The organism is Haloarcula sp. Atlit-7R (assembly GCF_003666065.1).
In the GTDB taxonomy this organism is placed as follows: Archaea; Halobacteriota; Halobacteria; order Halobacteriales; family Haloarculaceae; genus Haloarcula; species Haloarcula taiwanensis.
Genome location: NZ_QXIK01000007.1, coordinates 57,672 through 113,710 on the forward strand (window position 1 = coordinate 57,672; position 56,039 = coordinate 113,710).

Here is a 56,039-nt window from a genome sequence, read left to right on the forward strand (position 1 = left end):
CGCGCACGAATCTGCCGGCAATCTTTCAGGGGGCCAACGGAAGCTGCTTGAGATGGCGCGTGTGCTCATGACCGATCCCGAGATGGTACTGCTGGACGAACCGCTTGCGGGAGTCAACCCAACACTCGAAGAGAAACTCATTGACCGGTTGCAGACGCTCAAAGAGCAGGGCTACACCTTCCTCTTCGTCGAACACGACATGGACGTTATCATGAATAACTGTGATACGGTCATCGTGATGCACCAGGGGAGTGTCCTCACAGAGGGGCAACCGGACGCAGTGAAAAACAACGACAAAGTCCTTGATGCATATCTCGGGGAAGAGGTGACAGTATGAGCTTACTGTCAGTACAGCAACTGGACGCCGGGTACGGTGATCTGCAGATTCTCACAGAAATTGACATGGAGGTCGGACAGGGTGAGTACATCACTATCGTCGGCCCGAACGGCGCGGGCAAGTCCACTGTCATGAAGTCTGTGTTCGGATTGACGACGTACATGGGGGGTGAAATCGTATTCAATAACAGGGACATTGCCGGTGAACAACCGGAAGACATCATCTCATACGGGTTGAGTTTCGTTCCACAGAGCAACAACGTGTTTGAACCGCTGACGGTCACAGAGAACCTCAAGATGGGTGCATACACGCTCGATCAGTTTCCCGAGGAGCGGCTACAGGCTGTTTACGACCGGTTCCCGATACTGGAAACCCGGTCGGAGCAGAAAGCAGGGACACTGTCAGGCGGGCAACAACAGATGCTGGCGATGGGCCGTGCGCTCATGCTTGATCCCGACCTGTTACTGCTTGACGAACCCAGCGCAGGCCTGGCACCGGATCTCGTCGATGAGATGTTTGACCGCATCGACGAGATCAACGACGCCGGTACCGCTGTGCTCCTCGTCGAACAAAACGCCAAAGAGGCATTGCGGCGGTGTGATCGCGGTTATGTCCTTGTACAGGGGCAGAATCGACACGAAGACAGCGGTGAGGCACTTCTCAACGACCAACAGGTCCGCGAGGACTTCCTCGGCGGGTAGCTCCTGTCGCCCAGCACTGGCTTAGAGAGGGCTTTTTGCCGAAGGAAACAGTCTACGTGAGACACTCTACGGGCCGTTGAGCCGTTTCGGGCTGGTGGGTCCATGGTGGCGCATAATCAGTGCACGGATTTCAACGCTGCAGCCCCGGATTCAGTGAACTTATGGGAGTTTGATATATTTGACCCTTCACAGCACACCGTTATATCAATACATCCGTATTACCGTCTGAATGTACGCTCTGTTACCAGTATCACAAGATGGAGGGTGTGAATATAATAGTTCAATATATTTTACTTAGCCCCTGACTCCACGCCGCTTCGGACCAGTAACTGTCACCGTTCACACCGGCCCAGTATCTGTTACGTGTGAACGATTGTCGCACAAACAATAAGTATCTTCCATGTCAGACTTCGCATATGCAACCGGGCTTGAACCCTACCGCCTGCCCTGCAGGTCAGCTGTCCCGGCAGTTAATGGACTGGGCACTGCCCTCCGCCACAGCCCCGTCTTTTACATTTTCGACATTTAAACTGGCGTAGACCGCTAGCGCACAGGTGGTCCCTGTGCCCTGGCGGAAAACGCCAGCCTTGAACACGCTCGGAGAGCTGTACCCAGCGGCTGTTCGGGTCATCAGGGTCTGTCGAGGGAACGTCTATCGAATATACAAACATCATCGAAAACAATGAACATAAAAAACGAAGCAGGAAACGCGGACTTGCCAGCGCCCGTCAGACAAGACTCGGAGCTAGTCCAGGTACTGGATGCTGAAGGCAACGTATTACCGCAGGCGTCTGTCCCTGATCTCTCAGATAGGCAGTTACTTGAACTGTATGAGACAATCAAGCTCGCCCGTCACTTCGATCAGCGGGCGATCAGCTTCCAGCGACAGGGGCGACTGGCGACGTACGCACCAATGACCGGGCAGGAGGGGTCACAGGTCGCCACGAGCTTTGCGCTTGCCGAGCAAGACTGGCTGTTCCCGACTTACAGGGAGCACGCGGCGAAGTACGCTCACGGAATGGAGCTGGCATCCCTCTTCGAACCACTAAGAGGCTATCGGGAAGGATATGCAATCCCTGAAGATGTCAACGTGATGCCGGAGTATATTCCGATAGCAACCCAGGTTCCGCAGGCTATGGGAATGGCCTGGGGACACAAGCTACAGGGCAAGACGGATACGGCCGTCCTGTGTCATCTCGGTGATGGTGCGACCTCCGAAGGAGACTTCCACGAAGGACTGAACTTTGCCGGGGTATTCGACGTCCCTGCTGTGTTCGTCTGTAACAACAACCAATGGGCGATTTCGGTCCCCCGAGAGCGACAGACTGCGAGCGAAACCATCGCTACAAAGGCACAGGCATACGGTATCGACAGCGTTCGTGTCGACGGACTGGACCCGCTCGCGGTCTACAAAGTCACCAGTGAGGCACTGGAGAAAGCTCGGAATCCAGCTCCCGGAGCGCTGCGGCCAACGCTTATCGAATCTGTCCAGTATCGCTTCGGCGCTCACACCACTGCGGATGACCCGTCCGTCTACAGAGACGAATCGGAAGAGGAGGCCTGGCGAGACCGCGACCCTGTGGACCGCATTGAAAAGTATCTCTACAACGAGGGTATCCTCGATCCGGACCTTGAAAGTGAGATCCAGGACCGAATCGAACAGGAGGTCAGCGACGCGATAGCGACGGCAGAGCAGACGGAAACGAGTCCGGATAACATCGTTGAGCACGTGTACGATGACGTTCCAGCGCGACTCGAAGAACAGCGGGACGAACTGAACCGACTGCGGGAGAAGTACGACGACGGCGCGTTCTCGGAGGTGCTGGAATGAGTTCGACAGCCAGCACGCAGACGGGGCAAACGGCTCAGCGTCTCACTCTCGTGGAAGCGATACAGGACGGGCTGTACACAGAAATGGCACAGGACGACAGCGTAGTCGTGCTTGGCGAAGATGTCGGAAAGAACGGCGGTGTCTTCAGAGCAACCGACCAGCTCTACGAAGAGTTCGGTGAAGACCGCGTCGTCGACACGCCACTGGCAGAAGCCGGCATTATCGGGGCCTCGATTGGACTTGCCCAGACCGGGATGAAGCCTGTTCCCGAGATGCAGTTCATGGGTTTCATGTATCCTGCCTTCGATCAGATTGTCAGTCACGCCGCTCGCCTCCGGAGCCGTAGCCAGGGACAGTATTCGGTGCCGATGGTGATACGGGCTCCGTACGGCGGTGGCATCCGGGCCCCAGAACACCACTCCGAGTCGAAGGAAGCGTTCTTCGTGCACGAACCCGGCCTCAAGGTCGTCTCTCCGAGCACGCCCTACGATGCAAAGGGACTGCTGGCGGCGTCCATCCACGACCCGGATCCAGTCATCTTCCTTGAGCCGAAGTTGATCTACCGCGCCTTCCGTGAAGATGTCCCGACAAAACCGTATGAAGTGTCGCTGAGTGAGGCTGCTGTCCGGCGTGACGGAAGCGATATTTCAGTCTACACGTGGGGAGCTATGACCCGGCCTGCCCTGATCGCAGCGGAGAATCTCAGCCAGTCACACGGCATCGAGGCCGAAGTCATCGACCTGCGAACTCTGTCTCCCCTCGATATAGAGACGATCACTGACTCGTTCAAGAAGACCGGGAGAGCCGCGATTGTCCACGAGGCACCGAAGACTGGCGGACTAGGGGCCGAAATCGCAACGACGATTCAAGAAGAAGCGCTCGTGCATCAGGAAGCGCCAATCAAACGAATCGCCGGCTTCGATGCCCCAATGCCACTTCATTCACTGGAGGATTACTACCTGCCGCAGGCGGTCCGTATCCAGGACGGAATTCGCGAAACAGTCGACTTCTAACATGGTACGCGAGTTCGAACTCCCCGATGTCGGTGAAGGCGTCGCTGAGGGCGAACTGCTTCGCTGGCGTGTTGCGCCGGGCGACGCAGTTTCCGAAGACCAGCCGGTAGCGGAGGTCGAGACCGACAAAGCCGTCGTCGACGTTCCGTCCCCCGTTGACGGTGTCGTCGAAGAACTCCGTGCTACGGAAGGTGAGGTTGTCCCAGTCGGTGATGTGATTATCGTCTTCCGAGTAGAGGGTGAAAACAAATCAGACGAAACCGCAGTAACGCCTCCAGATGACGCCACCTCGGAAAGTGGCTCCCAGACCGACGACGAAGCTACACCACAGCCAACCGGAGATGCGCCGTCGGACCCAGCGGTGACCCAGAGCGTCCAAGTCCCCGCACCGCCGTCCGTGCGGCGTCTCGCCCGCGAACTGGGCGTTGATATTTCCAACATTGTTGATTCGTCTTCTGGGCGCATAACAGGGTCAGATGTACGCGCGTACGCGAGCGCGTCCTCGACTCAGGAGCGTTCAAATCAGCAGACCGCTGCCGCGGGGCAACGAGATCAGCAGTCTGCCCCGGCGCAGTCTGTCAGTTCGGCACAGATGCACGAAACGGCAGACCGGGAAACGACCGTTGCCGTCCCGAAAACCAGACACATCGCAGCGAAGGAAGGAATTGACCTCAATACCGTTCCCACCGATGAACGAAAAGACGGAGAACCCTTTGTCACGCTCGAAACGGTCCGGGAGTACGCAGAGGCACACCAGCAAGCACAGAAAACGGATCGAGAAGCGGTAGCCAGGAGAGCAGCGACAGACGAGCCAGCGCGCCCGGAATCTCGAAAGCCATACAACGGAATCAGGCAGACGATTGGCTCGGCGATGACGGAGTCGAAATACACGGCCCCGCACGTCACCCATCAGGACGAGGTTGATGTTACCGCTCTGGTCGACGCTCGCTCGGCCCTCAAACAGGCGGCAGAGGAGCACGATATCCGACTGACGTATTTGCCGTTCGTGATGAAAGCGTGCGCCGCGGCTCTGCAAGAGAACCCACAGATAAACGTCTCTCTCGACGAAGCAAACGAGGAAATCGTCGAGAAACAGTACTACAATATCGGTATCGCAACGGCGACTGATGACGGCCTGCTGGTTCCTGTCGTCGAGGATGTCGATACGAAAGGCCTGCTCGAAGTCGCCGCTGAAACCTACGAAAAGACTCAGAAGGCCAGAGAACGGAGTCTTTCGCCGGAGGAAATGCGTGGCGGGACATTTACCATCTCGAACATAGGCGGTATCGGCGGGGAGTACGGAACCCCGATCATCAACCAACCGGAGAGCGCCATCCTGGCACTGGGAGAAATAAAAAAGAAGCCACGAGTCGTCGAAAGAGATGGTGAGGAGACGATAGAACCCCGCCATGTCATGACCCTCTCGCTGTCGTTCGACCACCGGGTGCTTGATGGCGCAGACGCCGCCCAGTTCACGAATGCCGTACAGAAATACCTGCGAAATCCAAATCTGCTCCTACTAGAATAATGGTTGTCGGAGATGTAACTACGTCGACTGACGTACTGGTTATTGGTGCTGGTCCCGGCGGATACGTCGCCGCAATCCGCGCCGCACAGCTTGACCTCGATGTCACGCTCGTAGAAAAGGGAGCGTACGGCGGAGCCTGTCTCAACCGTGGCTGTATCCCCTCAAAGGCCCTGCTCAACGCTTCAAAACTGGCAGCGGAGGCGGGCAACGCGGAGGAGCTGGGAATTTACGCAGACCCAACAGTTGCGCTCGACGAGATGATGGACTGGAAAGACGGCGTCGTCGATCAATTAACGAGCGGTATCGAGCAACTGTGTACGGCAGCTGGCGTGAACCTGCTGCAAGGGACTGCCGAATTTGCTGATGAAAACAAGATCAGAATCGTCCACCAGGGTGATGGACAGGGGTCTGAATCGCTAAAATTCGAATACTGCATCATCGCGACGGGGTCCCGGCCGATTGAAATTCCGGGGTTCGACTACGGTGACGAGTATATTGTGTCCTCTGCCGGCGCTTTGACCCTTGAAACAGTACCCGACGAACTCGCAATCGTCGGAGCCGGATACATCGGCATGGAACTAGCGACTGTCTACAGCCGACTTGGAAGCGATGTCACGGTCGTTGAGATGCTGGAGCAAGCGCTTCCCAGCTATGAGCAAGACATTGCTTCGGTAGTCCGGCAGCGAGCGGAGAATCTGGGTGTGGATTTCCATTTCGGGTACACCGCGGACAACTGGGCTGAGTCTGGTGACGAGGCCGTTCTGACTGCTGTCCCCGCCGACGGAGCGGCACACGATAGTGATATAGAGCTCACCGCTGACAGAATACTCGTTGCCGTCGGCCGACGCCCGGTGACTGACACGCTCAGTATCGATGCCGCCGGCGTCGAAACCAGTTCTCAGGGGTTCATTCCAACGGATAGCAGATGTCGGACAAACAAGGAGCACATTTTCGCAGTCGGTGACGTTGCTGGTGAACCGATGCTCGCGCACAAGGGATCAAAAGAAGGGGAGGTTGCAGCAGAAGTAGTCGCTGGCGAGCCAGCGGCAGTCGATTATCAGGCCCTCCCGGCTGCCGTGTTTACCGAGCCGGAAATCGGAACCGTCGGGCTCACGGCGACCGAAGCAGCGAACGAGGGAATTACGCCTGTCACAGGTACGTTCCAGTTTCAGGCGTCTGGTCGAGCACTGACAGCAAACCGGACGGACGGCTTTGTCCGAATCGTCGCCGCAAAAGAAACCGAACGTGTGATCGGTGCACAGATTGTCGGTCCGGAGGCCTCTGAGTTGATTGCAGAAATCGCGGCAATGATAGAAATGGGGGCAAAACTTCAAGATATCGGTTCAACGGTCCACACGCACCCAACACTAAGTGAATCGATAATGGAAGCCGCACAGAATGCAAGAGGGAAAGCGATACACAGACACACCTGACTGAACCGAATTGAGACCTCAGTCTCTCTATCTACGTCCAAACTGAGAGAGACGCCACTCAATTACGGCCCATACGATACTACCTGTTGGTTCGAAGCTGTAACTCCGGAACAGACCGCCGCAAGCGAACTCCACGTCTCCTTTGCTGGCCACGTAATTCCGAAGACTGGTCCAAGGCGGCTGTCGACTATGAACCAGTGTCAGTCGTTTGCGACTGTTTGGGTTGCGCCGCCGTCTCTGGTGCTTAGCTTGCTGTCTTCTTCGGGTTTCGCTGTGTCTGTTGGCAACTCTTTGTACAGAATTCCCTTGCTGCTGTTATACTGTGTCATGAATTCACATGGCTTGTGGACACACGTAAACCCATCCCTTATTTCATATCATTAAATATTAACACTCATGGGATATTTATATATCAAACAATCCTGTAGAGCAACAAAATAGCGCATCTGTATAGAGTATATAGAAATAAACGGACGCTCAAACTATTCTCTGGAAAAAGTATATAGGAAATAACCTTTATTTCGATAATTCTTACTATTTGGTTGCCGTCTGCGTGGCCCATAATATGAGTATATTGTACTATATGCTATATTTTTGTATATTTGTAGTCTATACCAGTCGAAAGCAAAACAGGAATCTCAGATATTGGGGTACTGCGATGTCATGCATTCCTCTTCACAGAAAAAATGCTCTGTTATCTCTCCGCCTGAGTCTCGTATCGTAAGACCTCTGTACCTCATCTGTTCGCTGATCACCTGCCCACAGTAGTCACAGCGGTAGGTCGGTGACCCACCAACTAGAACTCGGGTCGACTTATTTTGAATTATCAGCTCGGTAGTGGTTGTGTTGCCGCTGACTTCCATAGCGCAGCGACCGGTTGCTAACGACTGTTCTGCGTCACTTTGTCCATTCATCGTTCGTATCGATTCGTTGTTGACGGGGGATGGTCTCGTTCTATCGACTGGTCCACACTACTCCACAGTCGCGATAATCGACTCACCGGCGTTTTCCACCGATACCGGGGTACTGCCCGGACTGCGATGGTCTACGCGGATTACTAGGCAGGCAGTATAAAAATCGTATAACCGGTCGCTACGACGGTAGCTGCCATTGTTTTCCGGGACGCTTCTCCCGTCTGGACACCCGGTTCCATGTATATATATATAACAAACTGTTGTATTTAATCATTTGGTTAGTGTGCATCAACTCATCTACTGAGACGGGGCTGTCTGCAAACGCCGGTAGTTGGTGGGTGTGAACGAATCTCACATAATCGTTAAGTGTACATCCAGTGAAGTTATTTCCATGAATCCGGGCGTCGACTGTACGGCTTGGAAAGTAAGCCCGCTGTCCCGGCACGTGATCGGTACGGATCGTTCTACATCCGGTTTTACATTTTTCAAATTTTAAACTGACGTAGACCACCACAGTGCGGGCAAACGTCCGCACACAGGTGGAAAACGTCAGTCCCGGCTGGTCCCCAGAGCACCGGCCAACGGCTGTCGAGTCGTGATGACCCATCACACGACGCGCTGTGACACAAACTACAAATCCACACTCAGCACCATCATGAACGCACAAAACACGCAGGAGTATCGTAGCCAACAACCAGCGGACATCGCAAACGCAGACCAGGCCCGGAATGCAGCCCCCGAAAGTGTCGAGAGCCAATCTATCAGGGTCGTCATTAGCTCGATTGCAACGCGCCACTGCGACCACTGCGAAGCACCGATCGGGGAAAACGTCCAGTATCGAAATGTCACTACCAGAGATGGGGCCGGCAACGTCACGGAATACGCGTTCTGCAGCGTCGACTGTAAGTCCGCCCGGTTCCCGAGGCTCGACTGATTACCTTCTGTCGGGGAACTGCGTCTGCTTACAGACCCGCTGGCTGGGCTGCCAGCGTTCCTGTGCCTGCTTGGGAAGAAACCCTCATTCGGACTGGCAGTCGCAGCCACCCTGTTCCAGAAATGCGACAATATCGTAGCTACGGCCACAGTCCTCACACAGTACCTGCAGTTCGTTGATGATGTTGAAATCGCCCGCTGAGGTGGCGTCGTTTTTTTCTAAGCTCTCGATAGTTTGCCTCGTCACGGCGGTGGTTCGCCCCCGGAGCCGCTGTATTCTGTCAATGGCACTTTCTTTCCGTTCTTCGGGTGTCTGCTCGGGCCTAGCCGCGCCCCGATCGTTCTTGAGATAGCGATACACCGTCTGGTGGGAAATAAAATCAGCCATCACGGATTCGATATCGACTCCGCTCTGTTCGAGGCGGGAGCGTATGAGTGGGGCGTCGGCGTCGTCTTCACTGAGTGACTGATAGACCTGTTGGACATCACCACTCAATGTCGGGGCGTCAACCCCTTCAATAGCGGATTCGAGCACTGATTGATTGAAATACTCCGCAAGGTCGCGGGTGCTTTGTTCCTCTCCCTCGTCACCAACCCATCGGCTCTCAAGCTCTGCACCCATCCCGACAAGACCGTACTTCTGAATCACGGCATCGACCTTGCTCGTTCCTCCACCGGACTGTGAGTCGTCTGTGGTCATGATCCGATTTAGGTGGTGGCTATAGTTACTAAACACTCCCGCATATCCAGAGTCCGACCACGGTCCCGCACACGCAGCGCTTTCTCAGACCCGTGCTCTGGGATGTGCTGACAGATTCACGAACCGCCCTACTCATCTGATTCAGCGTCGGGCTCACGAACCCACGTCACTGGAACTGGGGACGTCCGGACGATTTTGGCGCTGACACCACCCATAACGTACCTGCTGAAATCAGTCTGTCCGTGAGTCCCCATAACCGCGAGACCGATCTGGTTCTCGTCGATGTAATCGCGAATCACCTTTGATGGGGTACCGTGTTCGATGGCGGTGGTGACCGAGTCAAGCGACGTTTCCTCAACTCTCTCGGTTGCCTCGGCCATAATTTCGTTCGCCCGATCAGTCAACTCCCCTTCCTTCAGGACAGAGCGTGCATCGAGCCCGAGACCGCCGGTCTCGACAACGTGGAGCAGATGGAGTGTTGCCCCCGTCGCGTTTGCAACAGCAATCCCCTGTGTCACTGCGACCCCCGCGCCACGGCTGCCATCTGTCGGGACAAGGACGTGTGTCGGCGGATACACGAGTGACCGCTCTCCTGCGGGGTTGACCGCAATGACGGGAACCGTCGCCGTGTTGATGACACGTTCGGTGACGCTTCCGAGGAGGATTCGCTTGATCCCCCGCTGTCCGTGCGTCGGCATGACAATGCAGTCAATGTCGGACTGTTCGCTGTAGTCGAGTATCGTCCTGTGCGGGTCTCCTTGGAGAACCGTCGAGACGACTGGGACGCCCTCATCCTTCGCATGTTGCGCGGCTTCCGCCACAATGCGCTCTCCTTCTGTTTCGAGAACGTCGATGACCTCTCCACGAATCGTTGTGACACTGTCTCGGCCAGTATCGGCGACGTTGAGGATATGCAATGTCGCCTCGTGCTCGGCTGCGATCTGTAGCGCGTATTCAAGAGCCGATTCTGCGGCGTCGCTCCCGTCAGTCGGGAACAGGATGGTGTCGTACATACTGGGAGTCGCTTGTTTGCACTCGGTCAGCTATCTGGGCAACGGAGGGCGTTCCGGGGTGACTGAAGACAGATTTCTGTTTGCACCCGTCCGTGACTGTGGCTTCTGAGCCTTTGCTGTGTCAGCGTCCGCGCAGCGAACTGGTCGGCTCGATGTCGTTGCAGATGCATCGTAATCCAGAGACGCTGTTCGATGAACTACACAGTGGGATCTAATAACATCTCGCCTGCGGAAGTTTCTTGCCCGCTTCGGATAGAGGATGTACAGCGTCGCCGTCAGGTACCTCGATAGGAGTGGTCCGATGACAGGGTGGTATTGGCACACATTTTTATCATAACTCCGCGCGTGTTGAGATATGGCAGCAGTCCGACGCATTGTAATCGATGTCCTGAAACCACACGATCCGCCGCTCCTGACCTTTACCGACCAACTGGCCGAAATTGCGGGGGTCGACGGAGTAACATCGTCTCTGATTGAACTGGATCAGGAAGTGCAGAATGTCAAGGTCACGTTCGAAGGCGACGATCTGGATTTCGAGGCAATCGAGAAAACGATCGAACACCTCGGCGGGTCAGTGCACTCTGTAGACCAGGTTGCCTGCGGTGACGCTGTTGTCACGGATCGACGGACGTTACAGGATGGCTGATGCGCTGTGGCGTCCATTCGACAATTCATCAGGCGACTGCTCGGAAAGGAAGATGTTCTTGCTATCTCCCGTCGGTACTTCATTTCGAACGGCTTTGACGGGACACTCACGAGCATCGGCATCATCGTCGGCGCTGTCCTGTCTGGGGTCCCTGATGGATACACTGTGATCAAAATCGGACTGGGCGCGGCAGTTGGCCTCGGGACCTCTGCAGTCTGGAGCGTGTGGGAAATCGAACGTGCCGAAACCCGGGCCGAAATCAGACGTATCGAGCAAGCGATGCTTACGGATCTCGATGATACCCGCGTGCAGCGAAACCAGCGCGGTGCCCGCTTCGTCCACGCCATTATGAGCGGCCTCGGCCCGCTGGTCGGGATTCTGATTCCGCTGACCCCGTTCCTTGTCGCAGGAACCGTCGTCACAATGACAGAGGCGGCACTCATCGCGGTTGGCCTCGGTGTCGGTGTGTTGGGTGCGTTCGGTGCCTACATGGGTTCGATTTCGGGCCAGCAGTGGTACGTTGCCGCCGCGCGAATGGGACTCGCCGGCGTAGTCGTGGCTGTCCTCAATCTCTTTCTTCCCGGCTGAGAGGCCGCGACTCTGTTTCCTCACTGAAGTACAAATCCCAACTTGCTTTTCACTGGCCGCCAAACAAGGTCGTAGATGCATGTTGGCTTGCGGCAGTTCAAACGGCCGTTGTGCTACGTGATGTCGACCCTGTATGTCGTTGCTGGGATACTGCATTTCGTCGTGCCGGAACTATACGTCCAGATCGTGCCGCCGGTTTTGCCAGCACCGCTTGCGCTGGTGTACCTGTCCGGTGTCGCCGAGATCGGTGTCGGGTTCGGCCTGCTGGTACCGCAGACGCGCTCATACGCTGCATGGGCGACGATCGCACTGCTCGTCGCAATTTTTCCCGCAAACGTCTACATGGCTGTTTCCATGGTCACCATCGAGGGCACGGGCGGTGGCCAGCCATCTGTACTGGTCCGCTGGGCACGCTTACCACTGCAGGGCGTGTTGATTCTCTGGGCGTACTGGTACACCGACTGAGCGTGGCGGCGGCCGACCACGACGAGTTCGCCGCAAGACCTGCGCTGAATGAGAAGCTGGACCACGTATCCTGATTGAATCACTTATTACGAAGAAGCGGGTGGTGTAGCACAATGGCCCTTGAATTCCTCCTCCCCGGCCTGATCGGATTCGTCTTCGTAATGGTTGCAGCCTATGCCGGCTCACTCCGGGCGCTGGAAGTCTACTTCGACTCGGAGCAGGACAGTATCTTCCTCTCGGATGACTACGACCCGCCAGGTAAGCAGTAGCTCCGTGTATCAGCCACCGAATCGAGGCCTGTGCTGAAAGCTGGAGACAGCTGTTCCGACGCGGTGCTTCGTGGTCTGTCTGTGTTCGGGCACTCTGTAGCGGAATCCGATTTAGAGGCAGAGGTCAATAGTGTCGGTACTCACACAACTTTCTGCCAGGCCGGGCTCGCTTCGAGTTCTTGCATCGCCGTGCGGACCTCTGACTGAATCGCCCCGTAATACCGCTTTCGACCAACTGGTGTCTGGATGCGGATAATGGCGGTCTCGCTTGTCACCTCAAACAACGACAGGGCCCACTGCCCGGCCTGATAGGACCAGTCGCCGAGTTCTATCGTTTGCTCGTCCTGAATAGAGCGTGTGCCCAGTTCCCAGCTCTGACGTGTCAAATGGTCGAGGTTGAACGGCACAACATCGGGAAGCGTGACAGCACAGCCGCTTTCACAGCGAGTGTTATCTACCGCCATGATACGAAATCCAGAATCGATCAGTAAAAACGTGTCTACTTTCCCGGCTCAAATCTGACGCGACGTGGAGTTCTCAGCGTAGCGCAAACCGCTGTCTGTTCTCGAATATATACTTACGCGACTCGCCACCGAATAAGCGGCTCACTTTGAGCGGGCTTCAACGTCGTTTCTAGGCCATATACACAGTCATTCCTCGCGTGAACTCATCAGCATTCTCGGAGCCGTCCGTCCACCTGGACAGCGAGGCCTTCTTCGCGAGCGTAGTCTGCAACAGTCTTGAACGGAGGTCCGACCGAATCGACGGCTGTCTCGCACGGAATCGGCCAGTCGTCGCTGTAGACGACGTACGAGTTAGTGGCAATCCTGTACTCGCGACCGGCGTCGATAGGCTTGTCGTTGACAGCCACGCTCACTAGCCGTCCAGTCTCGGTGTCGTACTCGACGGTCATCCCGCTGATGTCGCCGTGCCAGAGCCGTCCGTCATCGCGGTGGGGACGGAAGGCTGCCTTCAAGAGCGTTCGTAGCTGGTCACCCGAAAGGCGGAGGACCTCCACCTTACCGCCGAAGGGGTTTAGGCTGGCCACCTCGCCAGCCGTGACCTCACCAGACAGGGGTCGCCCCTCTCGAAGGCCGCCATTGTGGACGAAGGCGACATCGGTATCAGCCGCCCAGCGATAGGCGTCGGCCACGAGGTTGCCAATACGACTCTCGCCGCGGGTACGCCGGTCGATATCGCGATAGATCGGGTCGTCGACAGTGGCGACAGTCTCCAGCAAGCCGACATCGGCCAGCAGCTCGCGGGTCGTGTCGGCCATCGACTTGTCGATAGGTCCCTCAGCTGTCGAATGCCGAGTGGCCACCGGCGGACGATTCCCGTCGAACAGTTCGACTTCCCAGACCACTTGCCCGTTTGCTCCGGGGCGGATAACCAGTGTTCCGTCGACGATCTCGTGGCGTTCCCTGTGGACGTGGCCCCGAGGACCGCGTCGACACCGTCGACGGCCGCAACGGCGGTCTCATAATCACGCCGTAAGTGTGCGAGCACCACGAACTGATCGACAGTGTGACCGAGTTCACCCACCGCTGTTCGCACGCTCTCGACAGGACTGGTCACGGTCAGCTCCGACGCGCCGGTTGGAGCAATTCGGGGCGTCGCGGGATCGATTACCCCGACGAATCCGATCTGTTGGCTATCTCGGTGTAGAACTGTCATTCCGTCTAACCCAGCGATGCCAGAACCACAACCGGCTTCACTGTCGCCGGCAGCGACGTTCGCGACGATCCACTCCTGTGGACTCTCTGAGATGACGTCTAGAATGGGCGCAGTCCCGAAGTCGAAATCGTGGTTTCCTACCGTCTCGACATCGGTACTCACTGCCCGGAAAAACGGTAGCGCTTGACGGCCTTCGAAATAGTGAGCGAGAACACCCGGGGCAGTGTTGTCGCCGGTACCGGCGACGCCTGTGTCCTCTCCGCGGATGGACTGGATTGTTCCGGCGAGCTGCCCCATCCGAACGGGGTCGTCACAGCCGGTTTCAATGTCAGAGTACTGGAGTAACCGAACTGACATCGCTCAAAGCCGATTCCAGTGACGTATGGAAATGGATTTGGCTTGTGACTTCTCGGTAATGTGCTTCCGTTCCCGGCCGCCTCGGTGAGACCGTCCTCGTTGCTGGGTGAGATTCACTGCTCCAAAGCAACGTAGCTTCGACCGCGGCGTCCGCCAGCTGTTCCAATCAGAGGTCGTTATGTCGATTGTTCGGCTAACTTTTTCAGTTCCACCAGCCGCGGCAGTTCTGTGACGCCGCTAAGTACGACTAAAACCGACAACGTGTTTCGGTCGGGCGTGGGCATGTCGCCACTCCGGACCTCCGGCGACTGGAGTTCCTCGGTAAGCCATCGCCGCCCGTCGGTAACGGCTTCCCGGATCAGCCACGCGGGCGGCCCGGCAAACACAGCTAGGGCTTTATTGGCGGACGCCACCTCGCACTGGATCGTTAGTTTGCCACGTACCGCTCGGCGGAGTGTCGTCTCGACGGCGTTGTATGCCTCTATTTCGTCAACATCGTCCGAGTTGTCCCCGAGAAAGCGGTTTTTGAGCTGGCCTATAACTGTCCCGTCTCCGCTCCCGCTATCCGCCTGCAGGTCCTGACTGGCGTAGCCAAGCGTTGTGAAACCAGAGTCTGAGAGGGTATTGATAATCTCGCTAGCGTCAACGACACTCTGACCGACGGTGTCGGATGCCGTCGCCTCACCTGCGGCGAATAGCGCCCCGAGCCGCGCCACAACGGTTTCGTTCAGTGTCTCGGAGGTCTCATCGACCGTCTGGCCGCTTCCGAGCCACGCTTCGTTGTCGAACAGTATCTGTCCGTCGACAGGCGATTCCAGCGCCTGGAGTGCCTGCATCGTGTTCGCGGCTGCGTCGTCGTCCCTGCCGGCTGGTAACACCGCTAAACAGTAGAGTGGGAGCGAGTAAACCTCTCTGAGCGCGTGGGCGACGTGGGCTGTGGCACCGCTGCCAGTCCCGCCTGCAAGCCCGGCCACGAGGACGATAGCGTCGATATCACTCGTTATCAGTTCGTCTATCGCCCGGCGAATCTCGAGCCGTTCGTCTTCGATAGCGGCGATACCGCTCGCTCGGTCCCCGTTCGTTCCGGTCCCAGTTGTTTCGGAGAGCCCGAAGGCATGCCGCCGGTCGGACGGGAGTCCATCGAGTTCGCCGAGCGCTTCGGTGTCCGTGTCGAGGGCACAGGCTGCGCCGAGATATGGTCCTTCGCGGCGTTCGTTGTCCTGCCACAGTCGCTCAACGATCCGGCCTCCAGCGCCACCGATACCAACTGCCGCGACTCGCATACGTCGCATTTAGTGTCGTCTACTATTAATAATCCGACTCACTGCGATACCACCACTGGTATTGCTACAAGTCGAGGTACGGTCGGAGCTTCAGTAGCGTCTCACAGGACTGGTATTTGACCGCAATACTGTCAGAATAGAAGCCTCTCATGCGACAGGCGCTGAAAAGGACTGTGTCTCACGAGCTTGTCGATGAACCAGCCGATTCTCTGTCTATTATCGTTTCCGGCGAGTCGATGGGCAGCCTGTTCATCGCCACCGCTCTCGACAGTTATAGGCCCTGTGCTGTGCGCGGCCCCCTCGGCTCTCGGGGGGTGCTGGCTCATAGAGCCTGATGCTGGTTTCCCGCTGTGTAAGAATGGATGCGGTGTTACTTGTCTGCTTGTCTAATAGTCGGTATATGACCCTCGTTGTGCCGTTCGACGGCTCTGAATTAGCCGAGGCAGCACTCGTTCGGGCGACGGAGTTCGGCAACGTCTTGGAAGAGGAGGTGCTGGCCGTCAGTGTCGTCCGGAACGGGAATGCGGAGTACGCTCGGGAACACGACTGGATTGGGCCGAACGAAGAATTCGACTTGGAGACAGTTGTCTCCTCACTGCACGAGCAGGTGATAGACCTGTGTCCGGCTTCCGATTTCCGACATACAGTCGTGGATCGGTACGCGCCGGCCGGGTCGGTGGCGAAAGCCATCCGCAAGATGGCCAAGAGAGAAGACGCGTCAATGGCCTTTATAGGGAGCGAAAACGCCGGCCACCTCGTCACGAGCATCAGCAGTGTCGGCGGATCGATTGCCTCGGACGACGCCTACGACGTCGTCATCGTCCGAAACTGCAATCCGTCTAAAATCGCCAAACTCAGGGACACGTCCCCGCACAGACGGTCGAAATCCGATTTTTATTTCCCGGAATAGGGAACGATGCCGGCCGTACAGTCATCCCAGAACCGACAGACGGAACGCAGATATCACAACTGTTTTTGTTACCAACTGTATATCGTTAGGTGGGTTCTGGTCCTCGCTCCATTTCCCCTTGAGTCCAATCCAGTTCATCGATTGGCCCGAGTCCAGAACCTGTCGTCGTGAATGACGACTTTGGATGGTGCGTGCACGCCACTCCCCCCGGCTGCCCACCATTCGTTTGCTGACTACTACTGAGTCGTTGCTGGTCTTCGTGACGGGTTTTTGGAAGTTCTCCCGTGTTACACCGCTTCCTCCAGTAGCGAAGCGGCCACGAATCGGTGTGAGCATATTGGCAGGGTTCGAAAGCCCGTGTCTGACAGAGTCAACTAGCGGCTACACATCGCTTCAAGCATCATGAGTGCCAGGAACCACTTCGAAGAGCTGCCCTGTATCAACGAACCAGGGCTACTGTTGGATTCTAAATAACTGTTGTGGGCTCGTTATTCGTGCGTTTTAGCCGGCGTATTATATCGCTAAATCGGCCAGTCATCCACGAAGCTCTCGGAGTAAATTCACGCGGCGCTGTCTCCGTTGATGACGACTCGTAAAACGGAGAAGGGGAAAACCAGGTTGGCAGACACTGGCGTTGGCCCCACTGGCTATATATACTCTAGATATATAAGCATTCTTATATATTATTTATAGTATTATCTAATAGTGTGGCAAATAATGGGCGACGCGAGATGCGAACGCCTACATCACTTTCTTGCGCAGATAGGCTGAGATGGCTTCACTGATGAGCACAAGGCCCAGAATCGAGATGAGTATCGTCAGGACTGCTTCCCAATTGAAGTAATTGATCTCTGTTTGTAGCGGGACGCCGATCCCGCCTGCACCGACGAATCCGATAATCGTCGACGCTCTGACGTTGATATCCCATCGAAGCGTCGCCACGCTGATGAACGCCGGCTTGATCTGTGGAACGATACTGTAGATGAGCACATCAACGGACGATGCCCCAGCTGCTGTGATCGCCTCGACAGACCCGCGGTCGATCTCCTCGATGGCCTCTGCGATTAGCTTTGCAGTGAACCCGATCGACCTGATCGAAATCGCAAGCACGCCAGCGAGGGCTCCCGGGCCGAAGATAACCACGAAGATCAACGCCCAGATGATGACGTTGACCGAACGGGTAAACGAGATGATGAACTTACCCAGCAGATACGCCGGCTTGTTGGGTGTCGTGTTGCTGGCGCCGAGGAACGCGACCGGAATCGCCATCACGATGGCCAGTGCCGTGCCGAGGATCGAGATGTTGATGGTCTCGAGGAGCGGCCCGACAATTTTCCGGGAGTATCCCACATTGGGAGGATACATCCGGCCGAAGAGGTCAGCCAGTTCGCGCGGAGCAGTCACGGCGTAGCCGTAATTCACTTCCATGGCACGCTAGGCTGCGACGAGGATGACAAGCCCAGCCAGTGGTCCAAAGAACCGGAGCAATCGCTCACGGCGATCGAACCGGCTCCAAGAGTTAGTGCTGTTTGACATTATTGAATCCGCCTCCGGACGAGAGCGCTGACGCCTTCACCGACCATGACAATCGCGACGATGACGGCGATAATCGCCATATTGAATTGGTAATCGTACTTATCGAAGGAGTTCAGCAGTGTGATCCCGATACCACCCGCTCCGACAATCCCAACGACGGTGCTGTGACGGAGATTGATGTCGAGCCGGTAAATCGACAGCCCGACAATCCGGGGCATTACCTGTGGGAGCACGCCGTAGAGATACGTCTGGACGGGTGTCCCGCCGACCGCGGTGATCGCCTCCATCTGTCCGCGGTCGATGTCCTCTGAAAGCAGCGCATCAGGAAAACAGTCGTTCCCAGAGCACCGAACAGCAGTCCGACAGTCGGATACGGAAAGACTCCCTCAAAGAGAATGACCAGAAACAGTCCGGCGAGTGTCACCTGCACGCCGAGAAACTCCGCCTCTATCGTCTCTATATCCTCCTCTCTCCCAGTCGTTAAAAACGGTTGTGCCGTCCGACAGGAAAACAGTTCAGGCACCGTGAAAATGTGAACTGTTAACTAAGAACCTCGATATATGGAGGCACGGATGCCACAGCCAGTCATTGCATCGGTCGGTGCCTCACCGCTCGGCCGCACGGACCTCCCGGGCCGCGACCTGTTCTCGGTCGCTCTCGCGGAGGCGTTCGACGAACTGCCCGACCCTGCCGACATCGTTGAGGCGGTGTACGTCGGTAATCAGTCGGAGAGCTACGAACACCAGATCATGTACGGGACGCTGCTGGCGGAGTGGGCCGGCCTTCGGTATGTCCCCGCTGAACGGGTCGAAGGGTGTGCCGCCGCGGGCGCGCTCGCGCTGCGCCACGCAGTCAAGGACGTCCGCAACGGTGAGCATGAGGCCGTGCTCGCCTGCGGTGTCGAGAAGATGACGTCTGCGGGCACCAGCGGCGCGACGGACGCGCTGTCGGCGGCATTCGACCGCGCCATCGAGCAGCGCTCCGGCATCACCGCACCCAGCCAGTACGCACTGCTCGGCCAGCGCTACCTCCACGAGACCGACGCCACGGAGCGGGACCTTGCCGAGGTCGCGGTGAAGAATCACGCCAACGCTGCTCGCAACCCTCGGGCGCAGTTCCCGAAGGAAATCAACGTGGCGACCGTGCTGGAATCGGACCCAGTTGCCCCGCCGCTGAAACTCTACGACTGCGCGCCAGTCGGCGACGGTGCCGCCGCTGTCCTCGTGACGACCGCTGAACTAGCGGCAGATCTTGACCGGCCGCAGGTGCGCGTCGCGGGCAGCGGGGCCGCTGCGAACAACATCGCGGTCGCTGAGCGGAACATGACCGATATCGCTGGCGCTCGCATTGCTGCCGAGACGGCATACGAAGAGGCAGGCATCGACGCCACGGCTGTCGACATCGCGGAGGTTCACGACGCGTTCACAGTCTGTGAGGCGCTCCTCGCGGAAGCTGCCGGCTTCGCGCCTACAGGCACGGGCTATCAGAGCTACCTGCCGCCCGCGGAGCGGGCTGACGGCTGGACAGACGTGCAGTTGAGTCCGAGCGGCGGGCTGAAGGCTCGCGGCCACCCCATCGGCGCGACCGGACTCCTGCAGGCGCTCGAAGCCTACGAGCAGCTCACCGGAGCCGCAGGTGACCGAGCAGTCGAGGGGGCCGAGACGGCCCTGTTGCTCAACGAAGGTGGCGTCGCTGACGCTGTCACCGTCGGCCACGTGCTCACGACGGCGGAGGCACCATGAGTGACGACGACCTCGATGCGACCGACCCCCAGACACTGCCGGGGTTCTTTGACGCCCTTGCGGACGGCGAGTTACTGGGCGGGGTCTGTGCGGACTGTGGACAGGTCCTGTTGCCGCCGCGGCCGGCTTGCTACGCCTGCGGTAGCCGCGCCGTCGACGTCGAGCCACAGCCCCGTGAGGGACAGATCTTCTCGTACACGGCAGTTCACACGCCACCGCCGGCGTTCGCGGAAGACGCGCCATACACGGTCGCCGTCGTAGAACTCGCGGCCGGTGGCCGCCTCCTCGGACGCGTCGCCGCCGATTACGCCGATGTCTCCATCGGTGACCCAGTCGAACTCACGGTGCGCGAGCCGACGGCTACAGAGCGGGAGGTGGCGCTCGACTACGAAACCGACTGGCCGGTTCACGTCTTTCAGCCGCGGTGAGAGCAGGCCTCGCAGACGACAGCAAGACGGTCGCGGCCACCCCAGCCACCCCTACTTGACTCAGGAACGGTAACTGATACAATAGACCCGCTGGGACGAGGCACGGAGCCACGAGGTCTCAATTATCGTCCCGGGGGAATCGTCTCTATCTCAGAAATGCCAAACCGATCCCGGTCGATCACGAGGTCGAAATTTGAGACGGTAAGCGTACGCCGTTGTCGGAGTCCCTCGCCAAACCATCCGAAGTCGAGCACAGCTTCGAAAGACCGTTCAAGCAGCCCCTGCCGCTGTGCACTGATGAAGTCAGCATCTCCAGCAGCGATGAGTATACTGTTTGACTCAGCTACAATATAACAGATCGTTTGCGCACTAAAGTACAGATCGCCTGGTTCGAAGAACTTCCATATCACCGGAACGAAGTCGGTGAGAGAATCGACGAAGACCACTTCACTTGGTTTCGTCTCGATGAGGTCGTCAAACCGCCGGAATACGTGTTGATACTGCTCCGTTGACTGGTCCGTCTTTGATCTGTACTCGAAGCCGCCACCAGCCCCGGGTTTCATTGGCCCGAGAGTGACTATTTCCTCGGCAAGGCTGTGGACCTTGATGTGGTCGGGTGCGAACGTCTGTAGAATTGAATTTTCAGCGTAACAGTGCCTCGTTGACGGCGATCGTCATGACGACAATTTCGGCGGTAGACGCGCAGTTATCCGCTGCCATGATAGTTGGACGGTGAGTCCTCAGCAGCTGTATGAAAAAAAAAAGACAGTCAGTCTAAGGCACAAGTATTTTAATACTAATCATATAATAATCGGTTGGGTTCTGGTCCCCGCTCCACTTCCCTCTGGATCGCCCCAATTCAGCAACTGACCCGGGTCCAGAACCCGTTGTCGTGGATGACGACTTCCAATGGTGTGTTGCACGCTGCTGCCCCATGGCTGCACACCTATCCCCCCACTCCGTTGTTGCCTGATCGGTGGTGGTTGTGCAGGCGTGCCAGTCTCTACCTGAATGTATCAGTAAGCGGTCTGGCTGCGGTCCAGAACTCGGCAGGCATGAAGGATATAGCGCACGCTTCTCCGCATTCACCTCAGACCTGCGTGGATTCTGTGCCCCATTGATTCGTCTATTCTATCGACTGTGTCAGGGCTCAACTCTGTCGTCGACGCCGCGGTATCCGCTAGTTCGATGTGTCCCGACTCTCCCACTCTCAGCAACTGACTGCTCCGTTGATGCACATAGCGGGACCGAAGTTGTGCGACGTAGAACTGTGGACACCGCTAGAGACTGTGGCAGGATGGCCGGTTTCCGAGAGGGCTTATCTTATGCCATTCGATGACATGTCTCAACAAAGTCTATTTACTAGGCGATTATTACATCCGAGTGGGTTCTGGTCCCCGCTTCAACCACCCCTGATTGCTGGTCGTCTGGTAGGGTTTCTCGGGTCCGGAACCCAGCCGTGCCTCTGACATAGCAGCACGGTGGGTCACAAATTGCCCATTGTGGCCCACCATTTCCCTCCAAACGATCGGGCAGGGTCCAGTCCCTGGTTGTGTCGTACTGTTGTTCCGTTGGAATGCCGGTAAAATGGGATCACAGCGTCTTGCAAACGTCTCTACAGGCTGAGCAGGCCGAGTGCCTCGGGGCTACCCGAGGCGGTTCACACGGAACTGGTGCAGCCACGTGTCAGCGCCAGTCAGCGAATACACGTTGGTGCAAGCGTGTTCAGTACTCATCGCTTCTGTTTTTCCGTTTACGTATCATAGCCCGGCTGGCATACGTAGCGCGCGGCTTGACCTCAGCGGCACTCGCCTCAAACCGCACACCCGAGGTCGTCAAGCGTCTGAAGCGCCGTCTCGAGGTCCGACTGTTTGACGAGCACGTGGTCCGTCGAATACGCCGAGACGACGAACACAGAGACGTCGGCGTCGGCCAGGGCCGACGCGACAACTGCGAGGAACCCGACCAGTTCGAACGGGAGTTCAACATCGAAGGTCAGTCGCTTCCAGCCACGTTCCACGTCAGCGGCTTCGTCCACGGTTGGGCTGGTCTGGTCGACGACGACGGTGGTCTCTGTCTCGTCCTGCACCGTCACGAACGCGTCCGGGTCTGGGTGGGCCGTCCGGCAGACGGCGTACACATCGTCAGCAACAGTGACCGTGGCGTCTTCCAGAAAGTCAGCCGGTTCCATCCCGTCGTCTTTGGTTCCTCTCCCACTAGTAGTGGTCGGTGTAGAATGCCGACCAGCGGGCCTGAGTCAAGCATGAGTTGGAAGCCGCAGCTTCGAATTTCCGCTCTGCACTGAGAGACAGCCAATCAAGACGGGTGATCGCTACTCCTCGACCCACTTGCACCGGAGCTCGTAGCGTGCCACGGCGTCGACATCGACGCCAAGTGCGAACTCAAGTGTGGTCGACTCACCGACGCCAACGGCGTCCACTAGCGTGCGTCCAGCTTGATATACCTGCTCGCCGGTATCGGAGCGAAACGTACAGACGATCCGTGGGACTGGCGGGTCGGTTGTGATAGATTCGTCGCCGTCGTTTTCGGCCGTCACCTCGACAGCGATTTGAGTGCCAGAGTACGTCGCCTGAACTGCGTAGTCGTGTGAGAGGACGAGCGGCGTCTCGTTTGTGCTCACGGTTCCGTTGACGCTCGACCCAGTACAGCCGGCAAACAGTGTCCCCACCCCGGCGGCCAGCGATCCGAGGACGGCACGTCGGTGCATGCTATGACCCCGGACACCTCCAGAATAAATGTCCCGTCCGTACTGTCCGGACGCCGCCGAATCTCGGACCGGCGAGCGCGCCGCCGGTGGGGTCAGTGCAGTTCGGGCAGCGTCTCGACCAGCGCCCGGAGATCCGCCACCTCGGCGGTCGGTTCAACGTCGAGGGACACGTCCGAGACGTGGTCACGTCGGAGGAAGACCGAGTCGATGCCGGCGCGGTGAGCCGCGACAACGTCCTTCTCGGAGTCCCCGACGTACAGCGCCTCGCTCGCGTCCAGGTCAGAAAGCGCCTGCTCGATGTACGCCGGGTCCGGTTTGCGCCGGGCCGCGCCCGCGAGGGTCGGCTGGCGGCCGTAAGCGGTGTCGAAGCGGTCGATGTCGTGGTGAGCGAGCAGAAATTCGACGGTCGCGTGCTGGTTGTTGCTGACCAGTCCCAGCGGCACGTCGAGCGCGTCAAGCGCGCACACGTCGTCGTAGACGGGCTTGCCGCCCGCGCGGGTGTGGGCCTGCTGGGCGAGGCTCGCGGTCAGTTCGCGCTGGTGCCAGAACGCCTCGGCGTCGAGGCCGTGGTCGGCGATCAGGTCCCGCGGGACCGCGTCCTCGGCGACGGACTGTCGGACCGTCGACGCGTCGACCGGCACGTCGAAGGCCGCGAAGGCGTCCACGACGGCGTCGACGAGAACGCTCTGGTCGCTGGGTTCGACGATCACGCCGTCGTTGTCGAAGACGACGGCGTCGTACTCAGTCATCGCCCGGCACCCCCGTCTCCGGAAGCGGGGCGTCGCCGTCGGTGCAGGCGGCCACGTCGGCGACAGACTTCATCTCGAAGACGAAGCAGTCCGCCGGGATGGCGTCGATCAACGGTTCGGGCGCAGACAGCGGGTCGTGCTGGTCGGCGGTCCCGTCGTTGTCGTGGAGGTGACAGACGCGGATTCGATCACCGAAGCGGTCGACGAAGTCGCGCCAGTCCTTGCCGGTCACCTTCGCGTGGCCGACATCGAGCGTGACGCCGAGGTACTCCGGAATCACGTCGACGGATTCGAGCAGTGCCGCGAGGTCGTCTGGCGTGGTGGTGTAGCGCCGCGTCGTCTCGTCGAAGGGCTGGTTCTCCAGACAGAGCGGGACGCCGACCAGCTGGGCGTACTCGGCGCACTCCGCGAGCGACCGCTTCGCGCTCTCCCAGGCCTGTTCGTGGACCCACTCGGGGTAGCGCTCCGGGACCGACCCGCCGTGGACGACGACGGCCTCGGCCCCGGCGTCGGCGGCGTCGTCGAGCGTCCGCTTGACTCGCTCGACGGAGTCCTGCCGGACCACCTCGTCGTAGCTCCCGGTGTTCCAGTCCCGGAACGGCGCGTGGTACGTGACGCTGACATCGTAGCGCTCGCACAGTTCCCGGACCGCTCGCGGCCCCGGCGTGTCGGGGTGGCCCGCGAGGTACTCGCGCTTGAACTCCACGTGGTCGAGACCAAGGTCGGTGACGTATCGCACGAACGCCTCAACGGTCGTCCCGTAGCGGATATCCATCGCCGCGCCGACGCGGGCGGTCATCGCGTCCCTCCCGCCGCCGGGTCCGCGCAGTACACTGGCTGGCCGGCGACGAGTGCGCGCGTCACAGTGGGCGTCGGGTCGCGGTCGACGACCAGCAGGTCAGCGCGCGCCCCGTCCGCTATCCGGCCGCGGTCGGTGAGACCGACCGCGTCGGCGGGGGCGGCGCTGACCCGCCTGACCCGCGCCGGGAGCGGTTCGCCGGTGTCGACGAACGCGCCGGCGAGCAGCGACGGGGGGTGGTAGTCCGCGACCAGCGCGTCGACCACGCCAGCCTTGATGGCGTCGGCTGTCGAGAGGTTGCCCCACTGGCTCTCCCCGCGGACGAGGTTCGGCGCGCCCATCGCTGTCGTCATCCCGATGTCGGTGGCCCGTTCGGCCGTCTCCAGCGTGATGGGGTACTCCGTGATGTCCACGCCGGCCTCGCTCAGTCGGTCGACCTCGGCGGGGTCCTCGTCGTCGTGGGAGGCCGTCACCGCGCCGGCGTCGTGGGCGGCCGCGACGACCCGGTCCACACGCTCGCGGAGCGTCGCCATCGAGATGTCGGTTCGCTCGGCGATCATCTCCTCGGCTTCTTCGACCGTTCGGTCGTCGGCGTTCTCGTAGTACCGCTTGAACGCCTCGACGTCGCGGAACTGCCCCTTGCCGGGGACGTGGCTCATCACTGAGACGAGGTCGGCGTCGCCGTTCTCGACGACGCCCAGCACCGCGTCGACGCACCGGCGCTGGGTCACCTCACACCGGGCGTGCAGGCGGTGGTCCGCGAGCAGGTCGTCGGCGGCGGCGATGGCGTCGGTCAGCGTCGCCGCGAGTTCCGGCGAGCGGTCCTCGTCCGCGTCGTCCTCGAAGGAGATGGCGTGGAACTTCGTCGTGATGCCGGCCGCGAGGTTCGCACGGTCCGCGGACGCGAGCGCCATCGACGGGGGCATGCGCGCACCCGACCGCGGGTGGAGGTGCGTCTCGATATCGTCGCCGTGCAGGTCGACGAGGCCGGGCAGGATCAGGCGGCCGTTGGCGTCCACGACGGTGTCGGCGTCGGCGTCGACAGCACCCACGCTCACGATTCGGTCCCCCTCGACGCGGACGCCGCCCTCGACGACCGCGTCGGGCGTGACGACCCGGCCGCCGACGATGGCGACGCTCTCTGCGGCGGTCTGAGCGGTCGAACTCATCCGACCACCACCTCTCCGTCGAAGGCGTCGATGGGGACGACCCGACGGAGGCGGCCGTCGTCCAGCACGACCACCCGGTCGGCGACGGCCTCCACGACGTCGGTGTCGTGGAAGACGCCGACCACTGTGGTCCCCGCGTCCAGCGACGTCGAGAGCAGGTCGATGGCGGCCCGGCGCGTCTCGGGGTCGAGGGCGCTCGTCGGTTCGTCGAGCAGGAGCAGGTCCGGTTCCGGCGCGAGTGCCTGCGCGAGGTTGACGCGCTGGCGCTCCCCCCCGGAGAACGTCGCCGGGTACGCCTGCCAGAGTTCCTCCGGCACTGACAGCGCGGACAGGAGGTCGCGGGCGGTGTCCCGGGCGTCCTCGCGGTCGGTCCCCTGCTCGACGAGCGGCCGCGCGACCACGTCGACTGCGGGGACGCGCGGTATCTCGTCGAGGAACTGGGAAGTGTAGCCGATGGCGTCGCCCCGGAGGTCGATGACCGTCCGGTCGGGACAGGACGCGAGGTCCACGTCGCCGTCGGGGCCGTGGTAGACGACGGCGCCCGAACTGGGCTCGTAGGTGCGATAGAGGCACTTCAGCAGCGAGGACTTGCCGCTGCCGGACTCTCCGACGATAGCGAGGAACTCGCCCTCGCGCACGTCGAACGATACGCCGTCGAGGCCGACGACCTGCGTGTCGCCGAGCACGTGCATGTCGAAGGTCTTCGAGAGACCGTCGACGGACAGGACTGTCATATGACTGAATTGATGAGGGTCTGGGTGTACTCGTGGTGCGGGTCTTCCATCACGCGGTCCGTGAGGCCGGACTCGACGACGCGCCCGTGGCGCATCACCAGCGTCCGGTCGGCCAGCAGGCGGACGACGCTCAGGTCGTGCGAGACGACGATGGCCGCGACGCCCTCCTCGCGCTGGACGCGCCGGAACATGTCGAGGACGCGGGCCTGGACGCTCACGTCCAGCCCTGTGGTCGGTTCGTCCAGCACGACCAGGTCGGGGTCCGTCGCCAGCGCACGGGCTATCTGGACCCGGCGCTGCATCCCGCCGGAGTAGGTGCTGGTGGGGTCGTCCATCCGGGTGACGGGAATCTCGGTCGCCTCAAACAGGTCCCGGACGCGCTCGCGGACGTCATCGTAGGACCGCTCGCCCGCCGAGAGCAGTTTCTCGGCGACGTTGCCGCCGCCAGTGAACGAGAGGTTCAGTCCGTCGCGGATGTGCTGGTGGACCAGGGCGATGTCGCCGGTCCGGAGGTCGTGACGCGTCTCGTAGTCGACGTCGAGCAGGTTGCCGTCGTGGCCGGCGTAGCGCACTTCTCCGGCGGTTTTCGCGTCCGAATCGCGCTCCAGTGCGACCAGTTCAGCGAGGCTGGACTTGCCGCTGCCGGACTCGCCGACGATGCCGAGCACCTCGCCGGCCTCGACGTCGAGGTCGGCCTCGGCGCAGGCCACGACGCTCCCGCAGTGGGGACACTGGTTCGTCCCGGCGCGGTCGCCCGTCGACTCGACGCACTGTGGACATCTGGGCCCGTACACCGTCTCCAGGCCCTCGGCGTCGAGCAGCGTCACTGCCCGTCACCTCCACGGACCGCCTCGTCGTCTGCTGTGGCCGTCTCACTCGTTCCCGGCCCCCAGTCGACGCTCTCGCGGTCGAGGTGGTGGGCCTTCGACAGGTCGGGATTCTCGCGGCGCTTCTCACAGAAGCTCGCGTCATTGCAGGCGTAGCGCGTCTCGAAGCCTCCGTCCGCGTCCGCGGCGGCCTCCGAGACTTCGACGAGGTAGGTGTCGGTCGATCCGCAGGCGTGACAGGCCTCGTCCGGGAACCGCTCGACCGTGAACTCGCGGTCCTCGAAGGCCAGCGGTTCGACCTCTGTGTGGGGCGGGACGGCGTAGATGCGTGCCTCTCGGCCGGCGGCCAGCACGGTGAGGTGGTCGGCATCGTCGAGTTTCGGCACGTCCCAGCGAGGGATGGGTGAAGGGTCCATCAGGTAGCGCCCGGCGACCATCGTCGGGTACCGCGACGCGATCTGGATCTCGCCGTACTCGACAACGTTCTCGTAGAGGTGGACCCACATCTTCCCGTAGTTCCGGTGGGCATGTCGGCGTCGGTTCGCGGCGTCGGAGGGGTCGACCTTCCGGAGGGCGTCGGTGACCGGCACCTGCAACACGAGGCGCTGGTCGTCGGTCAGCACCTCCTCCGGGATGCGGTGGCGGCTCTGTATCAGGTCGGCGGCGGTGGTGTCCGTCGTCGTCTCCACGTCGGCCGTGTTCTCCGCAAGCCGGCGGATGTTGGCCGCGTTGACGCTCTCGTCTGCGCCCTGGTCGATCACTTTGAACGTGTCGTCGGGGCCGAGCAGCGACAGCGACGCCTGTATCCCGCCGGTCCCCCACCCGCGGGCCAGCGGCATCGGCCGTGAGGCGTAGGGCACCTGGTGGCCGGGGATGGCGACGGCCTTCAGCATCGACCGCCGGACCTCGCGCTTGGTGTGTTCGTCGAGATACGCGTAGTTGTACCCCGCGAGGCCGTCGCCGTCGAGCGAATCCAGCGCGGCGTCGACGGAGTCGGTCGCAACGGGTGTCCCCCCGTCGGGCGAGACGTCGTTAGTGGTGGTGTCCTCAGTCATCGTCACTCGCTCCCGCGACTGCCGGTTCGGCTGGCTGTTCGTCGTCGACGCGTCCGTCCTCACGAAGCCCCTGGCGCTCCCGGATCGCGCGGATACGGTCCAGAATCGACTGGAAGGTGACGTAGTGGGGCAGTTTGAGGTGCTCGATGAAGCCGAAGGCGTCCATCCCGTCGACCGTGTCGAGGACGAACTCGGCGTCCTCGGCCGGTTCGGCCTCGCCGTCGAGCTGTATCGAGGCGTCGAGGATCGTCATCCCGATGGCCTTGCGTTCGTTGCGACCGAACGTCAGGCCGTAGCCGAAGGCGAACTGGGGGTCCTCGCGCTTCTCGTAGACAGGCACGACGGCCTCTGACTCGGTGACGCGCGTGTGCGCGACGGTCACGTCGTCGCCGGTGTAGGGGTGTTCGATGCGGACCGGCAGGTCGCCGACGCGGACCTCCGCCAATGTCGGGTGGACCTGGCCGTACCCCCGGAGCGCGGAGTAGCCGAGCGCCGTCACAGCGCCGGTCTCGCCCCGGGCGAGTTCCTGTAACACCTCGTCGCGCTCGGGCGGATGCGTCACCGACTCCCGCGTGGTGTCGTTTGGCTCTTCAACGTCCGGGGCGGTCGGTTCGTGGAGCAGGCCCTCCTCGCGGAGCAGTTCCGTGACGTTCGTGAGCCGCTCGGGTTCGCCTGCGTCCTCGACGTCCCAGTCCTCGGTCGGGTCCGTCGGGTCGCCGTCGACGAGGTCGAAGTCCAGTAGGCGCTGGGTGTAGTCCTTGGTCGCGCCGAGAATCTGGCCGCCAGGGACGTCTTTGAACGCCGGGGAGACGCGCCGCGAGGCGATCATCTCGCTTGGCTCGACTGTGACACTCTCGTCGAAGCGCTCCAGCGTCGAACGGTAGGCCCGCAGGAGGAAGGCGGCCTCGACGGCGTCCCCCTGGGCCTGCTTGACCGCCAGCGCAGCCAGTCGTGGGGCGTACAGTCCGCCCTCGCCCATCGCCTGGGCGGTGAGGCGACCGAACTGGTCGCGAATCTGGTCGACATCGACGTCCTCGGAGTCACCGATCCGCTGACTCTCGAATAAGTCGGCCGCGCGCTCGATGAGTTCCTCGCCGGCGGTGACGGCGACGTACCCCATTCAGACCACCTCCGCGGTGACCGACCGGGGGAGGGCCGCGAGGCTGTCGTCGGCCGCGAACACCGCGTCGACGCCCCGGGGATAGCTCGACTGGGCGTCGGTGAGCGCGGCCAGACCTGCGGCGGGCAGCGACACCGACAGCGTCGTCTCCCCGTCGACGCCCGGCCCGGTAATCCGAACGGTCGTCCCGGCCCCGGCGGCCCCAGCGGCGAGCGACGCCACGCGGTAGACGACCGTCGCGCCGTCGCTGGGTTCGACGAGCGTCCCGCGCTCGCACTCGCGTACGTCGACGTCTCGGTCGCCGGTGAGGTGGACGATGTCGGCCGTCTCGGGCGGCGCGGCGTCGAGACGCCCCTGGTCCGAGAGCGCGTCGCGGAGCGTCTCGTCGGTCGTCGAGAGCGTCACTTCGTGGTCGACTAGCGTCGAGACGACGGCCTGGTCTGCCGGCGACGGGACGGACTGGACCGTTCCCGGCCGACTCATCGCTTCGAGCAGACCGTCGAACGCGTCGCGCGTGTCGTGGACTGGGTCGAGACCGAGCGCCCTCATTCCTCGCCCTCCATCGTCTGGAAGTCGACGGCCGTATGCTTGCTCTCGGCCCACGCCCGCCGGCGCTGGTCGCGCTCGCTGTCGGCGACCGCTTCGAGCGCCGCGACGATGTCCGGCGTCGCCTCGTGGTCGCCGGCGACGGCGGCGTCGACGATAGCCCCAGAAAGCGCGGCGCGCTCGCGCTTGCCGGGGAGCATTGCGAATCCGCGAGCGCCGTCGAGTTCGACCTCGGCGGGCGTCACAAGGACCTCCCCGAGATTGAACGGCCGTCGCTCGACCGGTTCGCGTACCTGTTGCATCACCAACTGCGGCCGTGGCTCCTGACGGACGGACAGCGGCGGGTCGTCCGCGAGGACATCGTTGGCGAACCGGGCGAGCGTCCCGCCCTCGCAGGCGGCGATCAGCTCGAACCGGTCCGACCGATCATATGGGTCAACCATGCACTCACTCTATCAGGACTGCAACTACCGCATAAGGCTTCACTCGGTACTCTCTATGCCCGACCAGCTGCTGGGGTTCGCTCCCCCTCCTGTCTCTGTGCGTCTATACGGGTATGTACTTGCTAGCCACGTTGTGGAGATAGTCACCAGCCGCCCTCAGACAGGTGGACGCTCCGGACTCTACGCAGCCAACTGTTATTCGACCCCTTTACCAGCCCACAGATGATGTCAGACGACGCGACTGAATACGGGTTCGGGGTATCGGACACAACGAACGGGACACAGTCTGGTGCGGTCAACCGCCGTCGATTCCTCGCCGGTGGTGCGGCCGCCGCTGCGACATTTGGTCTCGCCGGGTGCAGCTCCGTGATGGGCGGTGGGAGTGGTGGCGGCGCAGAGAGCGTCACGATGCTGCTGACGCCGGGGACGCCGGCCGACGCCCGTCGGCGCTACAAGCCGGTCCAGAACCTCATCAACGGCGAGGTTGACGGCGTCAACGTGGAAATGAAGGTCCCACAAGATTACTCCGCTATCCGACCGGCGCTGGAGAGTGAGCAGGCCGAGATCGGGATGGACGACGTGACACTCATCTCCAACCCCGACCTGATGGACGTCTACGGAACGACCGTCACGGGCGGGTCGGCGTTCTACTTCTCGGTAATGCTAGTCAAACCGGACTCGGAGATTTCAGAGCGGACAGACGTGGAGGGCAAGACGTGGGCTTTCGCCGACCGCCTCTCGACCAGCGGCTCCATTTTCGCGCTCTACACGCTTCAGGAGGCTGGCCTCGACATCGGTGAGGCACCCAAGGGGCCGCCGGAAGACTTCGAAGGGAGCTGGACCGACCACGACATCGCTCTGCAGAAACTCGGGAACGGCGAGGCTGACGGCGCGACCACCTGGGGTGGGAACGGCATCCCGCACATCCCCGAGAAGTACAAGTCAGACTTCCCCGACCGCGTGCTGGACAAGAGTTCCTTCCTCGACACGCTCGGGACTGAAACGCCGGCATTCAAGCCGATCTGGTGGTCCTTCCCCATCCCGAAACAGCCGATGTACGCCCGCAAGAGCTGGGACTCCGAGAAGAAATCGGCGATCGGCGACGCACTGGTCAACTCTGATAAGGAAACTATCCAGCAGTACTACCCGGACGACTACAACGAGGAGGAACTGCCGTTCACGACACTTAGAGACACCTCAATGGAGACATATCAACCGGTGATCAAACGGATGAACGCAGTCGGCATTGACCCCGCGGCCTAAGCGCTTAGGGTACTATTTTTATCATGAGTACGCTTAAGGTAGAAAACCTGACAAAGGAGTACGGTGACGTGACAGCCCTCGAATCAGTATCGTTCGAGATTGAAGACGAGTTCGCGGTCTTGCTCGGAGAGTCTGGGGCGGGAAAGTCGACGCTGTTGCGCTGTGCCAACGGTCTGACCGAGCCTACTGAGGGCGGTATCTATCTCGATGACGAGGAGATTGGCGGGTCGCGGACAGACGTTGGGATGATCTTCCAGCAACACAACCTTGTGGAAGGCGTCTCGGCATACCTGAACGCTCTCACTGGGTCTCTGGACCGCGTTTCGATGGTCAAGAGCCTGCTTCAGTGGCAGGCCCGCGAGGACAAGGTCCGGGCGTTGGAGGCTCTGGAAACAGTCGGCCTGCTCAACGAGAGCCACCAGCGCGTCACTCAGATGTCGGGCGGGCAGCAACAGCGCGTCGGCATCGCCCGCGCGCTGGTCCAGGACCCCCGTCTCCTGCTCGCGGACGAACCGGTCGCAAGCCTCGACCCCGCCAGCGCCGAAACAGTGATGGGCTACCTCCGGAAGGCCGCGATGGAGCATAATGTGACGGCGCTCGTAAGCCTCCATCAGGTTAACATCGCCGCACACTTCGGCGACCGATTCATCGGCTTGAAAGACGGTCAAAAACTGTTCGACGTGGGTCGGGAGGGCCTGACGCCCGATTTGATTGACGACCTGTACGGCAGCGTCGAGACGGTCGGCCTAGCAGACCAGGACGACCTCGCCGACGGCGCTGCCGGTCTCCCCGGAGACGAGGACCACGAGCGGAGGGCCGAAGCGTGAGTTCGGCCGACGGCAACCGCGTCGCGACATACTTCGGGTTCGACGACGTGGGCGACACCGCCGCGGAACAGAAACTTCAGGAGATGAAGCGCCGTAAGACGAAACGGCGGCTCTGGACGCTTTTAGGCCTTGTTGGCACCGGTTTGATATTTTATTTCAGTCTCCGCGTAATCGAGTTCGAACTGCTGATGCTGGTCGAGCAACTCGACCAGTTCTACGAGGCACTACTGGGGTACTTCCCACCGACGACGTACTTCGGCGTTCCGTTCGTCGATCTCGGTGAGTACTGGGCGTTCATGATGGCGGAGAATCTTATTCTCACCGTCGAGAACGGACAGATCGTCTGGGGCGCTATGTTCGTCACGTTAGCTGTCGCATTCGCTGGGTCGGTACTCGGACTGCCCGGCGCGCTCTTTTTCGGCGTGATGGCAAGCGAGCGGGTTGTCCCCTACCCGTTCAATTTCGTCTTCCGCGGGACGATGAGCCTCATTCGAGCTATTCCCGGACTTGTCTGGTTCCTGATACTAATCCCGTTGGCCGGGGTCACACCGTTCACCGCGGCTCTGGCGATAATGGTCGACACAACGGGATACCTCGGCCGGTTGTTCACCGATGAGCTCGAAGAGATAGAGGACGGACCCATCGAGGGGATCCGCTCGACGGGCGCGAACCGCTCGCAGGTCGTCTCTTTCGGGATGCTCAGTCAGGTGTTCCGGCAGTTTATCGCCTGGATCGCCTTCGACCTGGAACACAACGTGCGGGCCGCTATCGGCCTCGGTATCATCGGCGGCGGCGGCCTGGGTCTGGAACTGTACATCCAGCGACAGACGTTCCACTACACCAATATGATGGCCTGTATCATTCTGATCTTCCTGTTAGCCGGATCTGTTGAACTAATCAGTCAGCGTGTCCGGTCGTACCTGCGAGAGGACGACGACACCGAACAGACCGGCGTCCTCGACGCCTTCGTAAACGCGCCGAAGAAGATACTGGCCTCGACGATGGGGCGTCGCCAGTGACGTACGTCGAGGACTACGGGGCGGACCGGACCCGGTCGCTCGGTCCCGACCCGACGCTGCACGACCCCGTCTCGATCACTGAGAGCGAACTCGGGGCGTGGACCGAGGTCCGGCAACGGTCCCGACTCAACGAGTCTGCTATCGGCGACTACACCTATCTCATGGAGGACGTACAGCTGGATTTCACGACCATTGGGAAGTTCGGCAACGTCGCCGCCGCGGCCAGACTCGGGCCGACCAACCACCCCATCGACCGCCCGACGGCACATCACTTCACCTATCGCGCGGCGATGTACGACCTCGGAAAAGACGACGAATCGATATTCGAATGGCGGGCCGACCAGCCAGTCGAAGTCGGTCACGACGTGTGGATTGGCCACGGTGCCATCGTCCTCCCCGGTGTCTCTATCGGTGACGGGGCCGTCGTGGGCGCGGGTGCCGTCGTTGCCGACGACGTGGCGCCGTACTCCATCGTTGCGGGCGTCCCCGCCGAACCGATTCGGCGGCGTTTCCCAGAGGACATCGCGGCTCGCATCGCAGCGACTGAATGGTGGGACTGGGACCACGAGACGCTCCGCGAACGACTCGACGACTTCCGCGATTTAGAGACCTTTCTCGACCGGCACGCGCCCGAGACAGCCGACCCCGCGACGCTGGATTGAGTAGTCTGGACCCGTCTGTACTCGCGCTGTTTTTGTCGGTTCAGATCTCGACGTGGTCCGGCTGGACGCCAGAATGCAACTGAACGGCCAGCTCAGCGGCGTCGACCCAGTAGTAGATAGCCCGTTCAAGTGCACGCGTAATGGTGACGAGATACCCGTACATATCGGGGTCGTACGCAGTCACCAGTTCGAATAACTCATCCAGATCCCGGTGGACAGTGACCTCCTCCTCTCGGAGTCTGTCGAGTACTTCGAGTTCACAGTCGAATAGAATTCTCGAAAGGTAGTCGTTGATCTGCTCCCCGGATGCAAAAATATCCGTCATCCGTTCGTTCACCATCCCAGTCGCGTCGGTCTCCTCACGAGCGACCACGTCGGCAATGAAGCAGGCCCGGTCGCCGACGATTTCGAGATTGGTCGCAATCGTCGAAAGGTCGGCAGCGACACGGTTACCGGGCCAATCAGTCGTCAGCGTGTAGGACTTCAATTCCGACAGCACTGCGGAGTAGCGCTCATTGGTCAACGATTCAAGTTTCTTCGCCGAGCGATCAACAGGGTCACCTTCGAAGGCTGCACGAGCCGCTTCGTACTGGCGGGTGGTCACCGACTCTAATCGTGCGAGCAGTTTGAGGAGCGCTGCACCTCGGTCATCAGATACATCGGCATCTGTTTCGGTCTCTTCGGCTGATCCACCGTATAGCTTCGAGATGTTCGGTGCACCACGGTAGAGTGCCTCATCGTCGACAATGTAGCCCTTTCGAACGACGTTTTCGGCCTTGAGTTCCTGAAGCAATTCCGAGAGGTACTGTTCAGAAATACCGACTGTGCGTGCCAGCTTTTCTTTCGTCTTCGGAGCGGTTCGGTCAATCGCCTCGACAACCTGTGCACGTGTCGCATCGCGACCCTGTTGATCCCTCGCCAGCGGGTGGTGCCACGTTCGATGGGACATAGCTGCTTCTCTCTACTTGCAGTATTAGCCCTGTTCCACAGACTGTCCGGACGGCTATATAGCGTTGTTAGCTGCCGTGACGTACTCTGTTTTTCGCTTCCGCTCTGGCGGCCTGTACAGATATATACCACTTCCTACCAGGATATACCCCTCATATAAAATATAATATATATTCTGTTATCAGCGGGCAGTGTATGGAGACACGGAAGGTGCAACTCTCGGGGGGAACGACATTTACTGTCTCTCTGCCGAAATCGTGGGCGCAGGAACACGGAATCGACGCTGGATCCGTGCTCTCACTGCATCCCAACGACGACGGATCGCTACTGATTGAGGCGACAACGGATCGCACGATGGAGGCCCGGACGACGACAGTCGATGTGGCGACCGACTCAGACAACGCTATCCGTCAGCAAATACACGCCCTGCACGCCGTCGGTTTCGATACAGTGACGCTGCTAGATAGAACAGGCCACTCCGCGGAGCGCCGGAAGTTGGTTGAGGACACTGTCTCGAAGCTCTCAGGGTTCGAACTGTTGGAGGCCGGTGAGACGCGAATCCGCCTGACCAACCTCATCGACGCCAACAACGTCGATGTGCGTAAGTCTGCGCTCCGGTTGCGGCTTGTCATGCTGGGAATGCACCGCGATGCCGTTCAGGCCGTGCTAAACGGTGACGAAGCACTTGCTCGGCAGGTCATCAACCGCGATAGCGAGGCCGACAAACTGTTCGCGATGGTGACCAGACACTTCCGTCGCGCGCTGACAAACCTCCAAGAGGTAGAGAAGCTCTCATACGGTCGTGACGAGCTATTCGAGTATTACTATGCTAGCCGGCAGTTCGAGCGATGTGCAGACCATGCCGAGAAGATAGCGCGCTTTGCTCTCGACCCCGACGCAGTGGTGCCAGCGACGTTCGCGGATCGCATTGAGTCGCTCTCGGCGACTTCTCGACAGGTCGTCGACGACGCCGCCGACGTGATCCTCGCCGACGGCGGCATCGAGGCCGCACACGCTGCCCTCTCCAAGCGCAACGATTTGAGCGACAATCTCCAGGCGCTGGACCGAGACCTCTACGGGCACGATACCCCCGGCGAGGCCTACGTCGTGGGTCTCTTACTCGACAGTATTCAGCGGACTGCTGAGTACGGTGCCAACGTCGCTGGTATCGCTATCCAGCAAACTGCTCGTGAATGCGAGTGTCTCGACTGAATAGCGGATCGACGGTGCGACGATGCGTGGCCAGTGTGCGGGGCACGAGCGGCGGCATGGATAAGAGGTAGCGGGAGAGTCGCGGCCAGTGATTTCAGGTACCCGGTCGCACCGAGCGACGTGATCTCGCTGAGCGGGTCAGCAGCGAGGGACCTCGCTGTGGTATTCGTGAAGTTGCCCCCGGGAGATCTGACCGCACTGGCATAGTGCGTGCCGCGTGTGTGGCCCAATCAGTTACGCCACTCGTTGATGAGTGTCGGTATGATAACGCCAACGCCGAGTAGCACAGCGAAGTGAATCCATTGATTGTCGGTAACAGTTATGCTACCGAATACCGACACGAGAGCGAGTATGATAAAGACAGCTGTGATCTTGGTCTCTGTACTGACAAAGCTCGTTGAACGACTGGAGGGCGGTTCTGACATCTGGTTAATGTTTGATCGCATTCTAAAAATGTCTTACCTAGAGTATCAGACCCAGCAACTGCCCCGAGCCGAACAGCATAAGAGGCGCACCCGCGTATAAAGTGGGGCCACACGGCCCGCAGCTTACGAAAAGCAGTCAGCGATTCAGGTGTGCAATTCTGAAAAGTCGCCATAGCCACGCCGATGCTGAAACCCAGCAGGAAACGCTTGGAGGGTATGCGTGTGGAAACCGCAGGGCCACATCGGCCTGAAATCCTGTGACGGGAGGGTTGTGGTTTCTGGCGATACCTTCTGTTCTTGACGGCCTCTCTGTACTGTACTGGCAACGGTCATACAGGTGCAGTTCAGCCGTGCTATCGAATTCGAAGTATGTTTGTTGTTCAGGTGTAACGACTTGAGTGCTACCAATCATGACCCAGCGGTTCCCGACTTTCGTCCGCGGTCTGGGTGTAATCGCTGCGAACTGTATTCCGCTGGTCGGAGTCACTGCCTGGGGCTGGGACCTCTGGCTATTACTCGTTGTCTACACAGCTGAGGCCGCCTTTTCAGTCCTCATCGCAGCGACGAAGGCCCTGTTCGCTGAGCAGGGATCTCCGGGACGTCCCGGACAGCACGAGCCGTTACATGAACTCCGGGAGAAACGCGGTAGTTTTCAGCTCTATTCGAATTTGCCACCGATTTATCCACGGAACATTCCTTTCGCGCTCACGGTGTTGGGGGTCTGGTTCGGATTCATCGGGCCGATCAGCCTTGTCTACCTCATGACGCTCGGGCCGGCGATTCAGGTCTCAGTGGGCCTCGCTGTGAGCATCGCGGCGTTGCTGTTCTCACAGATCGAGGAGTTCGTGGTTGAGTACATCGGCACCGGTGAGTATCGCGACGTGTCTGCGCAGGAACTGATCCGGACACCGGCACAGTTGACCTTGGTACTGCTCTTTGTCGGGCTTCTCACGCTGGGTGGGTCCCGTGCCGGTCGTATAACGCTGCTAACGGGACTTGTCATCGGAAAAACACTCAGTTCGGTCTACCGGTTCTACGTGGAGCATTTCGGAGGGTCGCTTCTCGATGTGAATATAGACCTTTCAGATGACTTGCCCAGAAGCGAACCGCCACCGGAGCCAAAGATGCCTGAAGAGCCGGTCGAAGCCAGTGTTGTCGTCGACAAGAAGTCCGTAATACTGGGAAGTCTCAGCGCCGTCGGGTTCGCACTGGTCTCGCGGTTCACACTTCTCACTGTCGCGGCGCTTGTCGTCGCGCTACAGATCGGTCACCCGGTCTGGATCGGGCTGCTTTCGGTCGTACTTCTCTGTATTATCGGTGCTCGTATGCTGAGTTTCTACCTCCGCTACGGAACGATCGAGTACCAACGCCGGGGTGAGTTTCTGGTCGCTTACGACCGACTGTTGGAGTCACCGCAGTGGATTGCCACGGTCGGTCCGGGAACCGACTTTTCCGTTATTAACGCTATCGTCGACCGGCTTCGTGACACGGGCCGGTTACGGATCACTGGCGTTGATTCGGTCGACGGAGGTAGCGTGCAGTTCGGCCCGCTGTCTGATCTCGACGAAGCAATCAACACGCTACAGCTTCCAGTACACCAAACGGAACGGCCAGAGCGGGATCCAACGATCATCGCAGCTGCCGGCGGCCTGTTGCTCTTTTTCCTCGCAGTGCCAGCCGGGCTGTTTCTCGCCCCCGGAATCGACTCGGGAACAGCCTACGCTTCACTGGTTGTTATCGGACCGTTCGCCGTGATTCACGCTGGTATCTTGTTGTACGTCGCGCTGTCTCGGATCTGAGTGAGCGCCTTCGGCGAGCCATTGATCGACCGCTTTTCATGGCTACATTGACGTGGAGTCGTCGAAGCGAATTCGGTCGGAGTCAGCGGTTCGGGTACCAGACAGCTTGTCCGGGCGTATGATGTACCCATGTATCGTCGTCAAGCAGTTGTGGATCCCGCCATCGAAATCGCCCGTTAGAGTCATACGATATCGGTGGTTCAGTCTTCCGCGTCCGGAACTGCGTCCGCGCACAGGCTGCAAAAGCTCCCTGGTATCTTTTCTCTCGTGGTGTGAACGTATACTGTGTGAGAGTCGTCTCGGGACCGGTATTACTGGTGGCCTCAACAGTGAGACTATCTAACCCAGCGTCTTGGGGACTCATTCCGGTTATCTTCCCCGGGAAATCCGAAACGAAACGGATCCGGTCTGGTTTGTACGAGCTGGTATCGCTCTGGGTGGACCCGCCGTACACTGTGGCCTGCATATCGACAGAGACTACCGCTGGGTCAACATTAGCAGCCATCCGAAGGGTATCCCAGCGATCAAAGCCGCCGACATCGTTCACTCCGCGAATTCGTGACCGGCCGATGGTCGTGGCACCGTCAGGACCCTCCAACTCCAATGGCGCGGGACACTCCGGCAACGATGGTTCGAGCACTTCACTGACAGCCCACGGAAGGTCCCGCGGTAGCTCTGCACCGACGAATTTGTGTGTGTCCAGTCGGCCCTGTTTCGGGACAGCAGCGGCGATCAGGTCCGTTGGCCCCCACCCGTTCTGAGTGAAGCCGTACCGACGCTCACTGTCGGCGCACGCCTGCATAACGGTCCACTGCGCGTCCGCGCCTGCCACGACAGCAGGGCGGCCGTCAGTGAGACAGTCGCGGACTCGCTGGACTTGGTCGTCCCCGGCTGGGTACACACTCACGTCAGCACTGGCTCCATCCGTGACAGATGAAACCGGCCTAGGGCCCGGGAAGTCGACTTTTTTAGCGACAAAAACGCGATATCTATCAAGCTCTCTAGCGGGCGGAGCCTCTGCTGCCGGTGAATTGTTCACAAGAGATCCACAACCAGCGAGGGAGACTCCCAGTCCAGTTCCAGCAGCTGCGAGGAGGGTGCGGCGGGTACACGAGGACATAGGTGTTAGTTCGGTCGTAGCTATGTTGATTTTTTATACAGGCGGACGGGGCTTTCCCTCAGCTGGTGAGAGGCCACCTGTTCCGGACCATCCATGGTGACTCTTCGGCGTGCTATGGTCCCGTTAGGACACTCTGTTCACCATTCCTGACGGGTATGCTTCTTCTTGAGACGATCCGACGAAGGCTTTCGGACTGGTGTGGCATTGGGCGGTACTCGACCCTGACGGTGTCTTGCCACAGAGCGAGGTCGTCAAGCGGACAGAACTCTTGAAAGCAACTGTTAGTTGTACGCTCGACAGTCTGGAAGCCAAAATCTCGTTGAGCGCAAGCGCCGCGGAATAGGGAACACCGTACTGCTAACGTAGGCTGTCTGTCGCCGAGTATATCTGGTCAGGTCAAGCGGTGACAGTTCGGAAGCTGCGCTGTAGCGGTGGGTAGTGGAATAGCTACGCGTCAGTTGTCGTCACGATGTTATCGGTACGGTCACACGGCGGTCGGTGGTGGCGTTATCTGTAAGTGTTATGAACCCAACAATAGAGATCCGAATTGAACGAGATGATCCCTGCTAATAAGTCTTCTCAGCGACAAGGGCCGTCGACGAGCGTGTGTGTGTAGCACGAATCGGCTAATAGAGCGGCCTGCGCAGTCATCTGGCTGCGAGCGCAACGAAGCCTTCTGGAATAGTTGTCAGTGGCGGGCCACCGGGCTGAGAGCTATGGCGATGGTGCGGCGGATTTGATTCTCAGTGTGACTGTCTCACTATGAACGCTTAGCAAGAAATGGTCAGCCTGTCTGTGGCTGTTGTATACAGATTTCGTACCGTACTTGGTCCGGTAACTGTTACTTGATGTATGCGCACCGCCCTCCGGTACGCCATTTCAGCAGGCGTTGGACTGCTAATCACCGTTTTTGCAGTAGCGTTCGCCGCATCGGACCACTTGGTCATGCTTTCGCTTCTCCCACTGTACGGTGTGGTAACATCACTGATTTTGGCACATAAACAGCAGTGGCTCTCTCTTTCTCGTGGGCAGTCGAATCGGTCGGCGAGGAAACGCGGGGGTATTATCGGCGGCATTGGAGCATTTACTGGGTATTTGCTTCTCCAGGCATCAATCCCCGCCGGCCTCGCCGGGTACGGATTACTGCTTCTTGGGATGGCTGGGGCTATTGGCGACATGGACGAGGCCTGAGTCTGCTGTACTGACCGACTCGCCTGAACTACGCCTCCAAGATGGGCTGCTTTTCGCAGCCTACTACTGGGTCAGCTTGAGTGTGACGGGCCTGTCGTTTGGGCCGATTGAGACGCCGACAAGGTTGTATTTCGCCGCCACTGTTCGAAACACTTGCGAGTGATGTAACTGTCTTCCCGGCGAGCGTATTATTCGAAACAAGAACACAATCAGGCCGTGAAACCGTATTTTATATTCATCCAAGCAGTATCATATCCTAACAGATGTATCGGCTTACGAGAAAGCTATTCAGTTTGCGAGAGGTTGTGCGTGTAGTTGTTGTGGTGATACTAGTCACAGCGAGCGGCTGTAGTGCAATCGGGAGTTCATCCAGTGGGAGTGCGGAGCTACCATCAGAAGCTGAGGCAACAGAGCGCTACGCGTCGCTTGATACCGTCAACGCAACGGTAACGACAGTCCGAACCCGGAACGACAAAACAACAACAATCGTCACGCAAAAGCGAGAACGAGTTCGCTCATTTGCGTATTTTGAGCGGGTGATATCGGTTACTAAAGCGGAGGAAACAAGACCACCCCGGGTTGGTGAAGGCGGATTTATTATTGCAAACGGGTCAAGGCTTGTGTCCTATGACCCGGAGTCGAATGAGCTCCACCGAATGTCGTTCCAGACCACTGATAGCGCTACAGAGACGACGTATCCAGAGCTTCTCGCCGCGGCCAAAAGTAACCGCCCTGTCTCGCAGCCGACGTCGACCCCGGGCATTTCGCCCCTGCCAGTAGTGCCACGCGAAGACGAGTCCGGAGAAAACAGTTCATCTGCGTATCGTGGCGGGAACGTGACGGTCGTATATAATGGCACAGAAACGATTGCTGGGCGAGAAACCTATCGGTTAGAGATCGCGCCGGCCAATGAAGATATGTCGTTACGGTCACAGACGCTGTGGCTAGATACTGAGTTCCTGTTTCCGATCAAGCGCCAGACGTCGTTCGTTGCCAACGGTGATGACTACGAATACCTAGTCACGTATCGGAATGTAACGTTCAATCCGACGTTCGAGCCTGGAACGTTCCAGCTCGACCCGCAAGAGGTTCCGGATGATGCACAACAGGTCCAGTTCAATACGTACGAGTCACGAGCGGCGCTGGCCGACGCTGCGTCACTTCCAGTGCCGAACCCGAACATGCCGGCAGAATTCGAGTTAGACGTCGCGTCGCACCGCTCAACTGATCCAGAGGTAGCGATGCTCAGATATGAGTCTACGAGCACTGACACACACTACAGGATTGGAATTCTCAACGGGACACGGAACACGACTACAGGGACGCCCGTGCAAGTGGGTGAGTACGAAGCAAGGCAAACGCAGACAAACAGAACGGTCCGGATTAGTTGGTCGGTGAATCGCACCACCTATTATGTGAGCAGGTTCCCTGCCGACACGGCCGACGACAGCACGTTACTCCGTGTTGCACGCTCAGTTGCGAGGACTACATGACAGCCAATACCATCAGCCATGGTGCTCTGTCGGGCTTCTATTCTATTCACAATCCACAGCCAGCCGCTTGTATAGGACGGGGCACAGGTGTAGCTGAACGAGATACCGCTGAACGCGAGGTCAGAGGATCGTCGGTAACAGCAGTAACAGCTTTCCATAACTCGCGTGAAAAGCCCGTAGCTTTGAGGCCAACAGTTGTTCCGCACTGTGGGTTGAGTTGGTGCACGGCGTTCAAACAGTGTAGCCGGTGGCGCGTTTCTGGCTGATAAGATACATACTACTTGGAATCGAAGAGCGTCGCATGGGCAGTGTCGCGCGACAATTTTGGCTCATCGTTGTTCCCTCGCTGACTAGTCTTTCGACCATGGGCCTGCTCATTGTGCTTGCGCTCTTTCCAGACCGGCTGTTTACTATCAGCACTGCCGGGTACATCGCTACGGCTGCCGTTGCGTTCGTCTCACTCGGGATTCTCGTGTGGCAACTCAGCAGCAGTGATCCCCAGAATGCTATCGAGCGGCCAGAGGAGTAAGAGAAGCGGAGACACTCTGTCCACCGGCCGGTCGACGATTTCGCCACGGACCTGTTAAGATCGGTGGGCAGCCGATCGACCGCGTCTTTCTGCAGCGTACTTCGGCAACTGGACTGCGGTCCTGCGACGGAGCCCGTTAGTGGCGGGTCCCGCGAATACGCGAGTATATCGCCATCGCTGGTGGCTGATTTGCACTCAGCCGTGCCATAAGGTTCTGGGTGTATCTAGAGGGGTATCACCGCTGCCCACTCACAGAAATACGTCTACACTTGGTGTGGTTGTCTGTTATTCTCGGTTGGAAGGAAAGATTATATTAACTACTGTCCGTTCATTTTAGGCATGCCTAATTTAGGCCACCCTAATAATTCGAATCGGTCCGACGAGACACGTATCCAGAGTAGACGACGTTTCCTCACGGAAACCGGTGCAGCAGTCGGCGCAAGTACACTTACCGCCCTCTCTGGGTGTACGTCTCTGCTCAGTGGCAACTCCATGGACACCCTCAGCGTGGCATTCAAGCCACCGTTCCCGTTCCTCCAGTACCACGTAATGAAGCATCAGGGGTACTTTGAAGCGCTAGCTCCCGATATCGAGGCGACGAACTTCGCTAATGAGGGTCTCACCATCGTTTCAGCGTACTCTGACGGGGACATTGACCTCGCCTTCATGGGCATCACCCCTGCGATCAAGATGAAGAGTAAGGATGTCCCGGGGAAAGTCACAGCGGCCAATCACAAGAACGGGTTTGTCGTATTCGCTCACGAGGACTTTGCTGCTCTCTGGGATGAACACGGTGCCGACGCTTTCCGGGTCTTCCGTGAGGAAAACGGACGGAAATTCAAGTTCAGCACCTTCCCTAGGGGCAGTGTCGCGTTTATCCTTCTCCACTATTGGCTCCGCGAGGAACTCGAGCTCTCCCCGGACCTTGTTGACATTGAACCGATGGCGGGTGGTAGCCCCGTCAAACGCTCGCTGCTCTCTGGGAACGTCGATGGCACTGTCATTATGGAGCCCATCCCGACTGCGCTTGAACAGAGAGGCGCACCCTTCGAGCGCATTACGTGGGCTGGCTCATTCATGTCCGGCCAGCCTGGCGGCATCATGTTCATGCACGACCGCCTCTGGAACGATCACCCGGACATCGCGAAGTCTGTTATTACCCAACATTCGCGTGCTACTGAAACCATCCAGGAACAGCCGGCCGTCGCTGCGAAGGCTGTGAGTAAGGCCAAAGGCGACAAACTCCCGACGAAGATTGCCCGGAAAGCCCTCACGTCGAAGGCCTCGAACTACATCAGCGACCCGGCACAGATTACAGAGAGTACGCAGCTTTTCGCTGCGCAGATGGAGGACCTCGGCCAGATCAATAGCGGAGTGTCTACCGACGAAATCTTCGAGCAGTCACTCTACGACGACATCGCCGAATAGGATGGCCACAGAATTTGACCCAGTAGCGGACTCATCCGGCATCCGCTCCCAGCCGACAACCACGACTGCGTTCGGCCGAGAATGGAATCTGACACGTCTGTGGTATGGATTCGTGGGAGCGGCTGGATTTCTGGCAGTCTGGTGGGCAGGGGGTCGTGAAGTTCCGTCGTACCTGTTGCCGACACCCAGTGAGGTGGCGGGCGCACTGTGGACCGAGCTGGTTAGAGGCGAATTACTTGTTCATCTCGGAGAGAGTCTCCTCCACTACGTTCCCGGTGTCGCCGGTGGCGTTGTGGCTGGCGGTTTACTTGGCATCGGCATGGGCTGGAGTCTGGTCATTGACGCCGTCCTCACACCCATCGTGCGGGTGCTCCGGCCGATTCCACCATTGGCGTGGATCGTGTTCGCCATCATCTGGCTTGGACTCGGTCACACCGGTGCGGCCTTTATTGTGTTCATCGGTGCATTTTGGATTACGTTCTATAATGCGTACGAGGGGGTCGAGAACGCCTCGAACGAGCTAGTCGAGGTCGCTACGACACTGGGTGTCGATAGCAATCGTCGGCTGCTGTGGCGGGTCGTCGTCCCAGATGCATTACCGGGGATTCTGACCGGAGTCCGTACGAGCGTTGGCCAGTGCTGGATGATGGTGATCGCAGCCGAATTGTTCGGTGCGCCCGGTGTCGGATACGAAATTATTACGAGCGCGAACAACCTCGCGATGGCGCGTAGCATCGCGTATATGCTGGTGATTAGTGTGGTGTTTCTGCTCAGCGACTGGGCCGTCCGGCGAGTTCGTGCCCACCTCCTCGACTGGCAACAATGAGAGACAGTACGGATACCGAAATCGCCATCCGCGGGGTCTCCAAGCAATACGAAAGGGAAGGCAGAGTTACGACAGCCCTCCGTGACGTGTCGCTGCGTGTCTCATCTGGCGAGTTCGTCACCGTGGTTGGCCCGTCAGGCTGCGGGAAGACCACACTTCTCAGGCTTGTAAGTGGACTGGAGCCACCAACAGACGGTGATATCACAGTTTCGGGGAAGCCGGTTCAAGGCCCTGACCCGAATCGGGGAACGGTGTTTCAGGAGTACCACCTGTTTCCGTGGCTGACAGTCCGAGAAAACGTCGCCTTCGGATTAGTAGAGCGGGGAGTGCCGGCTGCTGAGCGGCAGGAGCGAGTCCGAGAAATGCTAGCTATTATTGGATTGTCTGAGTTTGCTGATGCATACCCGAAGGAACTCTCAGGCGGTATGAAACAGCGCGTCGGTCTTGCGCGCGCACTCGCTGTGGACCCAGCTATCCTCTTGTTGGACGAGCCGTTTGGCAGCGTGGATATGCAGACACGCCGACAACTCCAACGCGAACTGCTCGACATCTGGCGTGGCACCGATAAAACCGTATTATTCGTAACCCATGACATTGAAGAGGCCGTTGCGCTCTCGGACAGGATTGTCATCATGTCCGGCACGCCGGGGCGCGTTCGAGCAACGGTTTCAGTGGCGGAATCTCGGCCTCGCAACCGCAGTGCGCAGTGGTTCGTTGACCTAGTGGAAACACTGTTCGAGCAAATTGAATCGCATACGTAGTTACTGACTGCGCCTTCTGCAGATGTCACAGTGGGGTTGGTAAACTCCCTGCTGACTGACCGTCTCAGTATCGCTGTATCATATCTCGGCGCCTCTCCCCGCTGGGACGATGTGTCTGCCCGGACCAGCGATGAGTAGTGCGCAGAACGATGCGATCTAATGTAGTTTGTCTGTCGCTGACGATACCACTCGACTAGTTCGGTTTGCGCTACACCGTTGGAGGACTGCTAAGAGCCGTTGTGTTGGCTCTAGCACTATACCCTAAAGCCCAAGACGACATTGTCTTGGTGCATATCCGCTCTAATTTCAATATCTCAGAAAACGGATAGTGAAATCGCACCGTCGACTGATCGACTTTGAATCAGAATAACGGAATCGACCACAATACCCGTGACCACGTCACCCGGGTCCGGACGCACCAACACTCGGCGACGATACATCACATCCGGAGGAATGGCGTGACGTGCTTTCGATGCTCCTCGGCGAGATTGAGGAGCGGCAACACGTCTTCTGGACTGAATAAGGGTCAGAGTCACTCGCGCCGCCGTATGAGATTGTGGTGGACAAGGAGGAGTAACGCACATCGTTCGGCTCGCTGTCGAGACTCGAGAAAATGGAACGCCACGTTGTAGTGGCGGACCCACGTCGAGAGAGTGCCTACGATCTGGTTCGGATGGATATCCCGCCAAGCCATGCAACCGCGATTGCGAAGGAGGGTTTGCCAAGAGGTCTCTACGACAACCGCAATGGGCCGTGACCACTCGTCGGCCCGCCGCAACTCGGCAGTAAATCGGTCCCGTTCCCAGGTGAGCGATGTGAGGAAATCGTGGCCGGACTTGCGTTCGACTGCGAACCGTGGGTAGTAGGTGTCCGCTTCCGGGTCGTGAGTACAGTCAGCCGGGATGGCGTAGTCCCCGGTCGAGAGCGTCACGTCACGCGTCTCGACTGCACACTCGTCGAACGTCCACGGTTGCTGTTCGCGCGTGTCTCGCAGTACTGTGGTGGGAAATCCATTCTCATTGTGTGTCTCATCCATCTCTCGCGCATCTGGTTCCGGTATCGGAAATAAACCCTCGTAGCGCGGTGGCCCGATGCAAGGGGCATATCAGAATCCAGCTTTCTCCAGTTCGTCCAAGAACGCCGGGCGGTTCGAGTGCTTGTCTTTCAGGAAATCGACGAACTCCTCGAATCGCGCTTCGGGGACCAATCCTTGCATCTCTTCTAGGTGGTCGGCGATGTCTCGGTAGTGGCGTCGCCCCGTGTCGTTGGCGGCAAACGGGACGAGCAGTTCCCGGTAGAGCTCGAAGTATCCGACCGGATCAACGGTTGCAACTGAATCTCGATACTTACGAATCAATGAGAGATTCTCGCTGTCTTTCAGTTCGGAAAACGCCTTTTCGAAGTCGCCATCGTGGACGTACAGGTTGACGAGGGTCTTCCGGTCGTCCCGTTGGAAATGCTGTTCGAACTCCTCGTACATCGACTGCCACTCGTGTTCACTACAGGTCGATTTCAGTTCATCATACGCGTCCCACTCCGTGTGGTCGAGAAACAGGTGTTTCAGTGTCTTCCGGTACGCCTCTGGGTCACGTTCTTTGTAGAGGTCAGTCACGAGACAGCGAAGGTCACGGGGCGACCGAAAGGTGTGGATGCCGTCTTCGAGCACCTCGATTGCGCGGGCTTGCTCACCACCTTCGATTAACCGCTGGGCGTATTGTTTGCAGAAGCGGATGTGTTCGAGGTATATATCATCATAAAGGTTCGTCAGTGCGTCTTCTCTGTCGAGTTGCTCAAGCAGGTAGATGTATGCCGAGAGGACACGCCGTGTGCGAAATGATGCGGATATCCCCGTTTCGGCGGCACCCGAGTCAGCCGGTTCGACATCGACAGTGTGTTGTTCGACGGTTGTAGGTTCGTCAATACGCAGTTCCTCGAAGGCATCACCGACGAAGTAGTCGAACTCGAGTGTGCCAACTTCCAAGTGTTCGATATCGAGTGCGCCACCGGTGAAATCGTCCGTGGTGAGCGGCCCATCGGTGAAATCAGAGGCACAGAGTACATTGTCCGTTCGTTCAGAGTGATCCGTTGGGTCATCGCTGCTTGTGTGTTCGCTCAAGTCGTTACCACTGGTCTCGGTTTCGGGCGAGTCTCCAGCGGCTACTACATCATGGCTAATACCTGAAATCCGCTCATCGAGTAATTGTAGCCAGTATTTGAGGTCCGCATCCGCTGTACAGAGTGTTCGCAGTGCATCATCGTAGGAGTCGCTGGCGAAGCCGTGGTCTGCATCGAGGAACTCGTCACAGAGATACTCGATGTGCGGTTGCTTTCGCTCGTGGCTGAGGTCGTGTTCTGCGACCGTTTCTGCATACGACTCAATAGCACGTTCTACCTCATGGCCGTAGTACCCGGTGCTGCCGTCAATTCGGTTCATATTCTCGCGTATCGCCTCGGCAATCGCTCGATAGATGTCTGTCACCGTATCGACGTGACTCCGCTCTCGGTGTGTTTCGGCGAGATCAAAATACGGCGAGAAGTCGATATGCGTATCGTATTCGACCATCCCTCGCCGACCGACAGCGTCATCGAACAGTCGGTCAAGTTCCTGCTTGTAGTCGTAGACGGTCTTGCCCGTGTCTTCTCCAACGAATGCGACAAAGCGGTCGCGGAGATCGCCGTCGTCCGCGAGGATATCCAGCAGAAACTCTCGGAGATCGTCGGCAGTGGTCTGTTCGACCAGTGATTCGAGGTCAACTGTCGCCGGGAGTGACTCGCTTGATTCGGGATCGGTTTCGTGTACTGTGTCGGTATCTCGGTCATCAACCGCCAGCAGGACCGCGACGATATGCTTGCAGTCCCCAGCGTGATCATACGGGCAACTGCAATGGGTTCGGATGGTATCGTCCACGATATCGATGGCGACATCATAGTAGTTGGAGCCTCTGACAGTTGCTCGTATCTCTCCACCGTCAATCTCGACTTCTTGGACCCGATCTTGGCGGTAGTAGTTGCGACCACGCTCAAAGGACTGCTCGGTACAGAGCGACCGAATCGCTTCGCGGGTCGGGTACTCCATGTGTTGGATGTGACTACTGGTGTGGTAACTGAAAACGTGGCGTTGCGCTGTCGCTGATGAGCGTAGGCCGTATCTCTGTTACCCAGAGGACCCCGACAGATTGAATCGTCCGACACTCATGCGTTCAGGTACCGAATGCGGCTCGAATTTGACGAGGGGACGCTCCTGCTGGAGAACGCACCTGAAACAGTTCCTCATACCGAGTGGGACGACCGTGTCGACGCGTCCCGGACACAAGCCTACCGATACCGGGCGCTTCTCGACTGGGCCGGCCAGTGGGCTGAGAGCGACGGTCAGGCCACACTCCAAGATGGCTTCAGCCACGACGTTGTAGACGCGGCGCGAGCCTATTCCGACCTCGCTCTGACACCCACACTCCAGATCGAACCGCGTGACTATCAGGAGGCAGCGCTTGAGGCGTGGCGGACTCACGACCGCCAGGGTACCGTTATCCTCCCAACCGGCAGCGGGAAGACCTTCCTCGGGCTGCAGGCCATCGCCGACGCTGGCGTCAGTGCGCTCGTCGTCACACCGACGATCGATCTGATGAACCAGTGGCACGCCACGCTGACGAATGCCTTCGGTGACCAACTTACAGAAGGAATCGGTGTCCTCGGCGGCGGGAGCCACGAGATTGCTGCCCTGACCGTGACCACCTACGACAGTGCCTACCGCTACATCGACGAATATGGCGACCGGTTTGGCCTTCTCATCACCGATGAGACCCACCATCTGGCGGCCGAAACCTACCTGCAAATCCCCGAAATGACGATTGCCCCGTACCGACTCGGTCTCACTGCAACCTACGAGCGCGCTGACGGCCGTGAAGAATTGCTTGAAGACCGCATGGGGCCGGTCGTCTACGAAGAAGCCGTCGACAATCTCGCCGGGGAATTCCTGAGCGAGTACGAAACCATCCAGATGTCAGTCGAACTCACCAGCGAGGAACGGGCTGAGTACGACGATGAGTACCAGCTGTACAGAGACTACGTCGACAATCATGATTTCGACCTCTGGAAAGAACAGGGCTATGCGGAGTTTCTCAAACGCACGTCCTACGACCCCCAGGGCCGCCGCGCCCTTATCGCCAAGCAACGCGCGGAACGCATCGCTCGCACGGCGACAAAGAAACTCGACACGCTCGACAATCTCCTCAAACGGCACCACGATGACCGCGTCATCGTCTTCACCGCGAACAACGACTTTGCCTACGATATCTCTCGGGAGTTCATCCTCCCTTGTATCACACATCAGACCGACACTGACGAACGCACCGAGATTCTCGAACGGTTCCGGGCAGGGGAGTACTCCATGCTCGCCACCTCCCAAGTCCTTGACGAGGGCATCGATGTTCCCGCGGCCAACGTCGGTATCATCCTCTCTGGCAGTGCTTCGAAACGACAGTATGCCCAACGACTGGGCCGCATTCTCCGACCGACCGATGACCGCCAGCCAGCCCGCCTCTACGAGATTATTACGACCGACACGATGGAGACATACGTTTCCCAGCGACGCCGCGATGGGGTGAGTAGCAGTGCTGACGGCTGACCTCGCACGCTCGCGCACACGTGATGGAGAAGTTCGCCCGCTGTTCATCGACATCTCCGATGAGCGGTATCGGTCGACTGCCGCCACTCTCATTGATATCTTTGAGAACCACTTTGGCGAACCAAAGGGGGATCTTGAGGCTGCCATCGACGACCTAACCGTCGACAATACCGACTACAAAATCGTCCACGGACTGGCGAAGCTACTGAAAGACGAATGTGAGTTCGAGCAACAGGCCGCTGTCGATCCTCATGAGATCCGTCAGCGACTATTCAAGGGCGCAAATGAGCAGTATCCAATCGTTCGCCAACCCACACTCGGGGAAGACACACAGAAACTCGAAGTGTACAGTGCCGTCGCTGACGAACTCGGTATCTCTCTCGAAGAGTGCTACCGGGGGATGTACGCGGATCTGGATGATAACAAGCTCCTGGTTCGATTCGGCGACCAGACTGTTGACGACTACGACGCTGCTGAGACCACGTCAACAACGAAGCTGACGGGCAACAGCAAGCAGGCGTACGACCAGACCGCCCGGACAGTCGACTGGCTACTTGCCCGCTACAATTTAGCGCTGGCCCAAGCCGTCCTCTACGACGCGTCAAAGATGCGGATTCGGGTCTGGGACCACTTCGGGACAGTGTTCAGCTACATGAAGCTGTTCGGGTTGATGCACCGGATCTATCCCATCGATGGCGAGGGTAATCGGGTTTCGCGTACCGACCTTGCCACAGGATACGAGGCCGAACTTGACGGCCCAGCCTCGCTGTTTCGGAAGTCCCAGAAGTACGGCATTCGGATGGCAAACTTCCTCCCTGCGTTGCCGCTGTGTGACCGCTGGGAGATGCGTGCAGAGATTCTGGACGACGATACGGCCAGCGGCAGCAACCGCCTCACGCTCGACCACACCGACGGGCTCGTCTCACAGTACAGCACTGGCCAGCAGTTCGATAGCGACATCGAACGCACACTCGCCCGGAAGTGGGAGCGAGCGAACACTGACTGGACCCTTCAGCGCGAGGCCGATGTCTTCGACCTCGGCGCATAGGTGATGATTCCGGATTTCGCCGTCAAACACCCCGATGGCAGACGGGCGATCATCGAGATTGTGGGCTTCTGGACCCCGGAGTATTTGCAGTCGAAACTGGCAAAGATTCGGCAGGTCGATGCCGATAATTTCGTATTAGCGGTTTCGGAGCGACTGGATTGTGCCGACGAGGACTTCGGGGATACGGCGGAGCGCGTCCTGTGGTTCAAAAGCGGGATTCATGTCTACGACGTGGTCGAACTGGCCGAGGCGTACGCATCGAACCCCGAGACAGACCAAAATTAAGCGCACGAAGCGTGTCACAGACACAGTCACGGCCGATTTACCGCGGTGCTTTCGGGTCTGACTGGCAATCCCCACTCGAAGTCGGAATCAGAAGAGCGGCGTACGCTCGCTTCGGCGAGGTTTCGAGACCTAAGGGAGCCTATCTGTACTCAATGGCGACCCAGCAGTATCGAATCGACTCTGCCGAGGATTCGGAGATTCATGGGAAGCTCCACATAGAGGGGAGCCGCATCACTGTCCGAGATGTACACGTACGCGTCGAACAGCGCGGACTCGCTCCTGACCGAGTCGCCGAGCGATACAACTTGGATATCGCGGATATCTACGAGGCGCTGGCGTTCTATCACAACACTCCCGAGGAGATGCGACGGGTCGAGAGGCGCCACGAGCGAGCGGCTGGCGAAGCCAGAGAGCGGTCGTCACTCACGCCACCCGATATCTGAGCGATCGCGTATCGACGCATCCTCGACGAGAACGTCGATCACGAGGTGTTTCATCGGCTTGAGAACTATGGTCACGACGTTGAGCATGTCGATTTCGTGCCTGAAATCGGGAAAGGGACTGCCGACCATCCGATCGCGCAGTATTCACTCGGTACTGACCGATTCGGGGTGCCGTTTTCTGGTAGTGCAATCCGTGCGAGATACGCGCTATCCATCTTGCACAGCCCTATCTACCAATGCCGAGACACACCAGCGTCAGTTGAACCGTAGTAGCATTGATTAGCCGAGAGTGTGTTCAAGCCCGCAACTCCATGATTTCAAGTCTCCCAAACCGACCGCTCTACGAGCCAGAAGCTGACACACTTACTGAAGAAGGGCCCATTGATCTGGTCGCTCCAGGGTCTCCTGAGAGCGTTCAAGAAGATGAGGAAGGCACGCAGCGGATACATGGCCTGCTGATCTTCATAGATGAGACTGTCGCTGCTCTCGCCTACACTGACGAAGAGCATGGCTGGACCCTCATCGCCAAAGAGACTGACGAGAACGACGATGCTTACGAACTCGCGCATGATCAGCTTCTTGAGTACCGTGGATATGACGGGTTAGACCGCAAAGAGGCACTGAAACGAGCTGTAATAAAACTCTACGGCCTTCCCGAGGAAGCGATTGAGGCCAATCTCGAGGAACTTGCATCCCTGGGTGAGGAGTAATACCTATGGTAGACCTCCCATCAAACGACGAGTGGCCCAACGGCTGGCGGTACAGTGAAAAGCGAGGCGACTATTTCGTCCTCACCTACGACCTACACGAACACCACGTCCTGAAGACTGGCGTTGACGGCTGGAAGGTCGAATACAAGCACAACGGCAAGCCCAATGGAAGTCTGTCTGCCCGTACATCGCCAGAAAATGGGTTTGAGGTACTGAAGCGGGACCTCTACAACAACTTCCTCGCCTCCGAGGACAAGCCACACGACATGAGCGATGTCTACAACCAGACACTCCCGACGTATGCCGCCGTTTTCGTCGAGTGTGTTCCAGACGCTGATCTCCAACCAGTAACGGGCGATCGTCGTGTCAGCAACTATCAGGAACTACCCGACTACGAGTTCATTGTCAGGGAATACGGAAACGGCTGGGAGCGACTCGACGCGCGGACTGTCGAGAGTGTCGACAAGCTAGAGGAGCATGTCCGAGAGATGAACCTACCGAATGATGGGCCAATTCCTGAGGTCGAGACGAGGGCTCCGATTGAATTGGACCACTTCGCCCCTGAGGAAGATGAGGACAAGCCAACTCGTGGATGAGCCAACCCAGAACTATCACAGTCCCGAACGAGAGACACCTCATATGGTCAAAGGCCTCCCTGACCGGTCACTCTCCTATCCCGAGGTAGAATCGCTCAATCAGTCAAATGCTATCGGCTTCGTCTTTCCTGCTACACCCCAGAGTATCCAAGATGAAGGGGACAACAAGCCCCGTGTGTATGACTTGTTGATCACCTCAGGGGAGACAGTCTCCGCACTGGCCTACGACGAGGACGAAGGGTGGAAAATCATTACCGAGACCTCTCCTGATCGTCCGAAAGAAGCAGCCGTCAACGACGTGATTGCGTACCGAGGCTACGACATCAAAGACGAGGAGCAGGTACTACAGTTCGTGACCGAGCTCTACGGAGCGATGGATGAGTTGAACGAGACAGAGTAGGTGCCGGTCAATACCCTGTGAGACACCCTGTATGTCTAGCCCAACCGACCACTGTTGCCGTTCCAGTAGTGCCAGTTGTCAATCGCTTGTCTGGTATCACTGTCAACGTCGAGTACTTCGAGCTGTGACAGTGGCACGCCAAACTCCCGGTCCATCCACTCCACGAGGACGAACATCTCCCGGTTGCTGACTACTTTATCGGTCATTCCAACGACCGGTACTTCTTCCTCCTCTCGCAGTGGCGAAATCGTTCGTTCCTCGATACAGCGGGCTTGGAATGGGAAAGACATCTCACGTTCGAGATGGTAGCACCAACTGATAGCCATCTCATCCGCGTTGTAGGCGTCGGTGAGTATCTCCCTCCGGATACGTTTGCTTCGCTCTTCATCCGTTTCCTCCGTTATGGTCGCTTCTCCCTGACAATTGCGGCCGTATCAGTCGACGTGATCACGTTATCGGTCTCAAGAAATTCATCGATCTCCGCAGGCTCGTAGACCTCTTTCACGATACAGTAGTAGTGCGACGGCGTGCCGAAATCATAGACCAAACTGAGTCTGTCGCCATCCCAGAGTGTCGCACGCTCTGCGACATCTGCAGTCGTCATCTCACTTGCTCTGGTGTACGACCGGTCGCCTGCTTCCTCGTACTGGTGGTCGGGAAGCACGTTGAGACTGGACTCCAGATACTCGTCTTCGAGTCCGTACATCCGGAGGTGGAAATCATCGAGTGTTGTGAACCGACAGACGAGTCTGTCCAGCTCTGCCACTGTCGTCTTCGGCTTGACAACGATATCGTACCACTCGTCTCGCGCACGGCCTTTCTGCTTCCATCGGAGTCGATAGCCGACAGTGCCAATCTGCTCGGATATGTCGTCGTCAGCTTCGTTCTGTTCGTTCCCGACTGCCTCCCGCGTGTTCGACCAGCAATACGAGCAAATCTCGTCCGGTGTATCCCTGTCAAAGCCATCTTTATCGATATCGTGGTGGGCAAGAAACTCCGATACTGCGACATGCTGCGGGCGCGGATGCCGGTTACCGTGACTACACATCACCTCCCCAGGACCACCGATACCGAACGAAAAGCGAGAGTTGCTCCCGTCTTGATCGGCATCCATATCAATGATATGTACCACTGTTCCGCTCCCAATTTCGATGACGAACCGGTCTGTTGGCTCACTCATCGTATCGCTCCTCAAGGTCATCGATTGCACGCCAGAACTGTTCGCTGTTGAGTGCCAGATCTGTCGTTGTCCGCGCTTCCAGCACACCAGCATACGTGTCGAATTCCTCCGGAGTTGGGTCAGTCGCAAGGATGCAGTCGGCGTAGCCGTCGATAGCTTTCTGGATGGTTTTGGCGTAGTGGTCGTATGCCCCTTCGACCCACTTGTACTTCTCATCGACTTCTTCGAAAACGGCCCGATAGACTGTCGCCGCGGCCAGATACCGGTCTCGATTACGGTACTGTTCAGCAATCTCGAAAAACCGAGAGAAGTCAATCGCGTCGTACACGCCGGGGTCAGCGTGCTGTTCGAACAGTTGGGCGATTTCCTCACGGTACTCCTCGACTGACTTGTGGTCGTCGCCGAACTGTGCCGAGAAACTGCTCGCGTAACTCTGCGTGTTCGGCGAGTGCGTCACGGACGAAGCCACGCAAACCGTCGGCTGACACGTCGTTGAGAACTGCCGTAACGCGCTTGCTCTCGTCTGCTGGGGGGCCGGCGGCGATATCCAGTAACACTGCGATGACGTGTTTGCAGTCGCCACCACCGTCGTATGGACAGGTGCACTTCGTGTCGAGGCTTCGCTCACCGAACGTGATCGTCACGTCGTACAGTTTCGACCCGCTGACGGCCGCGGTCACGAGGTCGTCGAACCGGTCAAGCTGTTGAATGCGTCCCTCTTTGCGGTACGTTTCGCCCCGCTCGAACACGGCGTCCGTGCTCCGATTCCGGATGAT

General features: G+C 58.9%; 56 protein-coding genes and 5 pseudogenes (2 of these 61 cut by a window edge). 33 read left to right on the top strand and 28 right to left on the bottom strand.

Features of this window, described 5'->3' with window-relative positions; all coding sequences use genetic code 11:
* The 6 genes from D3D01_RS14725 to lpdA form a co-directional block, all read left to right on the top strand.
* Positions 1-337: the end of an ABC transporter ATP-binding protein gene (locus D3D01_RS14725; protein ID WP_121512791.1), read on the top strand. 491 nt of this gene lie to the left of the window's left edge; only the last 337 of its 828 coding nucleotides appear in the window; its start codon lies beyond the left edge, outside the window; the stop codon is at positions 335-337.
* Positions 334-1,038, top strand: a complete 705-nt coding sequence (locus tag D3D01_RS14730; protein ID WP_101351912.1) for an ABC transporter ATP-binding protein — start codon at positions 334-336, stop codon at positions 1,036-1,038. Before D3D01_RS14725 ends, D3D01_RS14730 begins: the two co-directional genes overlap by 4 nt.
* 682 nt (positions 1,039-1,720) lie before the next feature.
* The gene (gene pdhA / locus D3D01_RS14735; RefSeq protein ID WP_121512692.1) at positions 1,721-2,869 is read left to right on the top strand and encodes a pyruvate dehydrogenase (acetyl-transferring) E1 component subunit alpha; all 1,149 of its coding nucleotides are present in this window, start codon (positions 1,721-1,723) and stop codon (positions 2,867-2,869) included.
* Positions 2,866-3,882 (top strand): alpha-ketoacid dehydrogenase subunit beta, encoded by a 1,017-nt coding sequence (locus D3D01_RS14740; RefSeq protein WP_121512693.1) that lies wholly within the window; start codon positions 2,866-2,868, stop codon positions 3,880-3,882. The genes pdhA and D3D01_RS14740 overlap by 4 nt, the downstream gene beginning before the upstream one ends.
* 1 nt (position 3,883) lies before the next feature.
* Entirely contained in the window at positions 3,884-5,410 is a 1,527-nt protein-coding gene (locus tag D3D01_RS14745; protein WP_121512694.1) for a dihydrolipoamide acetyltransferase family protein, read from the top strand.
* The gene (gene lpdA / locus D3D01_RS14750) at positions 5,410-6,843 is read left to right on the top strand and encodes a dihydrolipoyl dehydrogenase (RefSeq protein WP_121512695.1); all 1,434 of its coding nucleotides are present in this window, start codon (positions 5,410-5,412) and stop codon (positions 6,841-6,843) included. Before D3D01_RS14745 ends, lpdA begins: the two co-directional genes overlap by 1 nt.
* A gap of 200 nt (positions 6,844-7,043) precedes the next feature.
* Here lpdA and D3D01_RS24850 read toward each other — a convergent pair whose 3' ends face one another.
* Complete coding sequence (locus D3D01_RS24850; protein WP_255410436.1) at positions 7,044-7,172, bottom strand: hypothetical protein; 129 nt, start codon at positions 7,170-7,172, stop codon at positions 7,044-7,046.
* A gap of 1,183 nt (positions 7,173-8,355) precedes the next feature.
* Between D3D01_RS24850 and D3D01_RS14760 the strand changes: the two genes are divergently transcribed.
* Positions 8,356-8,691 carry a hypothetical protein gene (locus D3D01_RS14760; protein ID WP_233563385.1) on the top strand — a complete coding sequence of 112 codons (336 nt, stop codon included), beginning with the start codon at positions 8,356-8,358 and terminating at the stop codon, positions 8,689-8,691.
* Positions 8,692-8,775: 84 nt separating this feature from the next.
* Here D3D01_RS14760 and rdfA read toward each other — a convergent pair whose 3' ends face one another.
* A complete protein-coding gene (gene rdfA / locus D3D01_RS14765; RefSeq protein WP_121512697.1) occupies positions 8,776-9,390 on the bottom strand; it encodes a rod-determining factor RdfA in 615 nt (204 codons plus the stop codon).
* Between the two features lie 128 nt (positions 9,391-9,518).
* Complete coding sequence (locus D3D01_RS14770) at positions 9,519-10,403, bottom strand: universal stress protein (RefSeq protein ID WP_121512698.1); 885 nt, start codon at positions 10,401-10,403, stop codon at positions 9,519-9,521.
* A 355-nt stretch (positions 10,404-10,758) separates the two neighbouring features.
* Between D3D01_RS14770 and D3D01_RS14775 the strand changes: the two genes are divergently transcribed.
* The 4 genes from D3D01_RS14775 to D3D01_RS24140 all read left to right on the top strand — a co-directional run bounded on the left by D3D01_RS14775 (position 10,759) and on the right by D3D01_RS24140 (position 12,371).
* Positions 10,759-11,049, top strand: a complete 291-nt coding sequence (locus D3D01_RS14775) for a DUF211 domain-containing protein (protein ID WP_121512699.1) — start codon at positions 10,759-10,761, stop codon at positions 11,047-11,049.
* A 6-nt stretch (positions 11,050-11,055) separates the two neighbouring features.
* Positions 11,056-11,637 (top strand): VIT1/CCC1 transporter family protein, encoded by a 582-nt coding sequence (locus tag D3D01_RS14780; RefSeq protein WP_101351902.1) that lies wholly within the window; start codon positions 11,056-11,058, stop codon positions 11,635-11,637.
* A gap of 75 nt (positions 11,638-11,712) precedes the next feature.
* On the top strand, positions 11,713-12,102 hold the full coding sequence (locus tag D3D01_RS14785) for a DoxX family protein (protein ID WP_121512700.1): 390 nt from the start codon (positions 11,713-11,715) through the stop codon (positions 12,100-12,102).
* A 113-nt stretch (positions 12,103-12,215) separates the two neighbouring features.
* Positions 12,216-12,371 (top strand): hypothetical protein, encoded by a 156-nt coding sequence (locus D3D01_RS24140; RefSeq protein ID WP_199722347.1) that lies wholly within the window; start codon positions 12,216-12,218, stop codon positions 12,369-12,371.
* 140 nt (positions 12,372-12,511) lie between these two features.
* Here the strand turns inward: D3D01_RS24140 and D3D01_RS14790 are convergent, their stop codons facing one another.
* The 3 genes from D3D01_RS14790 to D3D01_RS14800 form a co-directional block, all read right to left on the bottom strand.
* Positions 12,512-12,835, bottom strand: a complete 324-nt coding sequence (locus tag D3D01_RS14790) for a hypothetical protein (RefSeq protein ID WP_121512701.1) — start codon at positions 12,833-12,835, stop codon at positions 12,512-12,514.
* 206 nt (positions 12,836-13,041) lie between these two features.
* Positions 13,042-13,737: a 5'-nucleotidase C-terminal domain-containing protein gene (locus D3D01_RS24550; RefSeq protein WP_233563387.1), complete on the bottom strand. Its 696-nt coding sequence runs from the start codon at positions 13,735-13,737 to the stop codon at positions 13,042-13,044.
* A gap of 844 nt (positions 13,738-14,581) precedes the next feature.
* Positions 14,582-15,688: a tubulin/FtsZ family protein gene (locus tag D3D01_RS14800; RefSeq protein ID WP_121512702.1), complete on the bottom strand. Its 1,107-nt coding sequence runs from the start codon at positions 15,686-15,688 to the stop codon at positions 14,582-14,584.
* Positions 15,689-16,088: 400 nt separating this feature from the next.
* Between D3D01_RS14800 and D3D01_RS14810 the strand changes: the two genes are divergently transcribed.
* On the top strand, positions 16,089-16,598 hold the full coding sequence (locus tag D3D01_RS14810; protein WP_121512704.1) for a universal stress protein: 510 nt from the start codon (positions 16,089-16,091) through the stop codon (positions 16,596-16,598).
* Between the two features lie 741 nt (positions 16,599-17,339).
* Here the strand turns inward: D3D01_RS14810 and phnE (D3D01_RS14815) are convergent.
* Positions 17,340-18,134: pseudogene (gene phnE, locus D3D01_RS14815) on the bottom strand (phosphonate ABC transporter, permease protein PhnE).
* Positions 18,134-18,442: pseudogene (locus D3D01_RS14820) on the bottom strand (ABC transporter permease subunit); the annotation flags it as partial. The pseudogenes D3D01_RS14820 and phnE (D3D01_RS14815), both read right to left, overlap by 1 nt.
* Before the next feature lie 264 nt (positions 18,443-18,706).
* Here D3D01_RS14820 and D3D01_RS14825 point away from each other — a divergent pair.
* Positions 18,707-19,876, top strand: coding sequence for a beta-ketoacyl synthase N-terminal-like domain-containing protein (locus tag D3D01_RS14825; RefSeq protein WP_121512792.1), 1,170 nt, complete (start codon positions 18,707-18,709; stop codon positions 19,874-19,876).
* Entirely contained in the window at positions 19,873-20,304 is a 432-nt protein-coding gene (locus D3D01_RS14830) for a Zn-ribbon domain-containing OB-fold protein (RefSeq protein WP_121512705.1), read from the top strand. Before D3D01_RS14825 ends, D3D01_RS14830 begins: the two co-directional genes overlap by 4 nt.
* A gap of 122 nt (positions 20,305-20,426) precedes the next feature.
* On the opposite strand, the gene D3D01_RS14835 is transcribed toward D3D01_RS14830, so the two are convergent.
* From D3D01_RS14835 to phnG, 12 genes are all read right to left on the bottom strand, one after another.
* Positions 20,427-20,867: a hypothetical protein gene (locus D3D01_RS14835; protein ID WP_121512706.1), complete on the bottom strand. Its 441-nt coding sequence runs from the start codon at positions 20,865-20,867 to the stop codon at positions 20,427-20,429.
* A gap of 1,250 nt (positions 20,868-22,117) precedes the next feature.
* Positions 22,118-22,495, bottom strand: a complete 378-nt coding sequence (locus D3D01_RS14840) for an ACT domain-containing protein (protein ID WP_101351889.1) — start codon at positions 22,493-22,495, stop codon at positions 22,118-22,120.
* Between the two features lie 141 nt (positions 22,496-22,636).
* Positions 22,637-23,032 carry a hypothetical protein gene (locus D3D01_RS14845; protein WP_101351888.1) on the bottom strand — a complete coding sequence of 132 codons (396 nt, stop codon included), beginning with the start codon at positions 23,030-23,032 and terminating at the stop codon, positions 22,637-22,639.
* Positions 23,033-23,124: 92 nt separating this feature from the next.
* The gene (locus tag D3D01_RS14850) at positions 23,125-23,781 is read right to left on the bottom strand and encodes an HAD family hydrolase (RefSeq protein ID WP_121512707.1); all 657 of its coding nucleotides are present in this window, start codon (positions 23,779-23,781) and stop codon (positions 23,125-23,127) included.
* On the bottom strand, positions 23,774-24,580 hold the full coding sequence (locus tag D3D01_RS14855) for a sugar phosphate isomerase/epimerase (RefSeq protein WP_121512708.1): 807 nt from the start codon (positions 24,578-24,580) through the stop codon (positions 23,774-23,776). The genes D3D01_RS14850 and D3D01_RS14855 overlap by 8 nt, the downstream gene beginning before the upstream one ends.
* Entirely contained in the window at positions 24,577-25,749 is a 1,173-nt protein-coding gene (locus tag D3D01_RS14860) for an alpha-D-ribose 1-methylphosphonate 5-triphosphate diphosphatase (RefSeq protein WP_121512709.1), read from the bottom strand. The genes D3D01_RS14855 and D3D01_RS14860 overlap by 4 nt, the downstream gene beginning before the upstream one ends.
* Positions 25,746-26,483 (bottom strand): phosphonate C-P lyase system protein PhnL, encoded by a 738-nt coding sequence (locus D3D01_RS14865; protein ID WP_101351884.1) that lies wholly within the window; start codon positions 26,481-26,483, stop codon positions 25,746-25,748. Before D3D01_RS14865 ends, D3D01_RS14860 begins: the two co-directional genes overlap by 4 nt.
* Entirely contained in the window at positions 26,480-27,310 is an 831-nt protein-coding gene (locus D3D01_RS14870; protein WP_121512710.1) for an ATP-binding cassette domain-containing protein, read from the bottom strand. Before D3D01_RS14870 ends, D3D01_RS14865 begins: the two co-directional genes overlap by 4 nt.
* Complete coding sequence (locus tag D3D01_RS14875; RefSeq protein WP_121512793.1) at positions 27,307-28,365, bottom strand: alpha-D-ribose 1-methylphosphonate 5-phosphate C-P-lyase PhnJ; 1,059 nt, start codon at positions 28,363-28,365, stop codon at positions 27,307-27,309. Before D3D01_RS14875 ends, D3D01_RS14870 begins: the two co-directional genes overlap by 4 nt.
* On the bottom strand, positions 28,358-29,485 hold the full coding sequence (locus tag D3D01_RS14880; RefSeq protein ID WP_101351882.1) for a carbon-phosphorus lyase complex subunit PhnI: 1,128 nt from the start codon (positions 29,483-29,485) through the stop codon (positions 28,358-28,360). Before D3D01_RS14880 ends, D3D01_RS14875 begins: the two co-directional genes overlap by 8 nt.
* Positions 29,486-30,034 (bottom strand): phosphonate C-P lyase system protein PhnH, encoded by a 549-nt coding sequence (phnH, locus tag D3D01_RS14885; RefSeq protein ID WP_121512711.1) that lies wholly within the window; start codon positions 30,032-30,034, stop codon positions 29,486-29,488. It lies immediately after the preceding gene.
* Positions 30,031-30,474, bottom strand: a complete 444-nt coding sequence (gene phnG / locus D3D01_RS14890) for a phosphonate C-P lyase system protein PhnG (protein ID WP_101351880.1) — start codon at positions 30,472-30,474, stop codon at positions 30,031-30,033. Before phnG ends, phnH begins: the two co-directional genes overlap by 4 nt.
* Positions 30,475-30,699: 225 nt before the next feature.
* On the opposite strand from phnG, the gene D3D01_RS14895 reads away from it, so the two are divergent.
* From D3D01_RS14895 to D3D01_RS14910, 4 genes are read left to right on the top strand one after another with little or no spacing between them, the layout of a single operon-like run.
* Positions 30,700-31,737 carry a PhnD/SsuA/transferrin family substrate-binding protein gene (locus D3D01_RS14895; RefSeq protein ID WP_101351942.1) on the top strand — a complete coding sequence of 346 codons (1,038 nt, stop codon included), beginning with the start codon at positions 30,700-30,702 and terminating at the stop codon, positions 31,735-31,737.
* Between the two features lie 23 nt (positions 31,738-31,760).
* A complete protein-coding gene (locus tag D3D01_RS14900; RefSeq protein WP_121512712.1) occupies positions 31,761-32,564 on the top strand; it encodes a phosphonate ABC transporter ATP-binding protein in 804 nt (267 codons plus the stop codon).
* A complete protein-coding gene (gene phnE, locus D3D01_RS14905) occupies positions 32,561-33,583 on the top strand; it encodes a phosphonate ABC transporter, permease protein PhnE (RefSeq protein ID WP_101351878.1) in 1,023 nt (340 codons plus the stop codon). Before D3D01_RS14900 ends, phnE (D3D01_RS14905) begins: the two co-directional genes overlap by 4 nt.
* On the top strand, positions 33,580-34,245 hold the full coding sequence (locus D3D01_RS14910; protein ID WP_101351877.1) for a DapH/DapD/GlmU-related protein: 666 nt from the start codon (positions 33,580-33,582) through the stop codon (positions 34,243-34,245). The genes phnE (D3D01_RS14905) and D3D01_RS14910 overlap by 4 nt, the downstream gene beginning before the upstream one ends.
* A 40-nt stretch (positions 34,246-34,285) precedes the next feature.
* Here D3D01_RS14910 and D3D01_RS14915 read toward each other — a convergent pair whose 3' ends face one another.
* The gene (locus tag D3D01_RS14915; protein WP_121512713.1) at positions 34,286-35,194 is read right to left on the bottom strand and encodes a PhoU family transcriptional regulator; all 909 of its coding nucleotides are present in this window, start codon (positions 35,192-35,194) and stop codon (positions 34,286-34,288) included.
* 194 nt (positions 35,195-35,388) lie between these two features.
* Between D3D01_RS14915 and D3D01_RS14920 the strand changes: the two genes are divergently transcribed.
* Both D3D01_RS14920 and D3D01_RS24145 read left to right on the top strand, forming a co-directional pair.
* Positions 35,389-36,405, top strand: a complete 1,017-nt coding sequence (locus tag D3D01_RS14920; protein WP_101351875.1) for a phosphate uptake regulator PhoU — start codon at positions 35,389-35,391, stop codon at positions 36,403-36,405.
* Positions 36,406-37,240: 835 nt separating this feature from the next.
* Positions 37,241-38,629: a DUF6498-containing protein gene (locus D3D01_RS24145; protein WP_198560257.1), complete on the top strand. Its 1,389-nt coding sequence runs from the start codon at positions 37,241-37,243 to the stop codon at positions 38,627-38,629.
* An 82-nt stretch (positions 38,630-38,711) separates the two neighbouring features.
* On the opposite strand, the gene D3D01_RS14935 is transcribed toward D3D01_RS24145, so the two are convergent.
* Positions 38,712-39,536: a hypothetical protein gene (locus D3D01_RS14935; RefSeq protein ID WP_121512714.1), complete on the bottom strand. Its 825-nt coding sequence runs from the start codon at positions 39,534-39,536 to the stop codon at positions 38,712-38,714.
* Positions 39,537-39,957: 421 nt separating this feature from the next.
* Here D3D01_RS14935 and D3D01_RS25010 point away from each other — a divergent pair.
* From D3D01_RS25010 to D3D01_RS14965, 7 genes and pseudogenes are all read left to right on the top strand, one after another.
* Positions 39,958-40,115: pseudogene (locus D3D01_RS25010) on the top strand (helix-turn-helix transcriptional regulator); the annotation flags it as partial.
* Positions 40,116-40,601: 486 nt separating this feature from the next.
* Positions 40,602-40,940: a hypothetical protein gene (locus D3D01_RS14945; protein WP_121512715.1), complete on the top strand. Its 339-nt coding sequence runs from the start codon at positions 40,602-40,604 to the stop codon at positions 40,938-40,940.
* A gap of 263 nt (positions 40,941-41,203) precedes the next feature.
* Positions 41,204-42,433, top strand: coding sequence for a hypothetical protein (locus D3D01_RS14950; protein WP_199725405.1), 1,230 nt, complete (start codon positions 41,204-41,206; stop codon positions 42,431-42,433).
* Positions 42,434-42,734: 301 nt separating this feature from the next.
* Entirely contained in the window at positions 42,735-42,962 is a 228-nt protein-coding gene (locus tag D3D01_RS23425) for a hypothetical protein (RefSeq protein ID WP_147439908.1), read from the top strand.
* A gap of 492 nt (positions 42,963-43,454) precedes the next feature.
* Positions 43,455-44,390 (top strand): ABC transporter substrate-binding protein, encoded by a 936-nt coding sequence (locus tag D3D01_RS14955; RefSeq protein ID WP_121512717.1) that lies wholly within the window; start codon positions 43,455-43,457, stop codon positions 44,388-44,390.
* A 112-nt stretch (positions 44,391-44,502) separates the two neighbouring features.
* A complete protein-coding gene (locus D3D01_RS14960) occupies positions 44,503-45,216 on the top strand; it encodes an ABC transporter permease (protein WP_199725406.1) in 714 nt (237 codons plus the stop codon).
* On the top strand, positions 45,213-45,977 hold the full coding sequence (locus tag D3D01_RS14965) for an ABC transporter ATP-binding protein (RefSeq protein ID WP_121512719.1): 765 nt from the start codon (positions 45,213-45,215) through the stop codon (positions 45,975-45,977). The genes D3D01_RS14960 and D3D01_RS14965 overlap by 4 nt, the downstream gene beginning before the upstream one ends.
* A gap of 532 nt (positions 45,978-46,509) precedes the next feature.
* Here the strand turns inward: D3D01_RS14965 and D3D01_RS14970 are convergent.
* Complete coding sequence (locus D3D01_RS14970) at positions 46,510-47,013, bottom strand: ERCC4 domain-containing protein (RefSeq protein ID WP_121512720.1); 504 nt, start codon at positions 47,011-47,013, stop codon at positions 46,510-46,512.
* A 69-nt stretch (positions 47,014-47,082) separates the two neighbouring features.
* Entirely contained in the window at positions 47,083-49,053 is a 1,971-nt protein-coding gene (locus D3D01_RS14975; protein WP_121512721.1) for an SWIM zinc finger domain-containing protein, read from the bottom strand.
* 135 nt (positions 49,054-49,188) lie between these two features.
* Between D3D01_RS14975 and D3D01_RS14980 the strand changes: the two genes are divergently transcribed.
* The 3 genes and pseudogenes from D3D01_RS14980 (at position 49,189) to D3D01_RS14990 (ending at position 52,377) form a co-directional block, all read left to right on the top strand.
* The gene (locus D3D01_RS14980; protein WP_121512722.1) at positions 49,189-50,601 is read left to right on the top strand and encodes a DEAD/DEAH box helicase; all 1,413 of its coding nucleotides are present in this window, start codon (positions 49,189-49,191) and stop codon (positions 50,599-50,601) included.
* A pseudogene (locus tag D3D01_RS14985) lies at positions 50,588-51,934 on the top strand (DUF790 family protein). The gene D3D01_RS14980 and the pseudogene D3D01_RS14985 overlap by 14 nt, the downstream one beginning before the upstream one ends.
* 152 nt (positions 51,935-52,086) lie before the next feature.
* The gene (locus tag D3D01_RS14990; RefSeq protein ID WP_121512723.1) at positions 52,087-52,377 is read left to right on the top strand and encodes a DUF433 domain-containing protein; all 291 of its coding nucleotides are present in this window, start codon (positions 52,087-52,089) and stop codon (positions 52,375-52,377) included.
* Here the strand turns inward: D3D01_RS14990 and D3D01_RS23730 are convergent.
* The gene (locus D3D01_RS23730) at positions 52,354-52,506 is read right to left on the bottom strand and encodes a hypothetical protein (protein WP_158600469.1); all 153 of its coding nucleotides are present in this window, start codon (positions 52,504-52,506) and stop codon (positions 52,354-52,356) included. The two genes, D3D01_RS14990 and D3D01_RS23730, sit on opposite strands and share 24 nt — an antisense overlap.
* 182 nt (positions 52,507-52,688) lie before the next feature.
* On the opposite strand from D3D01_RS23730, the gene D3D01_RS14995 reads away from it, so the two are divergent.
* From D3D01_RS14995 to D3D01_RS15005, 3 genes are read left to right on the top strand one after another with little or no spacing between them, the layout of a single operon-like run.
* Positions 52,689-53,087, top strand: coding sequence for a hypothetical protein (locus tag D3D01_RS14995; protein WP_121512724.1), 399 nt, complete (start codon positions 52,689-52,691; stop codon positions 53,085-53,087).
* A 5-nt stretch (positions 53,088-53,092) separates the two neighbouring features.
* Positions 53,093-53,683: a hypothetical protein gene (locus tag D3D01_RS15000; protein ID WP_121512725.1), complete on the top strand. Its 591-nt coding sequence runs from the start codon at positions 53,093-53,095 to the stop codon at positions 53,681-53,683.
* A gap of 43 nt (positions 53,684-53,726) precedes the next feature.
* Positions 53,727-54,083 carry a hypothetical protein gene (locus D3D01_RS15005; RefSeq protein WP_121512726.1) on the top strand — a complete coding sequence of 119 codons (357 nt, stop codon included), beginning with the start codon at positions 53,727-53,729 and terminating at the stop codon, positions 54,081-54,083.
* 35 nt (positions 54,084-54,118) lie between these two features.
* Here D3D01_RS15005 and D3D01_RS15010 read toward each other — a convergent pair whose 3' ends face one another.
* The 3 genes and pseudogenes from D3D01_RS15010 to D3D01_RS25015 all read right to left on the bottom strand — a co-directional run.
* The gene (locus tag D3D01_RS15010) at positions 54,119-54,487 is read right to left on the bottom strand and encodes a calcium-binding protein (RefSeq protein ID WP_121512727.1); all 369 of its coding nucleotides are present in this window, start codon (positions 54,485-54,487) and stop codon (positions 54,119-54,121) included.
* On the bottom strand, positions 54,484-55,263 hold the full coding sequence (locus tag D3D01_RS15015) for a hypothetical protein (RefSeq protein ID WP_121512728.1): 780 nt from the start codon (positions 55,261-55,263) through the stop codon (positions 54,484-54,486). Before D3D01_RS15015 ends, D3D01_RS15010 begins: the two co-directional genes overlap by 4 nt.
* A pseudogene (locus D3D01_RS25015) lies at positions 55,256-56,039 on the bottom strand (SWIM zinc finger domain-containing protein); it runs 18 nt beyond the window's last position. Before D3D01_RS25015 ends, D3D01_RS15015 begins: the two are co-directional and overlap by 8 nt.

Coding starts and splice junctions, on each gene's coding strand:
- D3D01_RS14730 (WP_101351912.1), top strand. CDS start 334: ATGAGCTTACTGTCAGTACAGCAACTGGACGCCGGGTACGGTGATCTG.
- pdhA (WP_121512692.1), top strand. CDS start 1,721: ATGAACATAAAAAACGAAGCAGGAAACGCGGACTTGCCAGCGCCCGTC.
- D3D01_RS14740 (WP_121512693.1), top strand. CDS start 2,866: ATGAGTTCGACAGCCAGCACGCAGACGGGGCAAACGGCTCAGCGTCTC.
- D3D01_RS14745 (WP_121512694.1), top strand. CDS start 3,884: ATGGTACGCGAGTTCGAACTCCCCGATGTCGGTGAAGGCGTCGCTGAG.
- lpdA (WP_121512695.1), top strand. CDS start 5,410: ATGGTTGTCGGAGATGTAACTACGTCGACTGACGTACTGGTTATTGGT.
- D3D01_RS24850 (WP_255410436.1), bottom strand. CDS start 7,172: ATGACACAGTATAACAGCAGCAAGGGAATTCTGTACAAAGAGTTGCCA.
- D3D01_RS14760 (WP_233563385.1), top strand. CDS start 8,356: ATGACCCATCACACGACGCGCTGTGACACAAACTACAAATCCACACTC.
- rdfA (WP_121512697.1), bottom strand. CDS start 9,390: ATGACCACAGACGACTCACAGTCCGGTGGAGGAACGAGCAAGGTCGAT.
- D3D01_RS14770 (WP_121512698.1), bottom strand. CDS start 10,403: ATGTACGACACCATCCTGTTCCCGACTGACGGGAGCGACGCCGCAGAA.
- D3D01_RS14775 (WP_121512699.1), top strand. CDS start 10,759: ATGGCAGCAGTCCGACGCATTGTAATCGATGTCCTGAAACCACACGAT.
- D3D01_RS14785 (WP_121512700.1), top strand. CDS start 11,713: ATGCATGTTGGCTTGCGGCAGTTCAAACGGCCGTTGTGCTACGTGATG.
- D3D01_RS24140 (WP_199722347.1), top strand. CDS start 12,216: ATGGCCCTTGAATTCCTCCTCCCCGGCCTGATCGGATTCGTCTTCGTA.
- D3D01_RS14790 (WP_121512701.1), bottom strand. CDS start 12,835: ATGGCGGTAGATAACACTCGCTGTGAAAGCGGCTGTGCTGTCACGCTT.
- D3D01_RS14800 (WP_121512702.1), bottom strand. CDS start 15,688: ATGCGAGTCGCGGCAGTTGGTATCGGTGGCGCTGGAGGCCGGATCGTT.
- D3D01_RS14810 (WP_121512704.1), top strand. CDS start 16,089: ATGACCCTCGTTGTGCCGTTCGACGGCTCTGAATTAGCCGAGGCAGCA.
- D3D01_RS14825 (WP_121512792.1), top strand. CDS start 18,707: ATGCCACAGCCAGTCATTGCATCGGTCGGTGCCTCACCGCTCGGCCGC.
- D3D01_RS14830 (WP_121512705.1), top strand. CDS start 19,873: ATGAGTGACGACGACCTCGATGCGACCGACCCCCAGACACTGCCGGGG.
- D3D01_RS14835 (WP_121512706.1), bottom strand. CDS start 20,867: ATGAAACCCGGGGCTGGTGGCGGCTTCGAGTACAGATCAAAGACGGAC.
- D3D01_RS14840 (WP_101351889.1), bottom strand. CDS start 22,495: ATGGAACCGGCTGACTTTCTGGAAGACGCCACGGTCACTGTTGCTGAC.
- D3D01_RS14845 (WP_101351888.1), bottom strand. CDS start 23,032: ATGCACCGACGTGCCGTCCTCGGATCGCTGGCCGCCGGGGTGGGGACA.
- D3D01_RS14850 (WP_121512707.1), bottom strand. CDS start 23,781: ATGACTGAGTACGACGCCGTCGTCTTCGACAACGACGGCGTGATCGTC.
- D3D01_RS14855 (WP_121512708.1), bottom strand. CDS start 24,580: ATGACCGCCCGCGTCGGCGCGGCGATGGATATCCGCTACGGGACGACC.
- D3D01_RS14860 (WP_121512709.1), bottom strand. CDS start 25,749: ATGAGTTCGACCGCTCAGACCGCCGCAGAGAGCGTCGCCATCGTCGGC.
- D3D01_RS14865 (WP_101351884.1), bottom strand. CDS start 26,483: ATGACAGTCCTGTCCGTCGACGGTCTCTCGAAGACCTTCGACATGCAC.
- D3D01_RS14875 (WP_121512793.1), bottom strand. CDS start 28,365: ATGACTGAGGACACCACCACTAACGACGTCTCGCCCGACGGGGGGACA.
- D3D01_RS14880 (WP_101351882.1), bottom strand. CDS start 29,485: ATGGGGTACGTCGCCGTCACCGCCGGCGAGGAACTCATCGAGCGCGCG.
- phnH (WP_121512711.1), bottom strand. CDS start 30,034: ATGAGGGCGCTCGGTCTCGACCCAGTCCACGACACGCGCGACGCGTTC.
- phnG (WP_101351880.1), bottom strand. CDS start 30,474: ATGGTTGACCCATATGATCGGTCGGACCGGTTCGAGCTGATCGCCGCC.
- D3D01_RS14895 (WP_101351942.1), top strand. CDS start 30,700: ATGTCAGACGACGCGACTGAATACGGGTTCGGGGTATCGGACACAACG.
- D3D01_RS14900 (WP_121512712.1), top strand. CDS start 31,761: ATGAGTACGCTTAAGGTAGAAAACCTGACAAAGGAGTACGGTGACGTG.
- D3D01_RS14915 (WP_121512713.1), bottom strand. CDS start 35,194: ATGTCCCATCGAACGTGGCACCACCCGCTGGCGAGGGATCAACAGGGT.
- D3D01_RS14920 (WP_101351875.1), top strand. CDS start 35,389: ATGGAGACACGGAAGGTGCAACTCTCGGGGGGAACGACATTTACTGTC.
- D3D01_RS24145 (WP_198560257.1), top strand. CDS start 37,241: ATGACCCAGCGGTTCCCGACTTTCGTCCGCGGTCTGGGTGTAATCGCT.
- D3D01_RS14945 (WP_121512715.1), top strand. CDS start 40,602: ATGCGCACCGCCCTCCGGTACGCCATTTCAGCAGGCGTTGGACTGCTA.
- D3D01_RS14950 (WP_199725405.1), top strand. CDS start 41,204: ATGTATCGGCTTACGAGAAAGCTATTCAGTTTGCGAGAGGTTGTGCGT.
- D3D01_RS23425 (WP_147439908.1), top strand. CDS start 42,735: ATGGGCAGTGTCGCGCGACAATTTTGGCTCATCGTTGTTCCCTCGCTG.
- D3D01_RS14955 (WP_121512717.1), top strand. CDS start 43,455: ATGGACACCCTCAGCGTGGCATTCAAGCCACCGTTCCCGTTCCTCCAG.
- D3D01_RS14965 (WP_121512719.1), top strand. CDS start 45,213: ATGAGAGACAGTACGGATACCGAAATCGCCATCCGCGGGGTCTCCAAG.
- D3D01_RS14970 (WP_121512720.1), bottom strand. CDS start 47,013: ATGGATGAGACACACAATGAGAATGGATTTCCCACCACAGTACTGCGA.
- D3D01_RS14975 (WP_121512721.1), bottom strand. CDS start 49,053: ATGGAGTACCCGACCCGCGAAGCGATTCGGTCGCTCTGTACCGAGCAG.
- D3D01_RS14980 (WP_121512722.1), top strand. CDS start 49,189: ATGCGGCTCGAATTTGACGAGGGGACGCTCCTGCTGGAGAACGCACCT.
- D3D01_RS14990 (WP_121512723.1), top strand. CDS start 52,087: ATGGCGACCCAGCAGTATCGAATCGACTCTGCCGAGGATTCGGAGATT.
- D3D01_RS23730 (WP_158600469.1), bottom strand. CDS start 52,506: ATGGTCGGCAGTCCCTTTCCCGATTTCAGGCACGAAATCGACATGCTC.
- D3D01_RS14995 (WP_121512724.1), top strand. CDS start 52,689: ATGATTTCAAGTCTCCCAAACCGACCGCTCTACGAGCCAGAAGCTGAC.
- D3D01_RS15000 (WP_121512725.1), top strand. CDS start 53,093: ATGGTAGACCTCCCATCAAACGACGAGTGGCCCAACGGCTGGCGGTAC.
- D3D01_RS15005 (WP_121512726.1), top strand. CDS start 53,727: ATGGTCAAAGGCCTCCCTGACCGGTCACTCTCCTATCCCGAGGTAGAA.
- D3D01_RS15015 (WP_121512728.1), bottom strand. CDS start 55,263: ATGAGTGAGCCAACAGACCGGTTCGTCATCGAAATTGGGAGCGGAACA.